The sequence below is a fragment of the Streptomyces sp. NPDC053665 genome, from assembly GCF_055585285.1.
This window is the reverse complement of sequence record NZ_JBVJKK010000002.1, coordinates 283911-340370: the sequence shown is the minus strand read 5'-3', so window position 1 is coordinate 340370 and position 56460 is coordinate 283911. Positions and strand designations below refer to the sequence as shown.

Annotated in this window: 50 protein-coding genes and 1 riboswitch (1 of these 51 cut by a window edge); of the genes, 24 read left to right on the top strand and 26 right to left on the bottom strand. The window is 72.4% G+C overall.

The window, feature by feature from the left end; translation table 11 throughout:
• Positions 1-25 precede the first annotated feature (25 nt).
• From ACZ6ZN_RS09080 to lipB, 3 genes are all read right to left on the bottom strand, one after another.
• Positions 26-238, bottom strand: a complete 213-nt coding sequence (locus ACZ6ZN_RS09080; protein ID WP_451879218.1) for an SCO2195 family GlnR-regulated protein — start codon at positions 236-238, stop codon at positions 26-28.
• Positions 239-499: 261 nt separating this feature from the next.
• The gene (gene lipA / locus ACZ6ZN_RS09075; RefSeq protein WP_398111228.1) at positions 500-1465 is read right to left on the bottom strand and encodes a lipoyl synthase; all 966 of its coding nucleotides are present in this window, start codon (positions 1463-1465) and stop codon (positions 500-502) included.
• A gap of 95 nt (positions 1466-1560) precedes the next feature.
• Positions 1561-2361 (bottom strand): lipoyl(octanoyl) transferase LipB, encoded by an 801-nt coding sequence (lipB, locus tag ACZ6ZN_RS09070; RefSeq protein ID WP_398111227.1) that lies wholly within the window; start codon positions 2359-2361, stop codon positions 1561-1563.
• Positions 2362-2599: 238 nt separating this feature from the next.
• On the opposite strand from lipB, the gene ACZ6ZN_RS09065 reads away from it, so the two are divergent.
• The gene (locus ACZ6ZN_RS09065) at positions 2600-4072 is read left to right on the top strand and encodes a regulator (protein ID WP_469644492.1); all 1473 of its coding nucleotides are present in this window, start codon (positions 2600-2602) and stop codon (positions 4070-4072) included.
• Positions 4073-4097: 25 nt separating this feature from the next.
• On the opposite strand, the gene ACZ6ZN_RS09060 is transcribed toward ACZ6ZN_RS09065, so the two are convergent.
• Positions 4098-5504 (bottom strand): NAD(P)/FAD-dependent oxidoreductase, encoded by a 1407-nt coding sequence (locus ACZ6ZN_RS09060; protein WP_469644489.1) that lies wholly within the window; start codon positions 5502-5504, stop codon positions 4098-4100.
• A gap of 711 nt (positions 5505-6215) precedes the next feature.
• A complete protein-coding gene (locus tag ACZ6ZN_RS09055) occupies positions 6216-7118 on the bottom strand; it encodes a TIGR01777 family oxidoreductase (protein WP_469644486.1) in 903 nt (300 codons plus the stop codon).
• A 71-nt stretch (positions 7119-7189) separates the two neighbouring features.
• On the opposite strand from ACZ6ZN_RS09055, the gene ACZ6ZN_RS09050 reads away from it, so the two are divergent.
• Positions 7190-7687, top strand: coding sequence for a GNAT family N-acetyltransferase (locus tag ACZ6ZN_RS09050; protein WP_398111223.1), 498 nt, complete (start codon positions 7190-7192; stop codon positions 7685-7687).
• Between the two features lie 16 nt (positions 7688-7703).
• Here the strand turns inward: ACZ6ZN_RS09050 and ACZ6ZN_RS09045 are convergent, their stop codons facing one another.
• Complete coding sequence (locus tag ACZ6ZN_RS09045; protein WP_469644483.1) at positions 7704-8888, bottom strand: MarP family serine protease; 1185 nt, start codon at positions 8886-8888, stop codon at positions 7704-7706.
• Positions 8889-9164: 276 nt separating this feature from the next.
• On the opposite strand from ACZ6ZN_RS09045, the gene ACZ6ZN_RS09040 reads away from it, so the two are divergent.
• A complete protein-coding gene (locus ACZ6ZN_RS09040) occupies positions 9165-9938 on the top strand; it encodes a peptidoglycan recognition protein family protein (RefSeq protein ID WP_451879230.1) in 774 nt (257 codons plus the stop codon).
• A gap of 33 nt (positions 9939-9971) precedes the next feature.
• Here ACZ6ZN_RS09040 and ACZ6ZN_RS09035 read toward each other — a convergent pair whose 3' ends face one another.
• The 7 genes from ACZ6ZN_RS09035 to ACZ6ZN_RS09005 form a co-directional block, all read right to left on the bottom strand.
• Entirely contained in the window at positions 9972-10490 is a 519-nt protein-coding gene (locus tag ACZ6ZN_RS09035) for a DUF4240 domain-containing protein (protein ID WP_398111478.1), read from the bottom strand.
• A gap of 56 nt (positions 10491-10546) precedes the next feature.
• Positions 10547-11533, bottom strand: coding sequence for a helix-turn-helix transcriptional regulator (locus ACZ6ZN_RS09030; RefSeq protein WP_398111221.1), 987 nt, complete (start codon positions 11531-11533; stop codon positions 10547-10549).
• A 132-nt stretch (positions 11534-11665) separates the two neighbouring features.
• Positions 11666-14368: a pyruvate dehydrogenase (acetyl-transferring), homodimeric type gene (aceE, locus tag ACZ6ZN_RS09025; protein ID WP_469644481.1), complete on the bottom strand. Its 2703-nt coding sequence runs from the start codon at positions 14366-14368 to the stop codon at positions 11666-11668.
• A gap of 266 nt (positions 14369-14634) precedes the next feature.
• Positions 14635-15258, bottom strand: coding sequence for a GntR family transcriptional regulator (locus ACZ6ZN_RS09020; protein WP_398111218.1), 624 nt, complete (start codon positions 15256-15258; stop codon positions 14635-14637).
• 232 nt (positions 15259-15490) lie between these two features.
• Positions 15491-17326 (bottom strand): 2-oxoglutarate dehydrogenase, E2 component, dihydrolipoamide succinyltransferase, encoded by a 1836-nt coding sequence (gene sucB / locus ACZ6ZN_RS09015; RefSeq protein WP_451879210.1) that lies wholly within the window; start codon positions 17324-17326, stop codon positions 15491-15493.
• A gap of 62 nt (positions 17327-17388) precedes the next feature.
• Positions 17389-18777 (bottom strand): dihydrolipoyl dehydrogenase, encoded by a 1389-nt coding sequence (gene lpdA, locus ACZ6ZN_RS09010; protein WP_398111216.1) that lies wholly within the window; start codon positions 18775-18777, stop codon positions 17389-17391.
• 345 nt (positions 18778-19122) lie between these two features.
• The gene (locus tag ACZ6ZN_RS09005; protein WP_398111215.1) at positions 19123-20649 is read right to left on the bottom strand and encodes a leucyl aminopeptidase; all 1527 of its coding nucleotides are present in this window, start codon (positions 20647-20649) and stop codon (positions 19123-19125) included.
• Between the two features lie 305 nt (positions 20650-20954).
• On the opposite strand from ACZ6ZN_RS09005, the gene ACZ6ZN_RS09000 reads away from it, so the two are divergent.
• Positions 20955-21734 carry an endo alpha-1,4 polygalactosaminidase gene (locus ACZ6ZN_RS09000; RefSeq protein ID WP_469644476.1) on the top strand — a complete coding sequence of 260 codons (780 nt, stop codon included), beginning with the start codon at positions 20955-20957 and terminating at the stop codon, positions 21732-21734.
• Here the strand turns inward: ACZ6ZN_RS09000 and ACZ6ZN_RS08995 are convergent.
• A complete protein-coding gene (locus ACZ6ZN_RS08995) occupies positions 21694-22305 on the bottom strand; it encodes an RDD family protein (protein WP_469644471.1) in 612 nt (203 codons plus the stop codon). The genes ACZ6ZN_RS09000 and ACZ6ZN_RS08995 overlap by 41 nt on opposite strands.
• Positions 22306-22387: 82 nt before the next feature.
• The gene (locus tag ACZ6ZN_RS08990; RefSeq protein ID WP_469644470.1) at positions 22388-23170 is read right to left on the bottom strand and encodes an adenosylcobinamide-GDP ribazoletransferase; all 783 of its coding nucleotides are present in this window, start codon (positions 23168-23170) and stop codon (positions 22388-22390) included.
• A 60-nt stretch (positions 23171-23230) separates the two neighbouring features.
• Here ACZ6ZN_RS08990 and ACZ6ZN_RS08985 point away from each other — a divergent pair, with 60 nt between their 5' ends.
• On the top strand, positions 23231-23992 hold the full coding sequence (locus ACZ6ZN_RS08985; protein ID WP_469644467.1) for a hypothetical protein: 762 nt from the start codon (positions 23231-23233) through the stop codon (positions 23990-23992).
• Here the strand turns inward: ACZ6ZN_RS08985 and ACZ6ZN_RS08980 are convergent.
• Both ACZ6ZN_RS08980 and cobT read right to left on the bottom strand, forming a co-directional pair.
• Positions 23932-24630: a hypothetical protein gene (locus ACZ6ZN_RS08980; RefSeq protein ID WP_469644465.1), complete on the bottom strand. Its 699-nt coding sequence runs from the start codon at positions 24628-24630 to the stop codon at positions 23932-23934. The genes ACZ6ZN_RS08985 and ACZ6ZN_RS08980 overlap by 61 nt on opposite strands.
• A gap of 132 nt (positions 24631-24762) precedes the next feature.
• Positions 24763-25863 (bottom strand): nicotinate-nucleotide--dimethylbenzimidazole phosphoribosyltransferase, encoded by a 1101-nt coding sequence (gene cobT, locus ACZ6ZN_RS08975; RefSeq protein WP_469644463.1) that lies wholly within the window; start codon positions 25861-25863, stop codon positions 24763-24765.
• A 181-nt stretch (positions 25864-26044) separates the two neighbouring features.
• Here cobT and ACZ6ZN_RS08970 point away from each other — a divergent pair, with 181 nt between their 5' ends.
• Positions 26045-27091: a methyltransferase domain-containing protein gene (locus ACZ6ZN_RS08970; protein ID WP_469644460.1), complete on the top strand. Its 1047-nt coding sequence runs from the start codon at positions 26045-26047 to the stop codon at positions 27089-27091.
• A 6-nt stretch (positions 27092-27097) separates the two neighbouring features.
• Here ACZ6ZN_RS08970 and ACZ6ZN_RS08965 read toward each other — a convergent pair whose 3' ends face one another.
• Positions 27098-28297 (bottom strand): bifunctional adenosylcobinamide kinase/adenosylcobinamide-phosphate guanylyltransferase, encoded by a 1200-nt coding sequence (locus ACZ6ZN_RS08965; RefSeq protein WP_469644458.1) that lies wholly within the window; start codon positions 28295-28297, stop codon positions 27098-27100.
• A 177-nt stretch (positions 28298-28474) separates the two neighbouring features.
• Between ACZ6ZN_RS08965 and ACZ6ZN_RS08960 the strand changes: the two genes are divergently transcribed.
• Positions 28475-28687 carry a hypothetical protein gene (locus ACZ6ZN_RS08960; RefSeq protein WP_376323609.1) on the top strand — a complete coding sequence of 71 codons (213 nt, stop codon included), beginning with the start codon at positions 28475-28477 and terminating at the stop codon, positions 28685-28687.
• Positions 28688-28741: 54 nt separating this feature from the next.
• On the opposite strand, the gene ACZ6ZN_RS08955 is transcribed toward ACZ6ZN_RS08960, so the two are convergent.
• On the bottom strand, positions 28742-29443 hold the full coding sequence (locus ACZ6ZN_RS08955; RefSeq protein ID WP_398111206.1) for a class I SAM-dependent methyltransferase: 702 nt from the start codon (positions 29441-29443) through the stop codon (positions 28742-28744).
• A gap of 83 nt (positions 29444-29526) precedes the next feature.
• Complete coding sequence (locus ACZ6ZN_RS08950) at positions 29527-30126, bottom strand: DUF3043 domain-containing protein (RefSeq protein WP_451879203.1); 600 nt, start codon at positions 30124-30126, stop codon at positions 29527-29529.
• 332 nt (positions 30127-30458) lie between these two features.
• Between ACZ6ZN_RS08950 and ACZ6ZN_RS08945 the strand changes: the two genes are divergently transcribed.
• From ACZ6ZN_RS08945 to ACZ6ZN_RS08925, 5 genes are all read left to right on the top strand, one after another.
• Positions 30459-31229 (top strand): PspA/IM30 family protein, encoded by a 771-nt coding sequence (locus tag ACZ6ZN_RS08945; RefSeq protein ID WP_398111477.1) that lies wholly within the window; start codon positions 30459-30461, stop codon positions 31227-31229.
• Positions 31230-31263: 34 nt separating this feature from the next.
• Positions 31264-31542 (top strand): PspA-associated protein PspAA, encoded by a 279-nt coding sequence (pspAA, locus tag ACZ6ZN_RS08940; protein ID WP_469644453.1) that lies wholly within the window; start codon positions 31264-31266, stop codon positions 31540-31542.
• A 103-nt stretch (positions 31543-31645) separates the two neighbouring features.
• The gene (locus ACZ6ZN_RS08935) at positions 31646-32869 is read left to right on the top strand and encodes a sensor histidine kinase (protein ID WP_469644450.1); all 1224 of its coding nucleotides are present in this window, start codon (positions 31646-31648) and stop codon (positions 32867-32869) included.
• Entirely contained in the window at positions 32866-33549 is a 684-nt protein-coding gene (locus ACZ6ZN_RS08930; protein WP_398111475.1) for a response regulator, read from the top strand. Before ACZ6ZN_RS08935 ends, ACZ6ZN_RS08930 begins: the two co-directional genes overlap by 4 nt.
• 158 nt (positions 33550-33707) lie before the next feature.
• Positions 33708-36827: an efflux RND transporter permease subunit gene (locus ACZ6ZN_RS08925; protein ID WP_469644446.1), complete on the top strand. Its 3120-nt coding sequence runs from the start codon at positions 33708-33710 to the stop codon at positions 36825-36827.
• A 65-nt stretch (positions 36828-36892) separates the two neighbouring features.
• On the opposite strand, the gene nadA is transcribed toward ACZ6ZN_RS08925, so the two are convergent.
• Entirely contained in the window at positions 36893-38077 is a 1185-nt protein-coding gene (gene nadA / locus ACZ6ZN_RS08920) for a quinolinate synthase NadA (protein ID WP_469644444.1), read from the bottom strand.
• A gap of 282 nt (positions 38078-38359) precedes the next feature.
• Between nadA and ACZ6ZN_RS08915 the strand changes: the two genes are divergently transcribed.
• A complete protein-coding gene (locus ACZ6ZN_RS08915) occupies positions 38360-38716 on the top strand; it encodes a HesB/IscA family protein (RefSeq protein ID WP_010037217.1) in 357 nt (118 codons plus the stop codon).
• Positions 38717-38801: 85 nt separating this feature from the next.
• Here ACZ6ZN_RS08915 and ACZ6ZN_RS08910 read toward each other — a convergent pair whose 3' ends face one another.
• Entirely contained in the window at positions 38802-40997 is a 2196-nt protein-coding gene (locus tag ACZ6ZN_RS08910; RefSeq protein WP_469644440.1) for a hypothetical protein, read from the bottom strand.
• Positions 40998-41144: 147 nt separating this feature from the next.
• Positions 41145-41354 (bottom strand): hypothetical protein, encoded by a 210-nt coding sequence (locus tag ACZ6ZN_RS08905; protein WP_451879198.1) that lies wholly within the window; start codon positions 41352-41354, stop codon positions 41145-41147.
• Between the two features lie 132 nt (positions 41355-41486).
• Between ACZ6ZN_RS08905 and ACZ6ZN_RS08900 the strand changes: the two genes are divergently transcribed.
• Positions 41487-42461 (top strand): carbohydrate kinase family protein, encoded by a 975-nt coding sequence (locus ACZ6ZN_RS08900; RefSeq protein ID WP_451879197.1) that lies wholly within the window; start codon positions 41487-41489, stop codon positions 42459-42461.
• Positions 42462-42539: 78 nt separating this feature from the next.
• Here the strand turns inward: ACZ6ZN_RS08900 and ACZ6ZN_RS08895 are convergent, their stop codons facing one another.
• A complete protein-coding gene (locus ACZ6ZN_RS08895) occupies positions 42540-43916 on the bottom strand; it encodes an aminotransferase class V-fold PLP-dependent enzyme (RefSeq protein WP_469644437.1) in 1377 nt (458 codons plus the stop codon).
• Between the two features lie 265 nt (positions 43917-44181).
• On the opposite strand from ACZ6ZN_RS08895, the gene ctaC reads away from it, so the two are divergent.
• The 4 genes from ctaC to ACZ6ZN_RS08875 all read left to right on the top strand — a co-directional run bounded on the left by ctaC (position 44182) and on the right by ACZ6ZN_RS08875 (position 48668).
• The gene (gene ctaC, locus ACZ6ZN_RS08890) at positions 44182-45147 is read left to right on the top strand and encodes an aa3-type cytochrome oxidase subunit II (protein ID WP_398111197.1); all 966 of its coding nucleotides are present in this window, start codon (positions 44182-44184) and stop codon (positions 45145-45147) included.
• Entirely contained in the window at positions 45144-46880 is a 1737-nt protein-coding gene (gene ctaD, locus ACZ6ZN_RS08885) for an aa3-type cytochrome oxidase subunit I (protein WP_469644434.1), read from the top strand. The genes ctaC and ctaD overlap by 4 nt, the downstream gene beginning before the upstream one ends.
• Positions 46877-47275, top strand: a complete 399-nt coding sequence (locus ACZ6ZN_RS08880; protein WP_398111195.1) for a cytochrome c oxidase subunit 4 — start codon at positions 46877-46879, stop codon at positions 47273-47275. Before ctaD ends, ACZ6ZN_RS08880 begins: the two co-directional genes overlap by 4 nt.
• A gap of 142 nt (positions 47276-47417) precedes the next feature.
• Positions 47418-48668: a L,D-transpeptidase gene (locus ACZ6ZN_RS08875; protein ID WP_398111194.1), complete on the top strand. Its 1251-nt coding sequence runs from the start codon at positions 47418-47420 to the stop codon at positions 48666-48668.
• Between the two features lie 25 nt (positions 48669-48693).
• Here ACZ6ZN_RS08875 and ACZ6ZN_RS08870 read toward each other — a convergent pair whose 3' ends face one another.
• The gene (locus ACZ6ZN_RS08870; RefSeq protein ID WP_398111193.1) at positions 48694-49095 is read right to left on the bottom strand and encodes a response regulator; all 402 of its coding nucleotides are present in this window, start codon (positions 49093-49095) and stop codon (positions 48694-48696) included.
• Between the two features lie 145 nt (positions 49096-49240).
• Between ACZ6ZN_RS08870 and ctaE the strand changes: the two genes are divergently transcribed.
• The 6 genes from ctaE to ACZ6ZN_RS08840 all read left to right on the top strand — a co-directional run bounded on the left by ctaE (position 49241) and on the right by ACZ6ZN_RS08840 (position 56363).
• Positions 49241-49861: an aa3-type cytochrome oxidase subunit III gene (gene ctaE, locus ACZ6ZN_RS08865; RefSeq protein WP_010048918.1), complete on the top strand. Its 621-nt coding sequence runs from the start codon at positions 49241-49243 to the stop codon at positions 49859-49861.
• 81 nt (positions 49862-49942) lie between these two features.
• Positions 49943-50755: a cytochrome bc1 complex diheme cytochrome c subunit gene (gene qcrC, locus ACZ6ZN_RS08860; protein ID WP_369196149.1), complete on the top strand. Its 813-nt coding sequence runs from the start codon at positions 49943-49945 to the stop codon at positions 50753-50755.
• Positions 50752-51819, top strand: a complete 1068-nt coding sequence (gene qcrA / locus ACZ6ZN_RS08855; RefSeq protein WP_469644431.1) for a cytochrome bc1 complex Rieske iron-sulfur subunit — start codon at positions 50752-50754, stop codon at positions 51817-51819. The genes qcrC and qcrA overlap by 4 nt, the downstream gene beginning before the upstream one ends.
• Positions 51816-53438, top strand: a complete 1623-nt coding sequence (qcrB, locus tag ACZ6ZN_RS08850) for a cytochrome bc1 complex cytochrome b subunit (RefSeq protein ID WP_398111190.1) — start codon at positions 51816-51818, stop codon at positions 53436-53438. The genes qcrA and qcrB overlap by 4 nt, the downstream gene beginning before the upstream one ends.
• A gap of 137 nt (positions 53439-53575) precedes the next feature.
• Complete coding sequence (gene trpD, locus ACZ6ZN_RS08845; protein ID WP_451878521.1) at positions 53576-54640, top strand: anthranilate phosphoribosyltransferase; 1065 nt, start codon at positions 53576-53578, stop codon at positions 54638-54640.
• Between the two features lie 75 nt (positions 54641-54715).
• A riboswitch (SAM riboswitch) is annotated at positions 54716-54832 on the top strand.
• 163 nt (positions 54833-54995) lie between these two features.
• Complete coding sequence (locus tag ACZ6ZN_RS08840; protein ID WP_451878520.1) at positions 54996-56363, top strand: aminotransferase class V-fold PLP-dependent enzyme; 1368 nt, start codon at positions 54996-54998, stop codon at positions 56361-56363.
• A 69-nt stretch (positions 56364-56432) separates the two neighbouring features.
• Here the strand turns inward: ACZ6ZN_RS08840 and ACZ6ZN_RS08835 are convergent, their stop codons facing one another.
• On the bottom strand, positions 56433-56460 hold the final stretch of the coding sequence (locus ACZ6ZN_RS08835; RefSeq protein ID WP_376323652.1) for an Lrp/AsnC family transcriptional regulator. It continues 254 nt past the right edge of the window; 28 of the gene's 282 nt are visible here — the last part of the coding sequence; its start codon lies off the right edge, out of view; the stop codon is at positions 56433-56435.

Here is a 56460-nt window from a genome sequence, read left to right as displayed (position 1 = left end):
GGGCCCGTGGAGCGCGGTCCTGGCCTCAGGGGCGGGCGGACAGGGTGTGCGTGAGGGACTGCTCCAGCACGCGCTGCGCCTCGACCCGGTCCTTGGCGCGACGACGGTCCTCCAGCACGGAGGTCCACGCGTTGCGCCGGGCGGTGCGCTGGCCGCTGCTCATCAGCAGCGCCTCGACCGCGCGCAGGGCGGTCGTGAACGACGGGATCGCGGTGGCGCGGACGGGCGCGGCCTGCATGGGTGAGGTCCCCCCTCGGAACGGGTGTACGTGCTGTGAGTTCAGCGTCACTGATTGGTGTTACCAGGGCGTGACCGGCCGGTCAAACACCCGTGAAGCCCGGCCGGGGAGCGGGGGAACGCCGACGCGGTCCTGACGTACGCCCTCATCTGCGAGGACGGTCAGGACCGCGTCGAACCGGTCAGTACCGGTCGGTAGCATCACGTGCGCGAATTCACACGATTGTCTCGTCCCGTACCGGGAAGAGGGGGTGACGCCGCGTCAGACGGCCTGGGCCGCGACGCGCGCGTCCCGCTGCTCCATGGCCATCCGGTACAGCCGCCCGGCGCGGTACGAGGAGCGCACCAGCGGGCCGGACATCACGCCGGAGAAGCCGATCTGCTCGGCCTCCTGCTGCAGCTCCACGAACTCGTGCGGCTTGACCCAGCGCTCCACGGGGTGGTGGCGCACGGAGGGGCGCAGGTACTGCGTGATGGTGACCAGCTCGCAGCCCGCCTCGTGCAGCTGCTTCAGCGCGTCGCTGACCTCCTCGCGCGTCTCGCCCATGCCGAGGATCAGGTTCGACTTGGTGACCAGGCCGTAGTCGCGGGCCTCGGTGATCACCTTCAGCGAGCGCTCGTAGCGGAAGCCGGGGCGGATGCGCTTGAAGATCCGCGGGACGGTCTCGACGTTGTGCGCGAAGACCTCGGGGCGGGAGGAGAAGACCTCCTCGAGCTGCTCGGGGATCGCGTTGAAGTCGGGGGCCAGCAGCTCGACCTTGGTGTGGCCGCCCTCGCGGCCGGCCGTCTGCCGGTGGATCTGGCGGACCGTCTCGGCGTACAGCCAGGCGCCGCCGTCCTCCAGGTCGTCGCGGGCGACGCCGGTGATCGTGGCGTAGTTCAGGTCCATGGTGACCACGGACTCGCCCACGCGGCGGGGCTCGTCGCGGTCCAGCGCCTCGGGCTTGCCGGTGTCGATCTGGCAGAAGTCGCAGCGCCGGGTGCACTGGTCGCCGCCGATGAGGAAGGTCGCCTCGCGGTCCTCCCAGCACTCGTAGATGTTCGGGCAGCCGGCTTCCTGGCAGACCGTGTGCAGGCCCTCGCTCTTCACGAGGTTCTGCATCTTGGTGTACTCGGGGCCCATTTTCGCCCGGGTCTTGATCCACTCGGGCTTGCGCTCGATGGGGGTCTGGCTGTTGCGGACCTCCAGGCGCAGCATCTTGCGTCCGTCGGGTGCGACTGCGGACACGACCGGCTCCCTAGCGTTGATTCTTCGGCGTCCTCAAGGGTACGCCCGTGGATTTGAATGCCTGTGTGTGGTGTCAGCCCCCTCCCCGCGGGCGTTTATGCCGCCGGTGTCCGCTCGATCTCCCGGGGCTTGAGGTCGGCGTTCTCCAGGACGTCCCTCAGGTGGCGTTCCACCACGGGCAGGACCTCCTCGATCGTCACGTCGCGGCCCAGCTCGGCGGCGAGGGAGGCCACGCCCGCGTCGCGGATGCCGCACGGGATGATCCGGTCGAACCACTTGTTGTCGGGGTTCACGTTCAGCGCGAAGCCGTGCATCGTGACGCCCTTGGCGACGCGGATGCCGATCGCCGCGATCTTGCGGTCCTCGCGGCGCTGGCCCGCGTTGGAGGGGGCGTACTCCGGTCCGTTCAGCCGCGGGTCGAACTCCTCGTCCTGCAACCGCGGGTCGAAGTCCAGCGAGAGGCCTCCGAGCGCGGGCCGCTGCTCGACCGGGTCGCCCAGGACCCACACGCCGCTGCGGCCCTCGACCCGGGTCGTCTCCAGCCCGAAGTCGGCGCAGGTGCGGATCAGGGCCTCCTCCAGGCGCCGGACGTGGGCCACCACGTCCACCGGGCGCGGGAGCTTCTGGATCGGGTAGCCCACCAGCTGTCCGGGGCCGTGCCAGGTGATCTTGCCGCCGCGGTCCACGTCGATGACCGGCGTGCCGTCCAGGGGGCGCTCGTTGTCCGCCGTGCGCCGCCCGGCCGTGTAGACCGGCGGGTGCTCCAGGAGCAGGACGGTGTCGGGGACCTCGTCGGCGAAGCGCGCCGCGTGCACCCGGCGCTGCTCGTCCCAGGCCTCCTGGTACTCGACGGCCTCGTCGCCGAACCCCATGCGGACGAACCGCAACTCACTCACGGCAAGCGCCTCCCTCGGACGGGTGTGTCAGGCACGTAACGCGCCCACGCCACTGTACGTCCGGCCCGGACACGTCAGTCCCGGGGTCAATCCTCACACGATCGGATGAATGTCCGGGAAAATGTGTGATGGGGTGCTTACTCTCCGCTACATTCGCGCCGTTCAGCAAGGCATAAGGCCAGCTCACAGGCAATCCGCGCACATCACGAAGGCCGGAAGGCAGGAGACCGCACCGCAGATGACGGAACGACCCGCGCAGCGCACCCCCAACCGACAGCTCGCCGCGCTCATCGCAGAAGCGGGGTTCTCCAACGCGGGACTCGCCCGTCGCGTGGACCAGCTCGGGCTGGAACACGGCCTCGACCTGAGATACGACAAGACCTCCGTCACCCGGTGGCTGCGCGGCCAGCAGCCCCGGGGGACCACGCCCGCCCTGATCGCCGAGGTGTTCACCCGGCGCCTGGGCCGCCGCCTCACGGCCCAGGACCTGGGACTGGACGCCTGCGCGCCGGTCTACGCGGGGCTGGAGTTCGCCGCCACCCCGGAGGAGGCCGTCGACATCGTCAGCGGGCTGTGGCGCAAGGACTCCGGCAGCCACGCCGAGCTGCGCAAGATCGCCTTCACCCCGGCCGGGCTCGTGGTGCCCAGCCGGGACTGGCTGATCGGCCGCGCCGACGAGAAGGTCGCCCGGGGCGAGCCCCACCCCGCCCGCATCCCCGCGCAAGGCCGCCCCGCCCTGAGGCTCCCGGCCGAGCAGGGCGTCGCGTCCCTGCCCCGCCAGCGCGGCGGGGCCGAGCGCGGACCCGGCCAGCGGGTCACCGCCGGGGACATCGCCGCCCTGCGCTCGGTCGGGGAGCTGTTCCGCACCCTCGACGACGCCTACGGCGGCGGCCACGCCCGGCAGGCCCTCGTGCGCTACCTGGAGCACGAGTGCGAGCCCATGCTGCGCGGCACCTACGGCGAGCAGACCGGTCGCCGGCTGTTCGCCGCCGCCGCCGACCTGACCCGGCTCGCCGGCTGGACCTCGTACGACATCGCCGCCCACGGACTGGCCCAGCGCTACTTCGTGCAGGCGCTCCGGCTCGCCCAGGCCGCCGGGGACCGGGCGTTCGGGGCCTACGTGCTGGTCACCATGAGCCGCCAGGCCGTCTACCTGGGGCACGGGCGGGAAGCCGTGCAGCTCGCCCGGGTCGCCCAGCAGGGCGTGGGCACCGCCGGGCCGCCCGTCCTGCAGGCCCTGCTGCACGCCTCCGAGGCGCGCGGGCACGGGGTGCTCGGCGAGGTCCGGGCCTGCACGGCGGCCCTGGTGCGCGCCGAGCGGGCCCTGGAGACGGCCCGCCCCGGGGACGACGTGCCGCCGTGGGCGAGGTTCTTCGACGAGGCCCAGCTCGCCGACGAGTTCGGCCACTGCCACCGCGACCTCCAGCAGTTCCGCGCCGCCGCCCAGCACGCGGAACGCTCACTGCAACTGCGGGCCCCGTCCTACGCCCGCAGCCGGCTGTTCTGCCGCGTCGTCCTCGCCACCGCCCGCCTCGGGCTGGGCGAGCTCGACCAGGCCTGCCAGCTGGCCGCGGAGGCCGCGGGCCAGGCCGCCGAGATGCGCTCGGTGCGGGCGGTGGAGTACGTGCGGGACTTCGAGCGGCGGCTGGAACCGTACAAGGACGCGGCTCCGGTGCGGACCTACCGCGACAAGGTGGCGGCCCTGGGGTGAGGCTCCTCGCTCGCCGGGGGTGGCCCTAGGCAGCCCTCGGGACGGTCGGCACGGGGTCGGCGGCATGCATCGACCGCCCCGCCCCCAGGTCCGCCAGGATCGCCGCGGACGCCCGGTGCCCGGAGTGCAGGGCGCCCTGGACGGTGCTGGTGTCCCGGTGGTCCCCGCACACGTACAGGCCCGCGAGCAACCGCACCGGCCGCCGCAGATCGTGCGGCGGCCGCATGGCGGGCACCGCCTCGGCCGTGTGGTGCACCGCCAGCGTCTCCCACCGCGCCGTCGACGTCCCGTACAGCCGTGCCAGGTGCATCCGCACGGCCGTGTCGACGTCGCCCGGCGGCCGGCCGAGCACCGTCGAGGACACCAGGGCCCGGCCCACGGGCGCCCGGGACGGATCGACGTGGCTGAGCACCGCCGTGTGGGCCACGGGGCCGCCGAGGTCCGCGTCGAGCAGCAGGGACGCGCCCGTCGCCGGCGGCTCGTCGGTGGTGTGGTGCACCACCGTCACCGGGTGGAAGTCCGGTACCCGCAGCCCGGGCAGCAGGACGGCCGCCGCCCGGGCGTCCGTCGCCACCAGCACGGCCCGGCAGCGGATCACCCCGTGCTCGGCGGTGGTCACCGAGGTCGTGGAGACGGAGGTGACGCGCACGCCGGTGTGCACCGACCCCTCCGGCAGGGTCCGCGCCAGCAGCTCGGGCAGGGCCTCCGCCCCGCCCTCCGGCACGCACAGCCGGCCGCTCGCGAAGGCGCGCAGCGCGAGGTCGGCGCACCGGCTCGACGTCGTCAGGTCCGGGTCGCACAGCAGGGCTGCGAGCAGCGGGCGCAGGAAGCCGTCGATGGTCCGTGCGGGCAGCCCCCGTTCGGCGAGGGCCTGGCCGGCGGGCAACTCCGGGCGGGCCAGCAGCCGTTCGGCGGAGGTGCCGGCCAGCCGGGTCAGGGCCGCGCCCAGCCGGGCCTGGTCGACGGCCGTGCCGAGCGGGGCGCCGGACCGGCTGCGGGGCACGGAGACCTGCCGGCCGGGCACGGCCACCGGCCTGCGCGGCACCCGGGGAGCCGCCGGCGGCCGAGGCGCACCAGCCAGCGCACGGACCGCGTGCAGCGCGCCCCGTGCGCCCCCCACGCCGGGCTGGACGCCCGCGCGGTGGTGGCGCCCGTCCCCGTGCAGCAGGACGCCCGGTGCGAAGGGGCGCAGCACCAGCCCGCCCAGCCCCGGGGTCCGGTGTAGTTCGGGATACGCCGTGGACAGCAACTGGCCGACCCGGTCGAGCCGGAATCCGTCGACCTTCTCCGTCGCCATCCGGCCGCCGACGTGATGGGCGGCCTCCAGGACCATGGTCGTCACTCCTGCGCTGGTCAGCCGATGCGCGGCCGAGAGGCCGGCGACCCCGGCCCCCACGACGACCACGTCCGCCTGGTACGCGGGCTCAAGCACGTGCCCCTCCTCGAGGTTGCGCGGGCGCTGGAGACGTCATGCCCTCAACAGGCCCCAGGGATACGCGAGTTCCGGTCGAGCGTAGGGCTGTGATCGGTCAGATGGGGTCGCGCATGCACAGGGCACGGTCGCACGGTGGTCGCATTCGGATGCCGTGTGGGCATGAAGTGGTCACGGGAGACTGGTGCGCGACCGGGGGCCGGGCCCCGGGGGAACCGGGGGAACGGGAGAAGGCGGCGGAAGCGGCCGCGACAACCGCGGCGGGGCGCGGCCCTCGTGGGCCGGTGTGTGGTGCGGAGCGCCGGCCGCTGCACCGGCGAGGCGCGGCGCGGGGTCGGCAGCCGCGCCGCCGGTGTGGCGCGGACAAGGACCCTCGTGGGCGGGCGTGTTACGCGGTGCGTCGGCCCGCGTCGGCGGTGTGGGGCGCAGACCAGGGATCCCGCGGGCCGGTGTGAGGCGCGCAGTGCCCGCGCAGTGTCGGCTCTCGCGCAGGCGGTGTGGGGCGGGGAGGCGGCCCCCGCGGGGCAGGGGAGCGGCCCCCCTGGGCTTATGTGCGGCGCGGGAGCGGCCCCCTGGGGCTGGTGTGGGGCGTGGTGGAGACGCCCCCCGGTGGGCTGGTGTGTGGCGCGGACTGTCGTGGTCCCTGCGTCGGCGGGCGGCGGGGGGACGCACGCGGGCTTGGGGCGTGGCGCGGGGCCGCGATTCGGGGGCCTACAGCGCTGCGCGGAGCGCTCCCTCGATGTCCGGGAACGCGAAGCGGAAGCCGGAATCCAGCAGCCGCGTCGGCAGGACGCGGGCGCTGCCGAGGACGTCGCCGGCCATCTCGCCCAGCACGGACCGCAGGACGGGCGCGGGCACCGGGAACACCGTGGGCCGGCGCAGCACCCGCCCCATCGCCGCGGTGATCTCACGGTTCGTCAGGGGGTTCGGGGCGGTGATGTTGAACGGCCCCGACAGGCCGTCGGTGTCGAGGAGGTGCCGGATCGCGGCGACCTCGTCGTGCAGCGCGACGAACGACCAGTACTGCCGCCCGTCGCCCATGCGCCCGCCCAGCCCGGCCCTGAACAGCGGGAACAGCCGCCCCCACGCCCCTCCCTCGCGGGAGACCACCAGCCCGGTCCGGGTGAACGCGGTGCGGACACCGGCCTCCCGGGCGGGCGCCGCTGCCTCCTCCCACTCCACGCACACCTCGGGCAGGAAGCCCGAGCCCGCCGGGGCGCTCTCGTCGACGGCGCGGTCCCCGGTCTCGCCGTAGTAGCCGATGGCGCTGCCGTTCACGAAGACCCGCGGCCGGTCCGCGTCGTCCAGCGAGGCCACCGCCCGCGCGAGCGCGGCCGTGCCGTTCACCCTGCTGTCGCGGATCCGCTGCTTGTAGGCGTCCGTCCAGCGCCGGTCGCCGACCCCGGCCCCCGCCAGATTGACCACCGCGGCGCACCCGGCCAGCCCGGCCGCGTCCACCCGCCCGCCCTCCGGGTCCCAGCGGACCTCGTCCGTGCCCCGGGGCTCCCGGCGCACCAGGCGCACCACCTCGTGCCCGTCCGACGCCAGTGACCGCACCAGGGCGCCGCCGATGAGACCGGACGCGCCGGCCACTGCGATACGTGAGCGTTCCATCCCCCCATCCTGCCCCCGGACCCCGCATATCCACTGTCGGACCACGGGCCCCGCGACCTAGGGTGACGCCCATGCCCGACCATCCCGACGTGCGCGTCCGCGTCGCCGTGCCCGAGGACGAGACGGAACTGGCCCTGCTGGACCGGCGCGCCTGGTCGCCCCTGCACGCCGTGACGCCCGAGCCGCGGCCGCCCTACCCGCCGTTCTTCAGCGACCGGCACCCGCCGCAGGACTGCCTCGTCGCCGAGCACGACGGCCGCCCGGCCGGGTACGCGCACCTCGGCTTCCCGACCCCTCTCGCCGCGAACCGGCACGTGCTCCAGATCCAGGGCCTCGCCGTCGCCGAGGAGGCACGCGGCCGCGGGGCGGGCCGGGCCCTGGTCCGGGCCGCCGTCGCGGAGGCCCGCCGGCGCGGCGCACGGCGCCTGACCCTGCGCGTCCTCGGCCACAACACCCCCGCGCGCAGGCTCTACGAGGCCGAGGGGTTCGTGGTGGAGGGCGTCCTGCCCGAGGAGTTCCTCCTCGACGGGCGGTACGTCGACGACGTCTTCATGGGGCGCTTCCTCTGAGCCGCACCCGGCGCGCTCACGACCCGGTGGGCTCGCCGGTGTCCACCGGTTCCGTCGCCCGCGCCGCGCGCTCGGCCTCCGGGGCGACCTCGTCGGCCGTCAGCACGTACCCCGTCTCGGCGTCCGACGTGGAGCGGGCGAAGACCACGCCGAACACCCGGCCGTCCGTGGTGAGCAGCGGGCCGCCGGAGTTGCCCGGGCGGACCGTGGAGCGGATCGAGTAGATCTCGCGGACGGCCGTGCCCTCGTTGTAGATGTCCTGGCCGGTCGCCCGGACCCGGTTCGCGACCGTGGCCGCCTGCAGGTCCAGGTCGCCGTCCTGCGGATAGCCCGCCACCACCGCCGCGTCCCCGCGCCCGGCGTCGTCGTCGAAACGCAGGCTCGGCGCCCGCAGCTCCGGCACGTACAGCACGGCCACGTCCTTCTCCGGGTCGAAGAGCACCACCCGCGCCCCGTACGCCCGCCCGACGCCGCCGATCTGCACGGTCGGCTCGTCGATGCCGGCCACCACATGGGCGTTGGTCATCACGTGCCGCGGTGCGTACACGAACCCGCTGCCCTCGCGCCCCTGGGTGCCCGCGACGCCCTCCACCTTCACCGTGCTGCGCTGGGCGGCCCGGGTGGCGGCCCGCGTCACGTTGTCGCCGGTGGGCTCGGCGACCTCCGCCGCCGACTCGCTCTCGAACGGGTTGAAGACCTGCGGGAAGCCCGCCTGGGTCAGCGCGGAGGTGGCCTCCGAGAACCACGCCGGGGTCGTGTCCGGCATCGTCCGCTGCACGGCACCCAGCAGCCGTGAGTCGCGGATCGCCGAGGTGACCGCGGGCGAGGAGGAGGCACCCAGCACACTCGCGGCCACCCACGCCACGATCAGCACCGCGACCGCGTTGGCCACGGCCCCGCCCACCCCGTCCGCCACCCGGAGCGGCCCGCGGTCCAGCTCCCGCCGCAGCCGCAGCGCCAGCCGGCCCGCCAGCTCGTGCACCAGCACCGCCGGCAGCAGCACCGTGAGCACCGCCGTCAGCGTCGCCCGGGTCGTCCCCGGCTCGACCAGGTCCATCACCCACGGCAGGATCCACACGCCGACGACCGCGCCGCCGACGAACCCGGCCAGGGACACGCAGCCGGCCACCAGGCCGCGGCGGTACCCGGACGCCGCGTAGGCCAGGACGACCAGCAACAGCAGGATGTCGAGCAGGTCCACGCAACGCCGCCTCTCCTCGGGAACCCCTAGTACGCGCGGGAACGCCCCGTTGATCAGTCGCACCCGCGCGGCGGAGGAGACCCTTCCCGCACGCGTGCACCCGGAAAAACGCCGCGGACCGTGACGATGGTTCCACCGGGTGGCACATCACACATCGCGGACGGAGCGGAACAGGCCGACAGTGGGACCATGCGTGCCTTCGGAGGTCGGCCAGGGACACGCGGGCACCGCACCGCCGGGACGCCCGGCCGGGCGGGCCTGCCGCGCGCGGCCCGGGTGCTGCTCGGCTGCCTGCCGGGCACCGCCGCCGTCGTGGCGCTGGTGCTGTGCGCGCACGGCGTCGAGACGGCCGCCGAGGCCGGCGGCGCGGCCGCGCACCGGCCCGCCACCACCCCCTACGCCGCGCCCCGCCCGCCCATCGTGCCGCGCTCGCAGTGGCTGGGCGGGGCGGCACGCACCCAGCCCCGCCCCCGCTACGACGACCGGGTCGCGGCCGTCTTCGTGCACCACACCGACTCGCCCAACGGCTACGACTGCGCCGACGCGCCCCGCATCATCCGCGACGTGTACACCGGCCAGCGGGGCACCCGCGACTGGGACGACATCGGCTACAACTTCGTCGTCGACCGCTGCGGCACCATCTACGAGGGCCGGGCCGGGGGCGTCGAACGGGCCGTCACCGGCGCCCATACCCAGGGCTTCAACCACCGCACCTCCGGCATCGCCGCCCTCGGCACCTTCACGGAGGGCATGCCCGTCCCGCAGCCGATGATCAGGTCCATCGCCGCGCTGGCCGCCTGGAAACTCGGCCTGAGCGGCACCGACCCGCGCGCGCACGTCCGCCTGGTCTCCAGCAACGGCCTGAGCCGGTACGCGGCCGGCAGCACCGCCACGCTGCCCGCCCTGGCCGGCCACAACGACGGCTACATGACCAGCTGCCCCGGCGCCGCCCTGCACGCCCGGCTGCCGCAGATCCGCGACATGGCGGCCCGGATGCAGGGCAGGCCGGCCCCCACCCAGGAGGGCCACAGCCGCCGCGCGGCGTCCTGAGCCCCGGGCAGCCGCACACAGGGCGGGCTCCGGTCAGCCCCTGAACCGCTCCCACAGCCGGGGGTAGCGCTCGGCCAGCAGCCGCTCGTTCTCGAAGTCCAGCGGCGTGCCCTCCGGCTCCGGGGGCGGCGCGGCGATCTCCAGATCGGGGGCGACCACCCCGGTGAGCTGCTCGTACGCCTCGTCCGCCGCGTAACCGAGCTCCTCGCCGTCGCCGTCGATCTCCTCGTCGAAGTCGTCCAGCAGCCCGGCGAGCGCGTCCGGGTCGTGCAGCGCCCCCTCGAAGACCTCCCGGCCCTGGCCGATCAGCCAGCAGCGGAAGAAGTCGAAGGCGTCGTCGCTGGCGCCGTCCAGCAGCACCCAGGCCGCGCCCCACAGGTCCCAGCGGTAGGCCCGGTGGTAACGGGACTCGAAGTGACGGGCGAAGTCCAGCACCGAGTCCGGGTCCAGCCGAACGAGCCGTTCCACGAGCAGATCCGCCTGCTCCTCCGGGTCGCCCTCGGCGGCCTCACGGGCGTCGTCCACCAGCTCCCAGAACTCCGTCTCGTCCATCACGGGTCCAGCATCGGGCCTGGGGCACAGGGGCGCACCCGGAGTGGACGGGATCGTTATGCGCCGTCCGCCCGTCCGTACAGGCGCGCCAGCCGTGCCGCGTCCGCGGCGAACCGCTCGCGCAGCCCCGCCGGTTCCAGCACCTCCGCCTCCGGGCCCAGCGCCGCGAGCTGGCTGTGCGCGACCTCCTCGGACTCCACCGGGAGGTCCACCCGCACCCAGCCCTCGCCGTCCGGCTCGCCCGCCCCGGCCAGGGCCTCCCGTGCGGTGAACGGGTCGAGGGCGTACGGCAGGGCGCGCACACCGGCCGGGGACAGCCGCACCACCACGCGGGCCCGCAGGATGGACCGCGCGAACTGCTCGGCCCGCTCCTCCCAGAACGCGGGCAGGTCGAACTCCGGCACCCGCTCGAAGCGCTCCTCAGCCGGTTCCACCGCCGTGAACCGGTCGATCCGGTACACCCGGAAGGACGTGCCGCGGGCCACCCGCGCGCACAGGTACCAGACGCCCGCCTTCAGCACGAGCCCGTACGGCTCCAGCTCCCGGACGACCTCCTCCTCACCGCGCCGGTAGCGGGCGCCGATCCGCCGGTCGTCCCAGACCGCGTCCGCGACCGCCGGCAGCAGCGCGGGCGTCTTCGGCTCCCTGAACCAGTTCGGCGCGTCCAGGTGGAACCGCTGCGCGGCCGTCCGGGAGGCGTCCCTGAGGGACGGCAGCAGCGCCGCCGACACCTTCAGCCGGGCCGCCGAGGCCGCGTCCTCCAGTCCCATCTCACGCAGCGCCCCGGGCACCCCGGACAGGAACAGCGCCTCCGCCTCGCCGCGGTGCAGCCCGGTCAGCCGCGTCCGGTACCCGCCGACCAGCCGGTAGCCGCCGGCCCGGCCCCGGTCCGCGTAGACCGGCACGCCCGCCTCCGACAGCGCCTGCGCGTCGCGCGTCACCGTCCGCTCCGACACCTCCAGCTCCCGGGCGAGCTCGGCGGCCGTCATGGAGGGCCGGGACTGGAGCAGCAACACCATCTTGATCAGCCGGGCAGCACGCATAGGACCATCATGGTGCGTGTCGGGGTGCGGCTGTGTGGGGGCGGGCCTGTTCCAGGAGCGCGGTACCTGCACGACGAAGCCCCCGCCGGCCCGCGGCCGACGAACGACCGGGACCGGCGGGGGCCGCAGAACCTACAGGCCGTACTTCTCGCGCGCTTCCTTCACGGACGCCGCCTTGACCTCGCCGCGCCGGGCGAGCTGGGCCAGGGCCGCGACCACGATCGACTCGGCGTCGACACCGAAGTGGCGGCGGGCCGCGTCACGGGTGTCCGACAGGCCGAAGCCGTCGGCGCCCAGCGAGGACCAGTCCTGCTCGACCCACTGCGCGATCTGGTCCGGGACCTGGCGCATGTAGTCGGAGACCGCCAGCACCGGGCCCTCGGCGCCCTGGAGCGCCCGCCGCACGAACGGCACCCGCTCCTCGCCGCGCAGCAGCGCCTCGTCCGCCTCCAGGGCGTCCCGGCGCAGCTCGCTCCACGACGTCGCCGACCACACGTCGGCCGCCACGCCCCACTCCTCGGCGAGCAGCGCCTGCGCCTTGAGCGCCCAGTGGATGGCGGTGCCGGAGCCGAGCAGCTGGATCCGCGGGGCGTTCGCCGGGACGGTCACACCCGCCGACTCCGCCGTGTTGAAGCGGTACAGACCCTTGACGATGCCCTCGTCGATCCCCGCGACGGACGGCTTCGCCGGCTGCGGCAGCGGCTCGTTGTAGACGGTCAGGTAGTAGAAGACGTCCTGGTCCTCGCCCGGGGCGGCCTCGCCGTACATCCGGCGCAGACCCTCCTTGACGATGGCCGCGACCTCGTAGGCGAAGGCCGGGTCGTACGTCAGCGCCGCGGGGTTGGTCGCGGCGATGACGGGGGAGTGGCCGTCGGCGTGCTGGAGGCCCTCGCCGGTCAGGGTGGTGCGGCCGGCCGTGGCGCCGACCAGGAAGCCGCGGCCGAGCTGGTCGCCGAGCTGCCACATCTGGTCGGCCGTGCGCTGCCAGCCGAACATCGAGTAGAAGATGTAGAACGGGATCATCGTCTCGCCGTGCGTCGCGTACGACGTCGAGGCGGCGATGAAGTCGGCCATCGAACCGGCCTCGGTGATCCCCTCGTTGAGGATCTGGCCGTTCTTGGCCTCCTTGTAGTACATCAGCTGGTCGCGGTCGACCGGCTCGTACGTCTGGCCCTTGGGCGAGTAGATGCCGAGCGACGGGAACAGCGACTCCATGCCGAAGGTGCGCGCCTCGTCGGGGACGATCGGCACCCAGCGCTTGCCGGTCTCCTTGTCGCGGACCAGGTCCTTGACCAGGCGGACGAACGCCATGGTGGTGGCCACGTTCTGCGAGCCGGAGCCCTTGTCGAAGGAGGCGAACGCCTTCTCCGCCGGCGCGGGCAGCGGGGCGACCGGGTGCACGCGGCGGGCCGGGGCCGGGCCGCCGAGGGCCGCGCGCCGCTCCTGGAGGTAGCGGACCTCGGGGGAGTCGGCGCCGGGGTGGCCGTAGGGGACCACGCCGTCGACGAACGCGCTGTCGGAGATCGGCAGCTCCAGCAGGTCGCGCATGTTCTTGAACTCGTCCACCGAGAGCTTCTTCATCTGGTGGTTGGCGTTCTTCGACGCGAAGCCCTCGCCGAGGGTGTGGCCCTTGACCGTCTGGGCCAGGATCACGGTCGGCGCGCCCTTGTGCTCGACGGCCGCCTTGTACGCGGCGAACACCTTGCGGGACTCGTGACCACCGCGCGAGAGGTGGAAGCACTCGAGGATCTTGTCGTCGCTCAGCAGCTTCGCCATCTCCACGAGCGCCGGGTCGGCGCCGAAGAAGTCCTGGCGGATGTAGGCCGCGTCGCGGGTCTGGTACGTCTGGATCTGCGCGTCGGGTACCTGGCGCAGCCGGCGTACGAGCGCGCCGGTGGTGTCGAGCTGGAACAGCTCGTCCCAGGCGGTGCCCCACAGCGTCTTGATCACGTTCCAGCCGGCGCCGCGGAACTGGGCCTCCAGCTCCTGCACGATCTTGAAGTTGGCGCGGACCGGGCCGTCCAGGCGCTGCAGGTTGCAGTTGATGACGAACGTGAGGTTGTCGAGCTCCTCACGGGCCGCCAGCGCGAGGGCGGCGGTCGACTCGGGCTCGTCCATCTCGCCGTCGCCGAGGAACGCCCACACGTGCGAGGCGGAGGTGTCCTTGATGCCGCGGTTGGCCAGGTAGCGGTTGAAGCGCGCCTGGTAGATCGCCGACAGCGGACCGAGGCCCATGGAGACCGTCGGGAACTCCCACAGCCAGGGCAGGCGGCGCGGGTGCGGGTAGGAGGGCAGGCCGTTGCCGCCCGCCTCGCGGCGGAAGTTGTCGAGCTGCTCCTCGTCCAGCCGGCCGTCGAGGAACGCGCGGGCGTAGATGCCGGGGGAGGCGTGGCCCTGGATGTAGAGCTGGTCGCCGGACCCGTCGGCCTCCTTGCCCTTGAAGAAGTGGTTGAAGCCGGTCTCGTAGAGCCAGGCCGCGGAGGCGAAGGTGGCGATGTGGCCGCCGACGCCGTACTTGCTGCCGCGGGTGACCATCGCGGCCGCGTTCCAGCGGTTCCACGCGGTGATCCGCTGCTCCATCGCCTCGTCACCGGGCACGGCCGGCTCGGCGGAGGTGGGGATGGAGTTGACGTAGTCGGTCTCGAGGAGCTTCGGCAGCGCGATGCCGGCGCCCTCGGCGCGCTCCAGCGTGCGGCGCATCAGGTACGCGGCACGGTGCGGCCCGGCAGCCTGGGTGACCGCGTCCAGGGAGGCCTGCCATTCGGCGGTCTCCTCCGGGTCCCGGTCGGGGAGCTGGTCGAGCTCGCTCGGCTGGATGGCGTTGGGGTCGGTCATGTCGCCGCCTTCCTCAGTCGAAGGGGGTTCCCTCACGTAAGGGGATCGGGGGTGCCCTTGGTCTTTGGCAGGACAGGGCTGAGGCTTCGGTGGAAGCCCGTCGGCGACTGTAACTCCCTGATCGATGATCGATCAAAGGGTTGAGGACCAAAACCTCTTGATCACGAGAAAGTAGGCACGCGGTGCCTCCGACAGTGGCACGCGGTGACCGGGATGCGCCGGGTTCTCGCAGGTCGGAGGCGTTTGAGCGGGAGGGCGCTCGGGTGTCACGCCCGGGGTGCGCACCCCAGCACGTGGGCCTTCACCAGCTCGGCGATCCGGGGGTCCCGCCGCTTGAACGCGGCGACCAGCTCCTCGTGCTCCTCGGCGTACGACTGCTGCCGCGTGCCCAGCCAGCGGATCGACAGGGCGGTGAACACCTCGATGCCCAGGCCCTCCCAGGTGTGCAGCAGGACCGAGTTCCCGGCAGCGCGCACCAGTTCGCGGTGGAAGGCGACGGTGTGGCGGACCTGGGCGGTGCCGTCGGAGACGCGGTCGGCCTCGTGCAGGGCGCTGACGTGGGGCTCCAGCGCCGAGCAGTCCTCCGCGAGACCCTCGGCGGCCAGCTCCGCCGCGATGGCCTCCAGACCGGCCCGGACGGGATAGCTCTCCTCCAGGTCGGCTGCGGTCAGGTTCCGCACACGGACGCCCTTGTTGGGAGCGGACTCGATCAGGCGCAGCGACTCCAGCTCGCGCAGGGCCTCGCGGACCGGGGTCTGGCTGACCTCCAGCTCGGTGGCGATCCGGCGCTCGACGATCCGCTCGCCCGGCTGCCAGCGTCCGCTGATGATCCCCTCCAGGATGTGCTCGCGGATCTGCTCGCGGAGCGAGTGGATGACGGGCGCGGTCATGAGGGCTCCTTAGGCGGGATCGACGTTTAGACAATACGGCCGGTTCGCTCCGCGGGTGGGGCCGACGAGGGCGCTGTCGCGCAGGTGAGACGAGACTTACACAGGGGGTGTGGGGCTGTCGTTCGACCGGCGCCTTGTATGCGGCCTGCCGCGCAGTTCCCCGCGCCCCTGAACAAAGCGCCCCCGCCCGGAGATGATCCGGGCGGGGGCACCGTACAGCCGTACCGACGTGTCAGAGACCGAGCTCGACCTCGAACTCGCCGGCCTCCAGGATGGCCTTGACCGCCGTCAGGTAACGGGCGGCGTCGGCGCCGTCCACCAGACGGTGGTCGTAGGACAGGGTCAGGTACGTCATGTCCCGGACGCCGATGACGGGGCCGTCCTCGGTGTCGATCACGGCGGGGCGCTTGACCGTGGCACCGATGCCGAGGATCGCGACCTGGCCCGGCGGCACGATGATCGTGTCGAAGAGCGCGCCGCGCGACCCGGTGTTGGAGATGGTGAAGGTCGCGCCGGACAGCTCGTCCGGGGTGATCTTGCTGGCGCGGACCTTGCCCGCCAGGTCGGCCGTGGCCTTGGCGATACCGGCGAGGTTGAGGTCGCCGGCGTTCTTGATGACCGGGGTCATCAGGCCCTTCTCGGAGTCCACCGCGATACCGATGTTCTCGGTGTCGAAGTAGGTGATGGTCCCCTCGGCCTCGTTGATCCGGGCGTTGATCGGCGCGTGCGCCTTCAGCGCCTGGGCGGCGGCCTTGACGAAGAACGGCATCGGGGAGAGCTTGACGCCCTCACGCGAGGCGAACGCGTCCTTGGCACGGGCGCGCAGCTTCATCAGGCGGGTGACGTCGACCTCGACGACCGAGGACAGCTGCGCCTGCTCGTGCAGGGCCTTGACCATGTTGTCGCCGATGACCTTGCGGATGCGCGGCATCTTGACGGTCTGGCCGCGCAGCGGGGAGGCCTCCAGCGCCGGGGCCTTCTTCGCGGCCGACGGGGCGGCAGCGGCGGGCGCCGGGGTGGCGGCGGCGCTCTTCGCGGCCTCGGCGGCGGCGACGACGTCCTGCTTGCGGATACGCCCGCCGACGCCGGTGCCCTTGACGGTGGCCAGGTCGACACCCTGCTCGGCGGCGAGCTTGCGCACCAGCGGGGTGACGTAGGCGCCGTCGTCGGCCGGCTTGGCGGCGGCCGGGGCCGGGGCCTGGGCCGGAGCCGGGGCCGGCGCAGGAGCGGACGGGACCGGGTCGGGAGCCGGGGTGGTCTGCTGCTGCGGGGCCGGGGCCGAGGGGGCCTGCGGAGCCGGGGCCTGCTGGGCCGGGGCGGCCTGCTGCGGGGCCGGGGCCTGGGTGGGCTCGGGCTGCGCCGGGGCGGGCTCGGGCTGCGCCGGGGCGGCCGGGGCCTCCTGCGCGGGGGCGGCGGCCGGGGCGGCACCCGCCTCGCCGATGACGGCGAGCTTGGCGCCCACCTCGGCGGTCTCGTCCTCGCCCACCACGATCTCCAGCAGCGTGCCGGAGGTCGGGGCGGGGATCTCGGTGTCGACCTTGTCCGTCGACACCTCCAGCAGCGGCTCGTCGGCCTCGACCGTGTCGCCGACCGACTTCAGCCAGCGGGTGACGGTGCCCTCGGTGACGGACTCGCCGAGCGCGGGCAGGACGACGTCCGTGCCCTCGGCGGAGCCGCCGCCGGCAGCGGCGTCGGCGGTCGGGGCAGGCGCCGGGGCGGACTGCTCGGTGGAGGGCGCGGCCGCGGCCGGCTCGGGGGCGGGCTCGGCGACCTGCTCGGCCTGCGGGGCCTGCTCGGCGGCCGGGGCCTCCTCGGCGGCGGGGGCGCCGGAGCCGTCGTCGATGAGCGCCAGCTCGGCGCCGACCTCGACGGTCTCGTCCTCGGCGACCTTGATGGAGGACAGCACGCCGGAGGCGGGGGAGGGGATCTCGGTGTCGACCTTGTCGGTGGAGACCTCGAGCAGGGGCTCGTCGGCCTCGACGCGCTCACCCTCGGCCTTCAGCCAGCGGGTGACGGTGCCCTCGGTGACGCTCTCGCCGAGCGCCGGAAGGGTTACGGAAACCGCCATGGTTTCGGTTGCTCCTTACGGAAAGTGCGGAAGTCTGTGTCGTCGCGTTCGTCGACCGAGGGTCAGTCGTGCGCGTGCAGGGGCTTGCCGGCCAGGGCCAGGTGGGCCTCGCCGAGCGCCTCGTTCTGCGTCGGGTGGGCGTGGATGAGCTGCGCGACCTCGGCGGGCAGCGCCTCCCAGTTGTAGATCAGCTGGGCTTCGCCGACCTGCTCGCCCATGCGGTCGCCGACCATGTGGACGCCGACGACGGCACCGTCCTTGACCTGGACGAGCTTGATCTCGCCCGCGGTGTTCAGGATCTTGCTCCTGCCGTTGCCCGCGAGGTTGTACTTCAGAGCGACGACCTTGTCCGCACCGTAGATCTCCTTGGCCTTGGCCTCGGTGATGCCGACGGAGGCGACCTCGGGGTGGCAGTACGTCACCCGCGGGACACCGTCGTAGTCGATCGGGACGGTCTTCAGACCGGCCAGACGCTCCGCCACCAGGATGCCCTCCGCGAAGCCCACGTGCGCGAGCTGGAGGGTCGGGACCAGGTCACCGACGGCGGAGATGGTCGGCACGTTCGTGCGCATGTACTCGTCGACCAGGACGTAGCCGCGGTCCATCGCGACGCCCTGCTCCTCGTAGCCCAGGCCCTGGGAGACCGGGCCGCGGCCGATGGCGACCAGCAGGACCTCGGCCTCGAACTGCTTGCCGTCGGCCAGGGTGACCTTGACACCGTCCTGGGTGTACTCGGCGCTCTGGAAGAACGTGCCCAGGTTGAACTTGATGCCGCGCTTGCGGAAGGCGCGCTCCAGCAGCTTGGAGGAGTTCTCGTCCTCGACCGGGACGAGGTGCTTCAGACCCTCGACGATCGTGACCTCGGTGCCGAAGGACTTCCACGCGGAGGCGAACTCGACGCCGATGACGCCGCCGCCCAGGATGATCGCGGACTTCGGCACGCGGTCCAGGACGAGGGCGTGGTCGGAGGAGATGATCCGGTTGCCGTCGATCTCCAGGCCCGGCAGCGACTTCGGCACGGAGCCGGTCGCGAGCAGGACGTGGCGGCCCTCCACGCGGCGGCCGTTGACGTCGACGGAGGTGGGGGAGGACAGCCGGCCCTCGCCCTCGATGTAGGTCACCTTGCGGGAGGCGACCAGACCCTGCAGGCCCTTGTACAGGCCGGCGATCACGCCGTCCTTGTACTTGTGGACGCCCGCGATGTCGATGCCCTCGAAGGAGGCCTTCACACCGAACTGCTCGCTCTCGCGGGCCTGGTCGGCGATCTCGCCCGCGTGCAGCAGGGCCTTGGTGGGGATGCATCCCCGGTGCAGGCAGGTGCCGCCGACCTTGTCCTTCTCGATCAGGGCGACGTCCAGGCCCAGCTGCGCCCCGCGCAGGGCCGCGGCGTAACCACCGCTGCCACCGCCGAGGATCACTAGGTCGAAAACGGTGCTGGCGTCGTTCGCCACGTCACGTCCTCCATGCATGTGCGCCGTGAGCCGGTCGTCAGTGACCGGCAGGCGGCTGGTGTCCGGCCGCTCGTTCTTCGGCCCTTCGGTGGGGCCCTGTCCTGCCGAGCCCCATCTTCGCACTTGTCGGCACACAAGGAGACGCCGGGCTGCGGTGTGAGACACCCCACGTTCGGATGAGCGTGCCGGGGAGCGCCCCGAAGGGGCGCGGGGCTGTGTCTGATCTGCGGCTCCGCCGCGTGGGCGCGAGGGCACCGCGCCGAAGGGGCGCGGGGAACTGCGCGAACAGCCCCCACGCCCCCGCACTCGCCACACGACGGACGAGACCGGGCTCTCAGGGGAAGGTCAGCCCAGATCCCCGGCGGCCGTCAGCTCGGCCAGCCGCACCAGCGTCCGCACAGCCGTCCCCGTGCCGCCCTTCGGCGTGTATCCGAACGGCCCGCCCTCGTTGAAGGCCGGCCCGGCGATGTCCAGGTGCGCCCAGGTGATGCCCTCGCCCACGAACTCGCGCAGGAACAGACCGGCCACCAGGCCGCCGCCCATCCGCTCACCCATGTTCGCGATGTCGGCGGTCGCCGAGTCCATCCCCTTGCGCAGGTGCTCCGGCAGCGGCATCGGCCACGCCGGCTCCCCGACCTCCTCGGCCGCCTCCAGCACCGCCGTGCGGAAGGCGTCGTCGTTGCCCATGATCCCGAACGTCCGGTTGCCCAGCGCCAGCACCATCGCCCCGGTCAGGGTCGCCACGTCGACGATCGCGTCCGGCTTCTCCTGCGAAGCGGCCCACAGCGCGTCGGCCAGCACCAGGCGGCCCTCCGCGTCCGTGTTGAGGACCTCGACGGTCTTGCCGCTGTACATGCGCAGCACGTCACCCGGACGGGTCGCGGACCCGGAGGGCATGTTCTCCGCGAGCGCCAGCCAGCCGGTGACGTTGACCTCCAGGCCCAGGCGCGCGGCGGCGACGACCGCGGCGAACACCGCGGCCGCGCCGCTCATGTCGCACTTCATCGTCTCGTTGTGACCGGCCGGCTTCAGCGAGATGCCGCCCGAGTCGTAGGTGATGCCCTTGCCGACGAGGGCGAGGTGCTTCTTGGCCTTGGAGGAGGTGTAGGACAGCTTCACCAGGCGCGGACCGGACGCGGAGCCCGCACCGACGCCGAGGATGCCGCCGTAGCCGCCCTTGACGAGGGCCTTCTCGTCGAGCACCTGCACCTTGATGCCGTGCTCCTTGGCCGCGGCCTGGGCGATCGCGGCGAACGCCTCGGGGTCGAGGTCGTTCGGCGGCATGTTGATCAGGTCGCGGGCGCGGTTCAGCTCCTCGGCCACGGCGACGGCCCGCTCGACGGCCGCCTTGTGGGCCTTGTCGCGGGACTTGCCGCCGAGCAGCGTGGCCTCGGCGAGGGGCGCCTTGCCGTTCTTGGACCGGGCGTCCTTGCCGTTCTCCTTGTACGCGTCGAAGGAGTACGCGCCGAGCAGCGCGCCCTCGCCGATCGCGGCCACGTCGGCGGCGTCGGCCAGGGGCAGGGCGAAGGCGGCCTTCTTGACTCCGGCCAGGGCGCGGGCGGCGACGCCGGCGGCCTTGCGCAGGGCCTCGGCGGCGTAGTCGGCGTCCTTCTCGGGCACCGCGCCCAGGCCCACCGCCAGCACGAGCGGGGCCTTGAAGCCGGACGGCGCCGGCAGTTTCGTCAGCTCGCCCTCGGCACCGGAGGCGCCGAGAGTCTCCAGGACGCCGGCGAGCCTGCCGTCGTACGCCTTGTCCACGGCCTCGGCGCCCGGTGCGACGACCGGTCCCTTGGCACCCTTGGCCACACCGATCACGATCGCGTCGGCCCGCAGGCCGGGCGCCGCGGCGGTGCTGAGAGTGAGAGCAGTCACGGTGGTGAAATCTCGCTTCCGATGTGAAGTTGCAGTGGTCGAACGGTGTGGGTCGACCGGGCCCGAGCCGACCCTAGTCCGGCCCCTGGGGCCGGTGGTCACGGGGCCTTCCCCGGTACGGCGAACACTCGACGACGAGACTACGCGCGTGGCCCGCCCGGCTCATGCCCCGCGGGCGTTCACCCGCCCGTGGCCCGGCGGCCATGTCCGGTTCCCGGCACCCGTGAACCGGCCCCCGGCGGGGCGGGGGATGATCGTCGTGGACACCCCGGTCCCGCCCCGAACCCCCCTGCGGAGAACGCCTCGTGAGACGCCCGTCCCTGTTCCTGGTCCTGTTCGCCCTGCTGCTGGCGGGCTGTTCGCAGCCCGCGGACGAGGAGCCCGGCCCGCGCTGGCAGCCCCGCCCCGGCACCGGCTGGCAGTGGCAGCTCAGCGGGCGCCTGGACACCTCCGTCGACGTGCCGGTCTACGACATCGACGGCTACGACCACTCCGCGGAGACGGTCTCGCGGCTGCACGACGACGGCCGCAAGGTCATCTGCTACCTGTCCACCGGCGCCTGGGAGGAGTTCCGGCCGGACGCGAAGAGGTTCCCGGCGTCCGTGCTGGGCCGCGGCAACGGCTGGAAGGGCGAGCGCTGGCTCGACATCCGCCGCACCGACGTCCTGCGGCCGCTGATGGCCGCCCGGATCGACATGTGCCGGGAGAAGGGCTTCGACGCGGTCGAACCGGACAACATGGACGGCTACCGGAACGACACCGGCTTCCCCCTCACCGCCGCCGACCAGCTCCGCTACAACCGTCTCATCGCCCGCCTGGCCCACGAGCGCGGCCTGGCCGTCGGGCTGAAGAACGACCTGGACCAGATCCCGCAGCTCGTCGGGGACTTCGACTTCGCCGTCAACGAGCAGTGCGCCCAGTACGGCGAGTGCGCGGAGCTGAAGCCGTTCGTCGACGCGGACAAGGCCGTCTTCCACGTCGAGTACGAGCTGCCCACCGGCCGCTTCTGCCCCGACTCCCGCCGCTTGAAGCTGAGTTCGCTGCTCAAGAAGTACGAACTGGGGGTGTGGCGACGGGCCTGCTGAGGCCGATGCCGGTCACCGAGGTGCCCGCCAGCCGGTCCGCGAGCGACCGGCGGCCGGGGGAGAGGACCGGCAGCGCGTTCAGCAGGAACAGCACCACGGCGACCGCCCACACCAGGACCGACAGCAGCAGCTGCCCCTCGACCAGCAGCACGCAGGCCACGGCGTACACGGCGACGTCCACGACGGTGGTGACGGCGGCCCGCCGCGCGGCCCTGACCCGGCCCGGCGCACCCCCGGTGACCTTCAGACCGGTCAGGGCCTTGCCGGCCGTGCGCCCGGCCAGTGACAGGCACGCCCACTGGTAGAGGAACACCGCCAGCACCAGCAGCCCGAAGGCCTGCTCCACGTACAGCACCGACCTGTCCCACAGCGACAACCCCAGGCCGGCGGAGGCGTCGACGACGTCGCCGCGCGAGGTCAGCAGGTCCCAGCCGCCCCGGGCGGCCAGCTCGGGCACGTCGGTGACCAGCGCCGAGACCCGGTGGAAGGTGAGCACCGCCAGCGCCGACGCCAGCGTCACCACCAGCGCGAAGTCGACGGCCCAGGCCACGGCACGGCGCAGCTTCGGCATGAACGTCCCCCGATCACTCGTGTGTCCGGGAAGGAAGCTAGCCGCCCGGAGGCCGGGTCGGGAGGGCGACGGGGGGATCGTTTCAGCCCAGTGACACGACGACCAGCACCGCGGTTGCGGCGGTCTCCGCCAGACCGCCGAAGACGTCGCCGGTGATCCCCCCGAGACGGCGGGTGCAGTGCCGCAGGAGTGCCTCGGCGGCGGCCAGCGCGAGGACCACCGCGAGGACGGCCCGCACCGCCCCGTACGGTCCCGAGGCGCCGCCCGCCGCTGCCGCGGCCAGCGCCACCACGAGCCCCGCCGCCGCGGCCGCCCGCACCGGCACCACGCCCGCGACCGCCGCCCCGAGCCCCTCCGGCCGGGCCGCGGGCACCCCGGCCCGGGCCGCCAGGGTCAGGGCCAGCCGGGCCACCGTCGCCGACAGGACCGCGGCGCAGGCACCCCGGGTCCAGGAGGCGCTGTAGGACTGGGCGAGGGCGGCGGCCTGGCCCGCCAGGACCAGGACCAGGGTGATCACGCCGAACGGCCCGATGTCCGACTGCTTCATGATCCGCAGGGCGTCCTCGGCGGGCTTGCCGCTGCCCAGCCCGTCCGCGGTGTCCGCGAGCCCGTCGAGGTGCAGGCCGCGGGTGAGAACCGCCGGCACGGCGACGGTGGCCACCGCGGCCAGCGGCGCGTCCGCGCCGAGGACCAGCAGCACCAGCCCGAGGCCCGCCGCGGCGGCTCCCACGGCCAGGCCGGCGAGCGGGGCGCACAGCATGCCGCCGCGGGCCGCCTCGCGATCCCAGCGGGTCACCCGGACCGGGAACACCGTCAGGGTGCCGAAGGCGAAACGGAGGCCGTCGAGGGGCGAGGTTCTGGGCACCGGCGCAGGCTACCCGCCGGTCACGAGAGCGGTGACGGCAGGCGAGGATAAAGTTCCGTTATGGGATGGCTGGAGCGAAACATCATCGAACCGGGCAAACTTCCGCTGCTCCTCGCCCTCGTCGCCTTCGTGCTGACCTTCGTGATCACCCGGGTCATCACCCGCCTCATCCGCGCGGGCAAGGGCCCCTTCGGCAACATCAGCAGCGGCGGCGTCCACGTCCACCACGTGGTGCCCGGCGTCATCCTCACCCTCGTCGGCGGCTTCGGCGCGGTCGCGGGCGGACAGCACGGCTTCGGCTCGTGCCTGGCGGCGGTGATCTTCGGCATCGGCGCGGGCCTGGTGCTGGACGAGTTCGCCCTGGTGCTGCACCTGGCCGACGTCTACTGGACCCCGGACGGACGCAAGAGCGTGGAGATGGTCGTCCTCACCGCCTCCCTCGTCGGGCTGCTCCTGATCGGCTTCTCGCCCCTCGGCGTGGACGACCTGACCGAGGACCAGCAGCAGAACCGCGCCGCTGTCCTCGCCAACGTCCTGGTGAACTTCGGCTTCGCCCTCATCGCCCTGTTCAAGGGGAAGGTCCGCATGGCCGTCCTGGGCGTGATCGTCCCGCTCGTGGCGCTGGTCGCCGCCGTGCGGCTGGCCCGCCCGGCCTCCCCGTGGGCCAAGCGGTTCTACCGCAACCGCCCCCGGGCCCGGGCCAAGTCGGGTCTGCGCGCCTACCACCACGACCGCCGCTGGGTGGGGCCCCGGCGGACCTTTCAGGACTGGATCGGCGGCGCCCCGGACCCCGAGCCCGCCCGCGCCCTGGAGCGCCGCTGACGCACCTCACCGGCCGCGCACAGCACCAGCACGGCCGCGATCGCGGCCAGGTGCTCCTTGCCCGCCAGGTTCTCCTCCACCACGACCTCGGCCACCATCGCCGCGATCACCAGCCCGGCGGTGGCGTACGCCCGAAAGCGCCAGGCGACGAACACGGCCAGGCCCACCACGGCCGCCGACGGCCCGGTGTCCACCACCCGGGCGTCCGAGGCGGGCAGGCCGAGCGGCGAGCCGGGCCCCAGCCAGATGCCCAGCCGCGCGTAGAGGGTGCCGGCGAGCGTGGCGAGGTAGGCGATCACCAGCGTCCGCCACCGGCCCAGGCACAGCTCCGCGATCCCGAACACCAGCAGCAGCTGCACGAGCGCACCCCACACCGGCAGGTCCAGCGCCGGCACGAACAGCGACAGCGGCGTGCGCAGCAGCGCCGCCCACAGCGGGTCCTCGGCCCGCACGCCCCCGGCCTCCTGCACGAACCGGTGGCCCCACGCCCGGCCGTCAGCCAAGTGCAGCGCCGCCGTGAGGCACACGGACGTGACCGCCAGCGGCACGGCCCGCCACCGCCGCCGCGCCAGCGGCCCGCGCACCGCGGCGACCAACGGCCCCCATTCGGCGCGGGCCCAGCGGGCGAACGTGCTCATCGGGTCGTCCTCGTCGGTGCGGTGGTCCGGGCGCGGGTGTCCGTCACTCAGTCAAACGGACACCGTGTGCCAAGACCGACCGCAACGGGACGACGTTGAGCCGGGCGGGCGTGACCTGGATCCCCGGCGCGCCTACGACTCGGCGGGAACCTCCGGGGCGGGCGACGCGTCGGCCGCCTCGGACTCCTTCGGCCGCTCGGGCAGTTCCGCGGCCAGCGCGGCCGCCGCCTGCACCAGCGGCAGGGCCAGCAGCCCTCCGGTGCCCTCCCCGACGGTCACGCCGTGGCCGAGCAGCGGCTCCAGCGCCATCCGGTCCAGCGCCTTGGCCTGCCCGGGCTCGCCGCTGTCGTGCGCGGCCAGCCACCAGTCCGGCGCCCGGAACGCGATCCGCTGCCCGACCAGGGCGCACGCGGCCGTCACCACCCCGTCGAGCACCACCGGCAGCTTGCGCACCGCGCTCTGCAGCAGGAAGCCCGTCATCGCCGCGAGGTCGGCGCCGCCCACCGTCGCCAGCAGCTGCATCTGGTCGCCGAGCACCGGCCGGGCCCGGCGCAGCGCGTCCCGGATCGCCGCGCACTTGCGCATCCACGCCAGGTCGTCGACGGCCTGCCCGCCGCGCCCGGTGACCACCGACGCGTCGACCCCGCACAGCGCGGCGACCAGCACGCCCGCCGCCGTGGTCCCGCCGACGCTCACATCGCCGAGCACCACCAGGTCCGTGCCCGAGTCGGCCTCCTCGTCGGCCACCGCCATCCCGGCCCGGAACGCCGCCTCCGCCTCCGCGAGGCTCAGCGCGTCCTCGATGTCGATGCGCCCGCTGCCGCGCCGGACCCGGTGCCGCACGACGTCCTCGGGCAGGGTGGCCGGGTCGCAGTCCAGGGCCATGTCGACGATCCGCACGGGCACGCCCAGACGTCGGGCCAGGACCGACACCGGCCGCTCGCCCTCCAGCACCTCGCGCACCGACTCCGCGGCGCTGCCCGCCGGCCGGGCCGAGACGCCCAGGGCGGCGACGCCGTGGTCACCGGCGAAGAGCACCACCCGCGGCCGTTCCACCGGCCGCACCGGCACCGCCGACTGCGCCGCGGCCAGCCACTCACCCAGGTCGTCCAGCCGGCCCAGCGAGCCGGGCGGCACGACCTGTCGCTCCCGGCGCGCCTCGGCGTCACGGCGGATCCCGCCGTCCGGACGCTCGATCAGATCGGTGAAGTCGTCGAGATTAAGCGAGCTCATTCGCCGAACAGTACCGGCCGTGGCCGAACGGCAGGGCGCCACGTCACGACTCCGCCGGGACGGCATCGTTGCACCCGGCACCGGCATCCCATACGTTCCCTTTCGCGCGGATTGTCCTACATGTTCGTCCCCGGGGCAGCCCCGCCGTCCTGCCGTACGCCGTCGTGCCCGGGAGCCGCCCATGCCCGCCCACCCCGCCCCCTCCGCACCCCCCGCCCCCCGCACCAGCGCCCCGGTCCACGAACCGCGCCGGGAGGACTGCCCCTGGTGCGGCTCGGCCCGGCTGCGCAACCGGCTGCGGACGGGCGACGTACGGGAGTACAAGCCCGGCGTCTTCACCGTCGACGAGTGCCGCGAGTGCGGCCACACCTTCCAGAACCCCCGCCTCACGGCCGAGGGCCTCGCGCTCTACCACCGCAGCGTGCGCGGGGCGCCCCGGGACCCGGCGAGCGACGGCCTCCTCGCCCTGCGGGCCAGCCCCCGCCGGCACCGCTCGGCCGCCAAGGCGATGCTGCGCACCGGGGAGCCGGAGAGCTGGCTGGACGTCGGCACCGGCCACGCCCGCTTCCCGGCGACGGCCCGGCGGTACTTCCCCTACACCGCCTTCGACGGCCTGGACCCCACACCCCGGGTGGTGCGCGCCCGCTCCGCCGACCGCGTCGAGGAGGCGCACGTCGGCCGGCTGACCGACCCCCGCATCGCCGCCGAACTGCGCGGCCGCTACGACGTGGTCAGCATGCTCCACCACCTGGAGGGCACGCCCGACCCCCGGGCGGAACTGCGGGCCGCGCTCACCGTGCTGCGCCCGGGCGGGCACCTGATCGTCGAGACCCTCAGCCCCCGCAGCGTCTTCGCCGCCCTCCTGGGCCGCTGGTGGCTCCCCTACGACCAGCCCCGCCACCTGCACCTGCTGCCCCCGCGCAACCTCCGCGCCGAACTCGAGTCGGACGGCTGCGAGGTCCTGACGCTCGACCACCGCCCGGTCCACATCCCGCACGACCTCTCGGGCGCCCTGGCCCTGGCGATCTCCCACGGCCTCCCGGCCCCGGACACCCCCTGGCGGGCCGTCCCCCCGCCCCCGCTCCACCGGCACACCCGCACGGCCCTGCTGCGGGCGGGCGTCCCCCTGGTGGCACTGGCGGCGACCGCCGACCACCTGATCGCCCCGGTGGCCCGGCGCACCCGCTTCGCCAACACCTACCGGGTGATCGCCCGCAAGGCCCCCTGAGGGCTGTCAGCCCCGCAGGGCCACCGCCTGCCCCGCCACCACCAGCAGCACGTGCTCGCACTCGTCGGCGAACCCCGCGTTCAGGCGCCCGAGTTCGTCCCGGTACCGGCGCCCCGACGCGGTCGCCGGCACGATGCCCGACCCCACCTCGTTCGACACGGCCACCACGGTCCGCCGTGTCGCCCGCACCGCCTCCGTCAGCTCCCGCACCCGCTCCCGCAGCGCCTTCTCGCCCTGCTCCGCCCACACCGCGTCGTCCCACGCCCCGACGGAGTCCATCGCGTCGGTCAGCCACAGCGACAGACAGTCGATCAGCAGCGGCGGCCCCTCCCCGGCCAGCAGCGGCACCAGGTCGCAGGTCTCCGCCGTCTGCCACGACCCGGGCCGCCGGTCCCGGTGCGCGGCCACCCGCGTGGACCACTCGGTGTCCCCGTTGCGCGACCCGCCCGTCGCCACGTACAGCACGTCCGGGAAGGCCTCCAACCGCCGTTCCGCCTCCACCGACTTGCCCGAGCGCGCCCCGCCCAGCACCAGCGTCCGCCGCGGCACGTCCGGCACGTCCTCGTACACGCCCACCGTCAGCGTCGTCCCGTCCGGCACGGCCCGGGCCCCGGCCGCGGCGAGCCGCCGCCCCAGCTCCGGTCCGGGCGGCACGTCGTGGTCCAGGTGGACGGCGACCACGTCGGTCGTCGGCCCCACCGCTCCCACCGCCCGCAGCTTCGCCAGCGCGTCGGGCCGCCCCACGACGTCCGCCAGGACCATGTCGTACGGCTCGGCCGGACCCTCGATCCCGGCCGGCGCCCCGCCCGGCGGCAGGTACAGCAGCCGCTGCCCCTCGGGCCCCGTCACCGCGTAGCCCGTGCCCGGCGCGTCGAGTGCCGTCGCCCGCACCCGATGCCCCGTCAGCAGCGTCAACTCCTGCCCGTCCGGCACCCGTCCGGGCTGCGGCAGCCCCGCCGGGACCTCCACCGCGGGCCCGTCGTGCGGATGGGACAGCAGCGCCTGCCGGACCCCGCCCAGGGAGCGGCCCGCCCGGGCCGCCGCGAAGGCCGCCCCGGGCGTCAGGTCGAGCAGCAGCACCCCGTCCAGCAGCAGCGCGGTCGCCGCCCGCGCGTCGGGGCCGAGGGCGACCGCACAGGCCGCGCAGGGACAGTCGGGGCGGGGAAGTCCCGCGGGGGCGCCGGTGCCGAGGAGAGTCAGTTCCACGCCCCGATTCTCACCCGCGCGTGCGGGACTCGCGTGACGGAGACACCCTCGCGGGGTCACGCGCGCATCCGACCACCTGTGCCGCCCCGCCCGGCCGAGCGCTTAGGCTCTGGTCAGGAGCCGGACCCTGTTCCGGCTTCTCGCTGTGCAATGTGCTCACACGCATGGGAGGCGTACATGGCGGCATGGACGTGGCGGTTCGAGAAGACCGACGGGACGGAGGTCCAGCCCGCGGTGGCGCCGGAGGACTTCACGACCCAGGGGGACGCCGAGTCCTGGATCGGGGAGCACTGGAAGGAACTCCAGGAGGGCGGCGCCGACCAGGTGCGGCTGTTCGAGGACGCCACGGAGATCTACGGGCCGATGAGCCTGCACGCGGCCGAGGCGTGAGCCCGGGGGCGGGGGCCCGCGGTCCCCGCCCCTGCTCGTGCGCGGCCGGCGGGATCAGCCCCGCACGCCGCACAGGTGCAGCAGCGCCGCCACCCCGCGGTACGGATCCGTCCGCCCGGCCTTCTCCTCCACCGCGAGCAGCGTCTCCACGTCGGCGGGGACCTCGGCGCCGTCCGCGGCCGTGTCCGTGAACACGCGCACGCCGTACCAGACGTGCAGCGGCGCCCCGATCCCGGCGAGCGTCGCCGTCAGGTCCTTCAAGCGGTCGGCCCGCACGTCCAGCCCCAGGCGGTTGCGGTAGGCCACCGTGTCGAACGCGGCCAGCGCGCCCGCCCAGTCACCGGACAGCCCCGGACGCAGCGCCAGGGCGTCGCCGTTGCGCACCAGCAGGGACAGCAGCCCGCCGGGCGCGAGCACCCGGGCCAGCCCCGCCAGCAGCGGGTCGGGCTCCTCCACGTACATCAGGACGCCGTGGCAGAGCACCACGTCGAAACTGCCCGGCAGGAAGTGCACGCCGGTGTCCCGGCCGTCGCCCTCGATGATCCGCATCCGCTTGCGGATGCCCGCCGGTTCCCCGGCGAGCGACTCCCTCGCCACGGAGATCATCGTCGCGTCCTGCTCCAGGCCCGTCACCTCGTGCCCGGCCCGGGCCAGCCGCAGCGCCTGCGTGCCCTGGCCCATCCCCACGTCCAGCACCCGCAGGCGCTGCCCGACCGGGAACCGGGCCACTATCTGCTCGTCCAGCTGGCGGGCCACCAGCTCCTGCCGGACGACATCGCGCAGCCCGCCCAGCTTGTCCAGCCAGGCGTCCGCCGCACCCCCGGAGAACGGCGTCGTGGTCAGGGCCGCTCTCCGCGCTTGACCTGCGGCTTCGGCAGCCGGAGCCGACGCATCTGGAGGGAGCGCATCAGGGCGTAGGCGATCGCGCCGCGCTTGTTCTCACCCGCGAAGCGCTCGTTCAGCTGCTTCTTCAGGCGGAAGGCCGTGACGAACGAGTCGAGCACGATCAGCACGATCACCACGAGCCACAGCAGCAGCGCGATGTTCTGCAGCGACGCCACCCGCACCATGCTCAGCACGAGGATGACCACCGCCATCGGCAGGAAGAACTCCGCGATGTTGAACCGCGAGTCGATGAAGTCGCGCGCGAACCGGCGGACCGGTCCCTTGTCACGCGCGGGCAGGTACCGCTCGTCGCCGCTCGCCAGGGCCTGGCGCTGGCGCTCGAGGGCGGCGCGGCGCTCCTCCCGCTGGCGCTTGGCGGCGTCCTTGCGCGTCATCGACGTGTTGGCCACGCTGCGGCGCTGGCTCTGGGCCTGGCTGCGCTTGGGCGTGGGGCGGCCCTTGGGGGCCTGCGGGTCGCGGGGCTGCTTGGAGAAGTTCACCGGCGCCTTGTCGGCGGCCTGGGCCTTCTCTTCCTTGGCACGGCTACGGAACACAAAACCCAAGGGTAAGGGCATGACGGGCATGGACCCCAGTCCCGCGGGGAACGATCCGGCAACACCAGTCGTCTGTAAGGGGACAGACGGGACGTTGCGCACGCACCCGGTCGTTCCCCCGGAGGCCCCCCTCCGGTGACCCCGGGTACCACCTACTCCCTACGCCGGACCGGGAGCGCGCGCAGTCGTCCTTGGGGATGAGCGCATCCGTCCCCGAACAGTGCGGTAATGGATGCAGGGCCCGTACTGTGGGTTCTGTCGCAGGAGCTCAGCCGGAGTCGGTCAGAAGGGGGCGCGCGAAGCCCATGAGCGGTGTCATGAAGCGTATGGGGATGATCTTCCGCGCGAAGGCGAACAAGGCCCTTGACCGGGCCGAGGACCCGCGCGAGACCCTCGATTACTCGTACCAGAAGCAGCTGGAGCTGCTCCAGAAGGTGCGGCGCGGTGTCGCCGACGTGGCGACCAGCCGCAAGCGTCTGGAACTCCAGCTGAACCAGCTGCAGTCGCAGTCGGGGAAGCTGGAGGACCAGGGGCGCAAGGCCCTGGCGCTGGGCCGCGAGGACCTCGCCCGCGAGGCGCTCTCCCGCCGGGCCGCGCTCCAGCAGCAGGTGACCGATCTGGAGACCCAGCACGCCACGCTCCAGGGCGAGGAGGAGAAGCTCACCCTCGCGGCCCAGCGGCTCCAGGCCAAGGTGGACGCCTTCCGCACGAAGAAGGAGACGATCAAGGCCACGTACACGGCGGCCCAGGCGCAGACCCGCATCGGCGAGGCGTTCTCCGGCATCTCCGAGGAGATGGGCGACGTGGGCCTGGCCATCCAGCGTGCCGAGGACAAGACGGCCCAGCTCCAGGCCCGCGCCGGCGCGATCGACGAACTGCTCGCCTCCGGTGCCCTCGACGACCCCTCCGGCATGCACAAGGACGACATCCAGGCCGAGCTGGACCGGCTCTCCGGTGGTACGGATGTGGAGCTGGAACTGCAGCGCATGAAGGCCGAGCTGGCCGGGGGCCCGAGCGCCGGGCAGCAGGCCATCGAGGGCGGCACGACCGGGCAGCAGTCCCAGCAGCAGCCGCAGGACACCCCGCGCTTCGACAAGCAGTAGCCGAGCGGCAGGGGTCCACGCCTAGGAGGGCGACATGATCGTACGGATCATGGGGGAGGGCCAGGTGAGTCTGGCCGACGGCCACCTCGCCGAGCTGAACGAGCTGGACGACGAACTGCTCGCGGAGATGGAGAAGGGCGACGGCCCGGGCTTCCGCCGCACCCTCCAGGCCCTGCTCGCCCGGGTCCGCGCCCTCGGCGAACCGCTGCCGGACGACTCCCTGGAGCCGTCCGAGCTGATCCTGCCCTCCCCGGACGCGACGCTCGAGGACGTCCGGGAGCTCCTCGGCGACGACGGCCTGATCCCGGGCTGAGCTCCGCACCCGACACCGGCCGCCCCCGGCGGCCGGGGCCCGGGCCCCTCCGGCCGGCGGAGGGCTGGGGGCACGGCCCCCGGGCCGGATACCGTGAACGCTCGTGAGCACATTCGCGCGGGCCAGATGCCGGGCCAAGGCACACCCCCTGGCCGTGGACGCGGCCCTGGCCGCCGCCGTCCTGGTCTGCATGGTCGCCGGATCCTTCGTGGAGCCCCGGCACCGCGACAACGTCAGCTGGGGCGTCCTGCGCACCCCGGACACCCTCAGCCTGGTGCTGATGACCCTGGCCGCCGCGGCCCTGGTCTTCCGCCGCCGCGCCCCGCTGCGGGTCCTCGCCGTCACCGGCGCGGCGTCCGTCGTCGAGTCCGTGACGGCCGACCCCCGCGCGCCCGTCGCGATGTCCGCCGTCATCGCCCTGTACACCGTCGCCTCCACCACGGACCGGCCCACCACCTGGCGTGTCGGCCTGCTCACCATGACCGTGCTCACCGGCACCGCCATGGCGGCCGGCAGCCTGCCCTGGTACGCCCAGGAGAACCTGGCGATCTTCGCCTGGACCGGTATCGGCGCCTCCGCGGGCGACGCCGTCCGCAGCCGCCGCGCCTTCGTCCAGGCCATCCGGGAACGCGCCGAACGCGCCGAACGCACCCGGGAGGAGGAGGCCCGCCGCCGGGTCGCCGAGGAGCGCCTGCGCATCGCCCGCGACCTGCACGACGTCGTCGCCCACCACATCGCGCTGGTCAACGTCCAGGCCGGGGTCGCCGCCCACGTCATGGACAAGCGCCCCGACCAGGCCAAGGAGGCCCTCGCGCACGTCCGTGAGGCCAGCCGTTCCGCGCTCAACGAGCTGCGCGCCACCGTCGGCCTGCTCCGCCAGTCCGGCGATCCGGAGGCCCCCACCGAGCCCGCCCCGGGCCTCGACCGCCTCGACGAACTCGCCGGCACCTTCCGCAACGCGGGCCTGCACATCGAGGTCGCCCGCGCCGACCAGGGCACCGCCCTGCCCGCGGCCGTCGACCTCGCCGCCTACCGGATCATCCAGGAGGCCCTGACCAACGTGCAGAAGCACGCCGGGGCGCAGGCCAAGGCCGAGGTCAGCGTGGTCCGCGTCGGGCCGAACGTCGAGATCACCGTCCTCGACGACGGCAGCGGCGACAACGAGGCCCCCGCCGGCGGAGGCGGCCACGGGCTGCTCGGCATGCGCGAGCGCGTCACCGCGCTGCGCGGCACCCTCACCACCGGTCCCCGCTACGGGGGCGGTTTCCGCGTGCATGCGATCCTGCCCGTCAAGAACCGCACATCCGACGGGGAGGACCCCGCATGACCATCCGCGTCCTGCTCGCCGACGACCAGGCGCTGCTGCGCAGCGCCTTTCGCGTGCTCGTCGACTCCGAGCCCGACATGGAGGTCGTCGGGGAGGCGTCCGACGGTGCGGAGGCGGTGCGGCTGGCCAAGGAGCACCACGCCGACGTCGTCCTCATGGACATCCGGATGCCCGGCACCGACGGTCTCGCGGCGACGCGCCTGATCAGCGCCGACCCCGCGCTCGCGGACGTCCGGGTGGTCATCCTGACGACGTTCGAGGTCGACGACTACGTGGTGCAGTCGCTGCGCGCCGGGGCCTCCGGTTTCCTCGGCAAGGGCGCCGAGCCCGAGGAGCTGCTGAACGCCATCCGGATCGCCGCCGGCGGCCAGGCCCTGCTCTCCCCGGCGGCCACCACCGGGCTGATCTCCCGTTTCCTCGCCCAGGAGGACCCGGCCGACGGCGACCGCGACCCGGCCCGCGGCGAGCGCCTGGACTCCCTCACCGTCCGCGAGCGCGAGGTGCTGGTGCAGGTGGCCGGCGGCCACTCCAACGACGAGATCGCCGAGCGGCTGGAGGTGAGTCCGCTGACGGTGAAGACGCACGTCAACCGGGCCATGGCCAAGCTCGGCGCCCGCGACCGGGCCCAGCTCGTGGTCATCGCCTACGAATCCGGGCTGGTCCGTCCGAGGGTGGAGTGAGCGCCACCGGGCGTACTGCGGGCGGAGTATGCGCCGCATAAGGAAATGGACCTGGGGCCTACGGGACAGCGTCGTCCCATGGCCCAGGGTGTAGGGACGGGCGCTCCTCTGCGCGTCCGCTGCCGCTTCTGCCGTTAACAGAAGAGAGACCCTCACCCATGTCCTGGCTGTCCAGGTTCAGCCTCGCGCAACGGGCCTTGATCGGGCTGATGTCGATCATCGCGCTCGTCTTCGGGGCGATCGCGATACCCCAGCTCAAGCAGCAGCTGCTGCCCACCATCGAACTGCCCATGGTGTCCGTCCTGGCGCCCTACCAGGGCGCGTCCCCGGACGTGGTCGAGAAGCAGGTCGTCGAACCCATCGAGGACAACCTCGAAGCCGTCGACGGCATCAGCGGCGTCACCTCCACCGCCAGCGAGGGCAACGCCGTGATCATGGCGTCCTTCGACTACGGCAACAACACCGAGCAGCTGGTGGCCGACGTCCAGCAGGCCGTCAACCGGGCGCGCGTCCAGCTCCCGGACGACGTCGACCCGCAGGTCGTCGCCGGCTCCACGGACGACATCCCGACCGTCGTCCTGGCCGTCACCTCCGGCCGCGACCAGCAGGCCCTGGCCGACCAGCTCGACAGGACGGTCGTGCCGGACCTGAAGAGCATCGACGGCGTCGGCCAGGTCACCGTCGACGGCGTGCGCGACGTCCAGGTCACCGTCACGCCCGACGACGCGAAGCTGGCGAAGGCCGGCCTGACCGTCCAGTCGCTCGGCGAGGCCCTCAGGGCGGGCGGCGCGACCGTCCCGGCCGGCTCCTTCGACGAGGGCGGCGCCAACCGCACCGTCCAGGTCGGCGGCGGCTTCACCTCCGTCGGTCAGATCAAGGACCTGATGGTCAAGGGCGAGCCCGGCAAGGGCGAGCCGGTGCGCCTCGGCGACGTGGCCGCGGTGAAGCAGCAGGAGGCCCCGGCCGACTCCCTCACCCGCACCGACGGCAAGCCCAGCCTCGCCGTCGCCGTGACCATGGACCGCGACGGCAGCGCGGTCGCCATCTCCGAGGCCGTCCAGGACAAGCTGCCCGGCCTGCGCGAGGACCTCGGCTCCGGCGCGACCCTCACGGTCGTCAGCGACCAGGGCCCGGCCGTGTCGAAGTCCATCGAGGGCCTGACCACCGAGGGCGCGCTCGGTCTGCTCTTCGCGGTCCTGGTGATCCTCGTCTTCCTCGCCTCGGTCCGTTCCACCCTCGTCACCGCGGTGTCCATCCCGCTGTCCGTGGTCCTCGCGCTGATCGTGCTGTGGACGCGCGACCTGTCGCTCAACGTCCTCACCCTGGGCGCGCTGACCATCGCCATCGGCCGGGTCGTCGACGACTCGATCGTGGTCCTGGAGAACATCAAGCGGCACCTCGGCTACGGCGAGGAGCGCCACTCGGCCATCATCAACGCCGTCCGCGAGGTGGCGGGCGCGGTGACGTCCTCGACGCTCACCACGGTCGCGGTGTTCCTGCCGATCGGCCTGGTCGGCGGCATGGTGGGCGAGCTGTTCGGCTCGTTCAGCCTCACCGTGACGGCCGCCCTGCTGGCGTCCCTCCTCGTCTCCCTGACGGTCGTCCCGGTTCTGTCGTACTGGTTCCTGCGTCCGCCCAAGGGCACGCCCGAGGACGCGGCCGAGGCGCGCCGGCTGGCCGAGGACAAGGAGGCCAGGAGCCGCCTCCAGCGGGTCTACGTCCCGGTCCTGCGCTTCGCCACGCGCCGCCGCCTCACCAGCGTGGCCATCGCCGTCGTCGTCCTGGTCGGCACCTTCGGCATGGCGCCGCTGCTGAAGACCAACTTCTTCGACCAGGGCGAGGTCGAGGTCCTCACCGTCAAGCAGGAGCTGAAGCCCGGCACCAGCCTGACCGCCACCGACGCCCAGGCCAGGAAGGTCGAGCGGCTGCTCGCGGACACCGACGGTGTGAAGGACTACCAGGTCACGATCGGCTCGTCCGGCTTCATGGCCGCCTTCGGCGGCGGCACGGACACCAACCAGGCGTCCTACCAGGTGAGTCTGGAGGACTCCGCGTCCGCCGAGGGCGTCCAGGAGGACATCGAGAAGGGCCTGGCCGGGCTGAAGGGCATCGGCACCACCACCGTCTCCGCCGGTGACGGCTTCGGCGCCCAGGACCTCAGCGTGGTCGTGAAGGCCGCCGACGCCGGTGTCCTGCGCACGGCGTCCGAGGAGGTCCGCAAGGCGGTCGCCTCGCTCGACGACGTCCGGGACGTCACCAGCGACCTGTCGCAGAGCGTCCCGCGCATCTCCGTGAAGGCCGACGCCAAGGCGGCAGCGGCCGGTTTCGACGACCAGAGCCTCGGGGCCGTCGTCGCCCAGGCGGTGCGCGGCACCCCCACCGCCAAGGCCGTGCTGGACGACACCGAGCGCGACGTCGTCATCCGCTCGGCGAAGCCGGCGCAGACCCTGAAGCAGCTCGAGGACCTGCGCCTGGGCGCCTCGGTGAAGCTCGGTGACATCGCGACCGTGAAGGTCGTCGACGGGCCGGTCTCGATGACCCGCATCGACGGCCAGCGCGCCGCCACCATCACCGCCAAGCCCACCGGCGACAACACCGGCGCGGTCAGCGCCGCACTCCAGTCGAAGATCGACGGGCTGAAGCTCCCGGACGGTGCCACCGCCTCCATCGGCGGTGTCTCCGAGGACCAGGACGAGGCGTTCGCCAACCTGGGCCTGGCGATGCTCGCGGCCATCGCGATCGTCTTCATGCTGCTGGTCGGCACCTTCCGGTCGCTGATCCAGCCGCTGATCCTGCTGGTGTCCATCCCGTTCGCCGCCACCGGCGCGATCGGCCTGCTGATCGCCACCGGCACCCCGATGGGCGTCCCGGCGATGATCGGCATGCTGATGCTGATCGGCATCGTGGTCACCAACGCGATCGTCCTGATCGACCTGATCAACCAGTACCGCAAGCAGGGCCACGGCGTCGTCGAGGCCGTGATCGAGGGCGGCCGGCACCGGCTGCGCCCGATCCTCATGACGGCACTGGCGACGATCTTCGCGCTGCTGCCCATGGCCCTCGGCATCACGGGTGAGGGCGGGTTCATCGCCCAGCCGCTGGCCGTGGTGGTGATCGGCGGCCTGGTGACGTCGACCCTGCTCACGCTGCTGCTCGTGCCGACGCTGTACGCGATGGTCGAGCTGCGCAAGGAGCGCCGGGCGAAGAAGCGCGCGGCGAAGAAGGGCCTCACGGGCCCCGAGGAGAGCGCCCCGGAGCCGGAGCCGGCCCAGGTCTGACCTCCGGCGGCACGACGAAGGCCCACCCGGGATCCCGGGTGGGCCTTCGCGTCGCTCGGGGCCCGCTACGGCAGCGCCAGCATCCGCTCCAGGGCCAGCTTCGCGAACGCCTCCGTCTCCTTGTCCACCGCGATGCGGTTGACGAGGTTGCCCTCGGCCAGGGACTCCAGGGCCCAGACCAGGTGGGGGAGGTCGATGCGGTTCATGGTCGAGCAGAAGCAGACCGTCTTGTCGAGGAAGACGATCTCCTTGCCCTCCGGAGCGAAACGGTTCGCCAGGCGGCGGACCAGGTTCAGTTCCGTGCCGATGGCCCACTTGGAGCCGGCCGGCGCGGCCTCCAGGGCCTTGATGATGTACTCGGTCGAACCGACGTAGTCGGCCGCGGCCACGACCTCGTGCCGGCACTCGGGGTGCACCAGGACGTTCACGCCGGGGATGCGCTCGCGCACGTCGTTCACCGAGTCCAGGCTGAAGCGGCCGTGCACCGAGCAGTGGCCGCGCCACAGGATCATCTTCGCGCCGCGCAGCTCGTCGGCGGTCAGGCCGCCGTTCGGCTTGTGCGGGTTGTAGACGACGCAGTCCTCCAGGGACATGCCCATGTCCCGCACGGCGGTGTTGCGCCCGAGGTGCTGGTCGGGCAGGAACAGCACCTTCTCACCCTGCTCGAAGGCCCAGTCCAGGGCCCGCTGGGCGTTGGACGAGGTGCAGATCGTGCCGCCGTGCTTGCCCGTGAAGGCCTTGATGTCCGCGGAGGAGTTCATGTACGAGACGGGCACGACCTGCTCGGCGATCCCGGCCTCGGTGAGCACGTCCCAGCACTCGGCGACCTGCTCGGCCGTCGCCATGTCGGCCATGGAGCAGCCGGCGGCCAGGTCGGGCAGCACGACCTTCTGGTCGTCCGAGGTGAGGATGTCCGCGGACTCCGCCATGAAATGCACACCGCAGAAGACGATGTACTCGGCCTCCGGGCGTGCCGCCGCGTCCCGGGCCAGCTTGAAGGAGTCACCCGTCACGTCGGCGAACTGGATGACCTCGTCGCGCTGGTAGTGGTGGCCGAGCACGAAGACCTTGTCCCCGAGCTTCTCCTTCGCCTTGCGGGCGCGCTCCACCAGGTCCGGGTCGGACGGCGAGGGCAGGTCACCGGGACACTCCACGCCGCGCTCGCTCCGCGGGTCGGCCTCGCGGCCGAGGAGCAGCAGGGCGAGGGGCGTCGGCTGTACGTCGAGGTCCTGGGTCTGGGCGGTGGTCACGACACGCACCCTTTCTGTTTCTGCGACTTTTCGTCGATTTGACGCTATCTATCATAACCGCTTCACGTCACTTTGACGATGGCCATAGCGTCGGTGTGACGTGAATCCCGGCCCACGGCCGTCTCTTCCCCACAAGGCCCGGAAAGAGCCGTTTTCTGCTCCCGGGCGGGTGTGCGAGCATGGCAAGGAGCCGAGATCGAGCGTCCGGTCCGGAATGAATCCGAGGCCCCGCCGGTTGCAACCGTCGGCAAGCAGTCTCCGAACAACCCGGGAGAGATGTAGATGTCCGTATCGGACGAGACCAGCACCGTCACCGACGGCATCATCCTGACCGACGCCGCCGCGTCCAAGGTCAAGGCGCTGCTCGACCAGGAGGGCCGCGACGACCTCGCCCTGCGCGTCGCCGTCCAGCCCGGCGGCTGCTCCGGCCTGCGCTACCAGCTCTTCTTCGACGAGCGGTCCCTCGACGGCGACGTGGAGAAGGACTTCGGCGGTGTGAAGGTCGTCACCGACCGCATGAGCGCCCCGTACCTGGGTGGTGCCACGATCGACTTCGTGGACACCATCGAGAAGCAGGGCTTCACGATCGACAACCCGAACGCGACGGGTTCCTGCGCCTGCGGCGACTCCTTCAGCTGAGCCGGCCGGCCGCCCCGGCGGCACGCGGACGCGACGAAGGCGGCGACCTCCTCCGACGGGGCCGCCGCCTTCGTGCTTCCCGGGACTACCGCGTGGGCGGAGCGGGCAGCCGCGCACCCTCCTTGGCCAGCGGGACCGCCCTGCCGTCCGCGTCCACGACCCCGCGGGCGCCGAGCAGCTCGTCCAGCTGCACGGTCTTCTGGAACTGCTTGGCGATCATGACGCACACCTTGTCCGGCCACGGGGTCGAGGTCACCGTGACCGTCACCTCGTCGCCCTTCTCGGCCGCCGTCACGTCGTAGTCGGCGCACACGCCGCCCGTGAACGACACCGTCAGCTCCGCGCCCTCGGCCCGGTAGCCGTCCACCTTCACCTCGCGCGGCCCCGGCGCGGAGGTCGGCCGCTCCTGCGGCTCGCTCGGCGCGGGGGAGGCCAGGTACGTCGGATCGACCGCCGGGTACGTCACCGTGAACGGATCCCGCGCGCCCGGGGCCCGCACCTCGAACAGCCAGGACGGCACCAGCGCCTCGCGCCCGTCCACGTGGTGCGCGGCCAGCCCGAACACCGCGCCCTCGACCGTCACGGTCTCCTTCGCGGGCCCGCCGCTCGCCGGCGTTCCGCAGGGCTCCTCCTCCGGGCGGTCCTCCAGCGGAACCGGGGAGGCGCAGCCGCCGACGCCCGCCCGGCGGTCGCCCCCGGACTGCCCCTCCATCAGCTCCAGCGCCTTCTCGGCGCCGACCACGGGGTACGTGTCGCCCTTCACCGGCGCCCGCAGCCGGCCGCTGCCGCCGACGACCTCGCCGTCCGGGCCCACGGTGATCCCGGTCGTCCAGCCGTGGGTGGGCAGACCGCCGACCCGGGGCTCGGCGTTCACGACCCGCTGGGCGCCCATGACCTGGCTCGTGTCGAGCTTCGCGCCGTCCTGGCCCACCGCCTTCAGCACCGGCGCGGCCGCCCGCCGCGCCTCGGCCTCGCCGACGGGATCGCCACCGGCCGTCTGCGGGCCCTTGCAGGTGTCGACGCCCTTGCAGTTGTCGGTGCCCGGCGCGTGGCGGCTGAACGTCCAGGCCCCCGGCGCCTGCCGGTTCACCTGAAGCGCCGGTCCGGAACCGTCCTGGCCCCCGATCTTCCAGGCCTCTCCCTGGGCGACCGGCGTGCCCTCGATCCCGAGCGCCTTCGCCAGCCGGGCCACGTCGTCCTTCGCCACCTCGCCGCGGGCCCGGTACACCGGGGCTTCGCGGGGGCCGTCCGGGAGCTCGCCCTCGACGCGGTACGTCGCGCCGTAGGGGTTGGGCTCGCCGGGCGCGATGCCGTTGCCGTCGCCCGGCGCGGACTCCGAGTACCCGTCGAGGGCCAGGGGCGGGGGAGTGCCGTCGCCGCCGGGCGCACCGGGGGCGGCGGCCTTGCCGTCCGTACCGCCGGACGCGTTCGAGGCGAGCCAGGCGCCGCCCCCGCCGATCAGCAGGACGGCCGCGGCGACGGACGCGACCAGCGCGGGTGTACGGCGCCGGCCACCACCGTGCGGGACCCGGTCCTCGTGAGCGGGCAGCGGGGGAAGCTCACCGTCCGCGGCGGAGCCGCGAGCACCGGACGAACCCGAGGACCCGGACCGCCCCAGGACGGGCCCGGCGCCCCCTCGGCCGTCCCGGACGGAATCCGGATTCGCCCGGGTACCTCCGGCGGACTGCGTCTCCGCTCCGGCGTCCCGGGCGGGCTCCGCGTCCGCGTCGCTGTTCCGGGCGGTGTCGGTGCCGGGTTCCGCGTTCGCGGCGGGCTCGGCGTCCGCGCCGGCGTCACGGGCGGGCTCGGTGCCGGCTTCGGCGTCCCGGGTGTCCCGGGCGGTGTCGGCGCCGGGTTCGGCGTTCGCGGCGGGTTCGGCGTCCGCTTGGCCGTCCCGGGCGGATTCTGTGCCGGCTTCGGCGTCCCGGGCGTCCCGAGCATCCCGGGCAGGGGCGGCGTCGGCTCCCGCGTCCGCGTCGGTGTCCTGGGCGGGGTCGGTGCCGGCTTCGGCGTTCCCGGTGTGCCCGGGGTCCTGGGGCTGCTCCGGGGGTGTCCCGGCGTTTCCGGTGTCCACGGTGTCGCTTGCCGCGGGCGTATCGGGCTTCCCGGCCTCCCCGGAGGAACCCCCGGCGCCGTCCGGCGCGCCGTCCGGCGCAGCTTCCGGCGCCCCTGCCGCCGCCGAAGGGCCGGTCTCGGGACCCGGCTCGCCGGCCGTGCGGGCGTCCGCGCCGGCGCCCAGGTCCCTCGCGGCGTCGTCGTTCTCGGGTCGCTCGGTGTTCACCGCATCGCTCCTTCGGCTGCACAGCTGTCCCAGGGGGACCCTGCCCGGCCGGATCAGGGCCGCTGGTGGGTCGTATCCCGTCTCCCCTTTACGGGGGACAGCGATGGGACGCAGCGGGGGAGCTCGCGGTTCCCGTGCGTGCGCCGTTCAGTCGCCGTAGTCCGACATCGCGTCGAGCAGCCGCGCCGACGCGACGGGCACCTCCACCCCGTGGATCAGGGCCGGGGAGACCGGCCGGGAGGCGACCCGCTCGGGAGCCGCCCAGTGCGGGGCCATCCGCGCCCCCTCACCCGGCAGCGAGGCCAGATCGCCCTCGATGTCGACCGGAGCGGTGGTGTGGAACTTGAGGTTCGTCATAACGGCACCGTATGCACGCCCCGGTGCACGGAGAAAGATCTACTATCGGGTAGTTTCGTTGCCTTCAGAGCGGCCACGCCCACCCGATAGCGTGAGACGTCAAGGTCCGCCTCCCCCAGGAGAATCCACGCCGTGCGCATCGCAGTCACCGGCTCCATCGCCACCGACCACCTCATGACCTTCCCCGGCCGCTTCGCCGACCAGCTCGTAGCGGACCAGCTGCACACGGTCTCGCTGTCGTTCCTGGTCGACAAGCTGGACGTCCGCCGCGGCGGCGTCGCCGCGAACATCGCCTTCGGCATGGGACAGCTCGGCACCCGGCCGATCCTGGTCGGCGCCGCGGGCGCGGACTTCGACGAGTACCGGGCCTGGCTGGAGCGGCACGGCGTCGACACCGACTCCGTCCGCATCTCCGACACGCTGCACACCGCCCGCTTCGTGTGCACCACCGACGCCGACCACAACCAGATCGGCTCCTTCTACACCGGCGCCATGAGCGAGGCCCGCCTCATCGAGCTCAAGACGGTCGCCGACCGGGTCGGCGGTCTCGACCTGGTCTCCATCGGCGCCGACGACCCGGAGGCGATGCTCCGCCACACCGAGGAGTGCCGCTCGCGGAACATCCCGTTCGCCGCCGACTTCTCCCAGCAGATCGCCCGCATGGACGGCGAGGAGATCCGCATCCTGCTGGACGGGGCGACCTACCTCTTCTCCAACGAGTACGAGAAGGGCCTCATCGAGACCAAGACCGGCTGGACCGACGCCGAGATCCTGTCCCGGGTGGGCCACCGGGTGACCACCCTCGGCGCGCGGGGCGTGCGCATCGAGCGGTCCGGCGAGGACCCCATCGAGGTCGGCACGCCGGACGAGGAGCGCAAGGCCGACCCGACGGGCGTCGGCGACGCCTTCCGCGCCGGGTTCCTCTCCGGCCTGGCCTGGGACGTCTCCCTGGAGCGGGCCGCACAGGTCGGCTGCATGCTGGCGACCCTCGTGATCGAGACGGTCGGGACGCAGGAGTACCAGCTGCGGCGCGGGCACTTCATGGAGCGGTTCACCAAGGCGTACGGGGACGAGGCCGCCGAAGAGGTCCGGGGACACCTGGGCTGATCGCTGCGGCTGCGGCTGCGGCTGCGGCCGCGGGTGCGTGGGGGTGCTGCGCGCGGTTCCCCACGCCCCTCGGCCTTCTCAGCTCGCCCGGCGGACCACGTAGGCCGCTCCTCGGTCCGCCGGCTCCTCGCCCACGTACTCCTGGTTCCGCATCTCGCACCACGCGGGGATGTCCAGCCGGGCCGCCTCGTCGTCCGACAGGACCCGGACCAGCCCGCCCACCGGCACGTCCCCGATGACCTTGGCCAGCTCGATGACGGGGATCGGGCACCGCTTGCCCAGGGAGTCCACGATCAGCACGTCCTCCCGCACCGCCGTCCGCGCGACCGGCGCGCCCAGCTTCTCCCGGACCGCCGCCACGGCCCCCGGCAGCACCTCCAGGAATCTCTCCACCTCCTCCTCGGCCGTCCCCATCGGCAGCGAGACCCGCACGTTCCCCTCACTCAGCACGCCCATGGCGCGCAGGACGTGGCTGGGCGTCAGCGTGCTGCTGGTGCAGGACGATCCGGACGAGACGGAGAAATCGGCGCGGTCCAGCTCGTGCAGCAGGGCCTCCCCGTCGGCGTAGAGGCAGGAGAAGGTGACGACCCCGGGCAGGCGGCGCACCGGATCGCCGACCACCTCCACGTCGGGCACCAGCCGCGGCACCCGGGCCCGGATCCGGTCCGTCAGCTCCCGCAGCCGCCGCGCCTCCTCGACGGCCTCGGCCCGTACGGCGCGCAGCGACGCGGCCGCCGCCACGATCGCCGGGACGTTCTCGAAACCGGGCGCCCGCCCCGACTCCCGCTCGTCCGACGGCCCTTGCGCCGCGAAGCGCACCCCCTTGCGCACCACCAGCAGCCCGACCCCGGGCGGCCCGCCCCACTTGTGCGCACTGCCCGTCAGTAGCGACCAGTCCCCGTCCACCGGCCCCCAGCCGAGCGACTGGGCCGCGTCCACCAGCAACGGCACCCCGGCCTCCCGGCACAGCCGGGCCACCTCGGCGACCGGCTGCTCGGTGCCCACCTCGTGGTTGGCCGACTGGAGGCACGCCAGGGCCGTGTCGGGGCGCAGGGCCTCGGCGTAGGCGGCGGGGTCCACCGCCCCGTGCCGGTCCACCGTCACCCGGCTGACCGAACCGCCCTCCGCCTCGTGCCGCTCGGCCGAATGGAGTACCGAGGAGTGTTCGACCGCTGACACGATCAGGTGGCGTCCGACCCGCCGCCGTCCGGCCGAGGCGCCCGCGATCCCCGTGTGCACGGCACGCGTTCCGGACGAGGTGAACACCAGCTCGTCCGGCCGGCACCCCACCGCCTCGGCGGCGGCCTCCCGCGCCGCGTCGAGCAGCAGGCGGGCCCGCCGCCCCTCCTTGTACAACCGTGCGGGGTCGGCCCACCCCTCATCGAGGGAGGCCAGCAGGGCCTGCCGTGCGACGGGATGGAGCGGAGCGGCGGAAGCGGCATCGAAGTAACCCACACCGCAACGCTAGAACGCCCGGCGCCACGACGTCCCCGCAGGGGCGCGGGGAACTGCGCGAACAGCCACAAACGGCCCGCAGCCGCCAAATCAGCGAACCACCCGAGTGAGTAGGCACCCCTCCCCGAGAACCCCCGGAGGGCGTCGGCTAGGGTTTGGTCCGCATAAACATCCAAACCCCTGCCCGACGCAGGGCGGCGACCGACCAGCGAGAAGGCCAGGCCGCAGCCGAACCGCGCGGGCGAGACTCTCGGGAAGGCGCTACGTGAGTCCCAACGGCTCCGACCGCTCGCCGCGGCGCCCGATGCGGCGGAAGCTGCTGCAGGCACTGACCGCGGGCCTGGTCTTGGCGACAGCCACCGGTTGCTCGTACAACTGGGAAGACTTCCCCCGCCTTGGTATGCCCACCCCGACCACGGAAGAGGCTCCGCGGATCCTCTCCCTGTGGCAGGGGTCCTGGGCGGCTGCGCTCGCCGTCGGCGTGCTGGTGTGGGGTCTGATCCTGTGGAGTGCTTTCTTCCACCGGCGCAGCCGCACCAAGGTCGAGGTACCTCCGCAGACCCGGTACAACATGCCCATCGAGGCGCTGTACACCGTGGTCCCGCTCATCATCGTCTCGGTGCTGTTCTACTTCACCGCCCGCGACGAGTCCGAGCTCCTCAGCCTCAAGAAGAAGCCCGACGTCACCATCAACGTGGTCGGCTTCCAGTGGAGCTGGTGCTTCAACTACATCGAGCCCGTCGCCGGCACGTCCGGTGACGCGAAGACCTCCAAGGACCTGGACGCGATCCCGGACCGGTTCAAGAAGGACTTCCCGGCCGACGCCGGCGGCACCTACGACTGCGGCACCCCGGGCACCCGGAACCCGCAGACGAACAACCCGGGTCCGACGCTCTGGCTCCCCGAGGGCAAGAGGGTCCGCTTCATCCTGACTTCCCGTGACGTCATCCACTCCTTCTGGGTGGTGCCGTTCCTCATGAAGCAGGACGTCATCCCGGGCCACACCAACGCCTTCGAGGTGACCCCCAACAAGGAGGGCACCTTCCTGGGCAAGTGCGCCGAGCTCTGCGGCGTCGACCACTCGCGCATGCTGTTCAACGTGAAGGTCGTCTCCCCCGAGCGCTACGAGCAGCACCTCAAGGACCTCGTGAAGAAGGGGCAGACCGGTTACGTCCCGTCCGGCATCGAGCAGGCGGGCCACGAGAAGAACCGGGAGTCGAACGTACTGTGAGCATCCTGAATGACCCCAAGGGTGCCGCGGCTGCTGGGTCCCACTACGAGGACGAGCAGCCGGTCCGGCGCCAGAACCGCGGCAGTGTCGTGGTCAAGTGGCTGACGACGACGGACCACAAGACGATCGGCACGCTGTACCTGGCCACGTCGTTCGTGTTCTTCGTCATCGGTGGCGTGATGGCGCTGCTCATGCGCGCCGAGCTCGCCCGGCCTGGTCTGCAGATCATGTCGAACGAGCAGTTCAACCAGGCGTTCACGATGCACGGCACGATCATGCTGCTGATGTTCGCGACGCCGCTGTTCGCGGGCTTCGCGAACTGGATCATGCCCCTGCAGATCGGCGCGCCGGACGTGGCGTTCCCGCGGCTGAACATGTTCGCCTACTGGCTGTACCTGTTCGGCTCGCTCATCGCGGTCGGCGGCTTCCTCACGCCGCAGGGCGCGGCCGACTTCGGCTGGTTCGCCTACAGCCCCCTGTCGGACGCGGTGCGTTCGCCCGGTATCGGCGCCGACATGTGGATCATGGGTCTGGCCTTCTCCGGCTTCGGCACGATCCTCGGCTCGGTCAACTTCATCACCACCATCATCTGCATGCGCGCCCCGGGCATGACGATGTTCCGCATGCCGATCTTCACCTGGAACGTGCTGCTGACCGGTGTGCTGGTCCTGCTGGCCTTCCCGGTGCTGGCCGCGGCCCTGTTCGCGCTGGAGGCGGACCGCAAGTTCGGCGCCCACATCTTCGACTCGGCCAACGGCGGAGCGTTGCTGTGGCAACACTTGTTCTGGTTCTTCGGCCATCCAGAGGTGTACATCATCGCGTTGCCGTTCTTCGGCATCATCAGTGAGGTCATCCCGGTCTTCTCCCGCAAGCCGATGTTCGGTTACACGGGTCTGATCGGCGCGACCATCGCGATCGCGGGTCTGTCCGTGACGGTGTGGGCCCACCACATGTACGTCACCGGTGGTGTGCTGCTGCCGTTCTTCTCCTTCATGACGTTCCTCATCGCCGTCCCGACCGGCGTGAAGTTCTTCAACTGGATCGGCACCATGTGGAAGGGCTCGCTGTCCTTCGAGACGCCGATGCTCTGGGCGACCGGCTTCCTGATCACCTTCACCTTCGGTGGCCTGACCGGCGTCATCCTGGCCTCGCCGCCGATGGACTTCCACGTCTCCGACTCGTACTTCGTCGTCGCGCACTTCCACTACGTCGTCTTCGGCACCGTGGTGTTCGCGATGTTCTCCGGCTTCCACTTCTGGTGGCCGAAGTGGACCGGCAAGATGCTGGACGAGCGCCTGGGCAAGATCACCTTCTGGACGCTGTTCATCGGCTTCCACGGCACGTTCCTGGTGCAGCACTGGCTGGGCGCCGAGGGCATGCCGCGCCGGTACGCCGACTACCTGGCGGCCGACGGCTTCACCGCGCTGAACACGATCTCGACGATCAGCTCGTTCCTGCTCGGCATGTCGATCCTGCCGTTCGTCTACAACGTCTGGAAGACCGCCAAGTACGGCAAGCCCGTCGGCGTCGACGACCCGTGGGGCTACGGCCGCTCCCTGGAGTGGGCCACCTCCTGCCCGCCGCCGCGGCACAACTTCATCACCATGCCGCGGATCCGCAGCGAATCCCCGGCGTTCGACCTGCACCACCCGGAGATCGCAGCTCTCGACCAGCTCGAGAACGTGGGCCACGGCGACAAGGCCCTCGCTGGCGGCAAGGAGGCCGGCAAGTGAAGATCCAGGGCAAGATGTTCATGTGGTTGAGCGCCTTCGTGCTCATCATGGCGGTCGTCTACGGCTTCTGGTCGAAGGAGCCCGCCGGTACCACGGCCCTCTTCCTGGCCTTCGGCCTGTGCATCATGATCGGCTTCTACCTCGGCTTCACGGCCAAGCGGGTGGACGTCGGCGCACAGGACAACAAGGAGGCGGACGTCGCGGACGACGCCGGCGAGGTCGGGTTCTTCAGCCCGCACAGCTGGCAGCCGCTCTTCCTGGGCATCGGCGGCGCCCTCGCCTTCCTGGCGGTCGCCATCGGCTGGTGGCTGATGTACTTCTCGCTGCCGGTCATCCTGATCGCCGTCTGGGGCTGGGTCTTCGAGTACTACCGCGGTGAGAACCGCACCCAGTAGGACACCGAGCGCCGCAGGGGCCCGGACACTCCGAGAGGAGTGTCCGGGCCCCTGCTTTCGTGTCCGCCGTCCACCGCAATGCGTGTCACTCGTACGAGTCATCCGGCGTGCCGCGATTGACGCCGGTTCCTAGCGTGAGGTCATGAGCCACACAGCGAACTCCCGCCCCGTCGTCAGCTGCACGCTGCTGGTGATAGCCCTCTGCGCGGGCGTCACCGCCTGCGGCTCCGACGGCGACCCGCTCTCCGCCCGCCCCTACGACGCGGCGGACCAGATCTCCTTCAACGCCCCCACCGAGGGCAACCGGAAGGCCGACCCGGACAAGCCCCTGGAAGTGGTCGCCGAGGACTCCGACGGGCGCATCACCGACGTCACGGCCTACGACGCCTCAGGGCGCTACGTGGCGGGCGAACTCGCCGCCGACGGGCGCCGCTGGCACAGCACCTCCCCGCTGGCCGCCGACGCCGGCTACACGGTCCGGGTGAGCACCGAGAACGAGGACGGGGAGCCCGGCCGCAAGGTCATCACCTTCGACACCGGCAAGCCCACCGCCAAGAAGCGCCTGGACGTCGCGTTCGGCCCGAAGAAGGGCACGTACGGCGTCGGCCAGCCCGTCACGGCGGAGCTGAGCCAGCCGGTGAAGGACCCCGCCCAGCGGGCCGTCGTGGAGCGCGCCCTCAAGGTCACCTCCACGCCCGCCACCGAGGGCGCCTGGCACTGGGTGGACGACAAGAAGCTCCACTACCGCCCCAAGGAGTACTGGCCCGCCCAGGCCACCGTCCAGGTCCGCAGCAACCTGGAGGGCATCAAGGTCGGCGACCGCATGTGGGGCGGCAAGGCCAAGCCGCTGACCTTCACCACCGCGGACAAGCTCATAGCCGTCACCGACGCCGCCGCCCACCAGATGACCGTCTACAAGAACGACGAGATCATCCGGCAGATACCCGTGACCACGGGCAAGCCCGGCTACGACACCCGCAACGGCGTCAAGGTCGTCCTCGCCAAGGAGGGCACCGTCCGCATGACGAGCGCCAGCATCGGCTCCTCGGACTTCTACGACCTGATCGTCCACCACTCGGTCCGGGTCACCAACAGCGGCGAGTACGTCCACGCCGCCCCCTGGTCGGTCGGCTCCCAGGGCTTCGCCAACGTCAGCCACGGCTGCACCGGCATGAGCACCGAGAACGCCGCCTGGTTCTACGACACCGTCCGCGAGGGCGACATCGTCGAGGTCGTCAACTCCGGCGGCGACACGATGGCCCCGTTCGGCAACGGCTACGGCGACTGGAACCTCGACTGGGCGAAGTGGCGCACCGGCAGCGCGCTGGTGGGCGGCACGTCCGACGGCCCCGCACAGGCCGACACGGCCCGCCTGACGCCGCAGAGCGTGTGAGCGGCCCACGCCCGCTCCCCGGCTCCTAGGCCTTGAGAGCGGCCTTCTCCCGCAGCAGGGACGCCAGCGCGGAGGCGAACTCCACCGGATCCACCGGCAGCGTCACCGCCGCCTCCGCGCGGCTCCACGTCGCCAGCCACGCGTCCTGCGGCCGGCCGATCAGCAGCAGCACCGGCGGGCAGTCGAAGACCTCGTCCTTGATCTGCCGGCAGACGCCCATGCCCCCCATGGGCACGGCCTCGCCGTCCAGGACGCAGACGTCGATCCCGCCCTTGTCCAGCTCCTTCACCACCGCCGCGGGGGTCGCGCACTCCACGAACTCCACCACGGGCACGTCCGGCGCCGGCCGCCGTCCCGTGGCGAGCCGCACCTGCTCGCGGGTGTGGGAGTCGTCGCTGTAGACCAGCACCGTGGCGGTCGGCTGCATTGTTCCTCCGTGACGTCAGCGTCGTAAGGACAGGCCCGTTGGGCCGGATGCTACTCCCTTGAACACCACGTCAACACCGGTACGAACGGGGAAGACACTCCGAACGGCACCCCCCGGAGTGAGGGCGGGATAAGCGACCGACATAATGTCGGTCGTGGCGACAGCAACGACAGTAGAAACCGGGCACGCGCACCCGTCGGTCAACCGGCCGAACCTCACCAGCGTCGGAACCATCATCTGGCTGAGTTCCGAGCTGATGTTCTTCGCGGCCCTCTTCGCGATGTACTTCACCCTGCGATCGGTGACGGGTCCCGATCACTGGAAGGAGATGGCGAGCCATCTCAACTTCCCGTTCTCGGCGACGAACACCACGATCCTGGTGCTCTCCTCGCTCACCTGCCAGCTCGGCGTCTTCGCCGCCGAGCGCGGTGACGTGAAGAAGCTGCGGATGTGGTTCATCGTCACCTTCGTGATGGGTGCGATCTTCATCGGCGGTCAGGTCTTCGAGTACACGGAGCTGGTCAAGGAGGCGGGCCTGTCCCTGTCCTCCGACCCGTACGGCTCGGTGTTCTACCTGACCACCGGTTTCCACGGCCTGCACGTGACAGGCGGTCTCATCGCCTTCCTGCTGGTCCTGGGCCGGACCTACGCGGCCCGGAGGTTCACCCACGAGCAGGCGACCGCTGCGATCGTCGTGTCCTACTACTGGCACTTCGTCGATGTCGTCTGGATCGGCCTCTTCGCCACGATCTACATGATCAAGTAGCAGGGCCCCCAACCGCGCGTGCTCGACGAAGCGCGCATCCCAGAAGCATCGACGCAGAAGATCCTGACACCGGGGTAATCCGTGAAAAAGCTCTCCGCACGACGACGCCACCCGTTGGCGGCGCTCGTGGTCCTACTCCTCGCGCTGGCATGCACCGGGGGGCTGTACGCCGTGTTCGCACCCGCGGACAAGGCGCAGGCCGACGAAACCGCCCAGTCCCTCACCATCGAGGAGGGCAAGAAGCTCTACGCCGTCGGCTGCGCCAGTTGCCACGGCACCGGCGGTCAGGGCACCTCCGACGGGCCGAGCCTGGTGGGTGTGGGCGCCGCGGCCGTCGACTTCCAGGTGGGCACGGGCCGTATGCCGGCCGCCACCTCCCAGGGCCCCCAGGTCCCGGAGAAGAAGAACATCTACTCGCAGGCCGAGATCGACCAGCTCGCGGCGTACATCGCCTCGCTGGGCGCCGGTCCGTCCGTTCCGACGGAGGAGCAGTACGGCCCCGAGGGTGCCGACATCGCCAAGGGCGGTGAACTGTTCCGCACCAACTGCGCGCAGTGCCACAACTTCACCGGCAAGGGCGGCGCGCTCACGCACGGCAAGTACGCGCCGACCCTCGAGGGCGTCACCCCGAAGCACATCTACGAGGCCATGCAGACCGGCCCGCAGAACATGCCGTCCTTCCCCGACACCACGCTGTCGGAGAAGAACAAGAAGGACATCATCGCGTACCTCGACGCGGTCAACAGCGAGAAGACCGAGAGCCCCGGCGGCCTCGAGCTGGGCGGTCTCGGGCCGGTCAGCGAGGGTCTGTTCGGCTGGATCTTCGGTCTCGGCGGACTGATCGCCGTCGCCGTATGGGTCGCCGCCCGGACCGCAAAGGCCAAGAAGTCATGAGTAGCCAAGACATTCCAGAAGAGAACCTGCCCGCCGCGCAGTCCGCAGGACACGACGAGCACGGCGTGGTGAGCGTCGCGGACGACAAGCACCCGTTCGCCGACCCGGGCCTGCCGCCCCACGAGCACCGGATCCAGGACATCGACGAGCAGGCCGCCAAGCGGTCCGAGCGCTCGGTCGCCCTGATGTTCACGGTGTCGATGCTGGCCACCATCGCCTTCATCGCCGCGTTCGTGGCGATCCCGGTCGACAAGTCGGTCTACATCTTCCCGCTGGGTCACATCAGCGCGCTGAACTTCGCGCTGGGCGTCACGCTCGGCATCGCGCTGTTCTGCATCGGCGCGGGCGCCGTCCACTGGGCCCGCACCCTGATGTCGGACGTGGAGATCGCCGACGAGCGTCACCCGATCGAGGCGGAGCCCGAAGTCCGCGAGAAGGTCTTCGCCGACTTCAAGCAGGGCGCCAAGGAGTCCGCGCTCGGCCGTCGCAAGCTGATCCGCAACACCATGCTCGGCGCGCTGACGCTGGTCCCGCTCTCCGGTGTCGTGCTGCTGCGCGACCTCGGCCCGCTGCCCGGCGAGAAGCTCCGCCACACGCTGTGGTCCAAGGGCAAGCTGCTCGTCAACATGAACACCAACGAGCCGCTGCGCCCCTCCGACGTCGCGGTCGGTTCGCTGACCTTCGCCAAGCCCGAGGGCCTGGAGGAGCACGACCACGACTTCCAGAACGAGATCGCCAAGGCCGCCCTGATGATCGTCCGGATCCAGCCGGAGAACATCAAGGACAAGCGCGAGCTCGAGTGGTCGCACGAGGGCATCGTCGCGTACTCGAAGATCTGCACCCACGTCGGCTGCCCGATCTCCCTGTACGAGCAGCAGACGCACCACGTGCTCTGCCCCTGCCACCAGTCCACCTTCGACCTGTCCGACGGTGCCCGAGTGATCTTCGGTCCCGCCGGTCACGCCCTGCCGCAGCTGCGCATCGGCGTGAACGACGAGGGCTACCTCGAGGCGCTCGGCGACTTCGAAGAGCCCGTCGGCCCTGCTTTCTGGGAGCGCGGATGAGCACTGCACAGACACGCCGCAAGGCACCCGCCGGAGAGCGGGTCGCCGACTGGGCCGACGGCCGCCTGGGGATCTACTCCCTGGCCAAGGCCAACATGCGCAAGATCTTCCCGGACCACTGGTCCTTCATGCTCGGTGAGATCTGCCTCTACAGCTTCATCATCATCATCCTGACGGGTGTGTACCTGACGCTGTTCTTCCACCCGTCGATGAACGAGGTGGAGTACCACGGCAGTTACGTCCCGCTCCAGGGGCAGCTGATGTCGGAGGCGTTCGCCTCCACGCTGGACATCAGCTTCGACGTCCGCGGCGGTCTGCTGATCCGGCAGATCCACCACTGGGCGGCGATCATCTTCCTCGCCGGCATGTTCGTGCACATGATGCGCGTCTTCTTCACCGGCGCGTTCCGCAAGCCGCGCGAGATCAACTGGCTGTTCGGCTTCCTGCTGTTCGTCCTCGGCATGTTCACCGGTTTCACCGGCTACTCGCTCCCGGACGACCTGCTCTCCGGCACCGGTGTCCGCTTCACGCAGGGCGCGATCCTGTCCGTGCCGATCGTGGGCACGTACATCTCGATGTTCCTGTTCGGCGGGGAGTTCCCGGGCACCGACTTCGTCGCCCGGTTCTACTCGATCCACATCCTGCTGCTGCCGGGCATCATGCTCGGGCTCGTGGTCGGCCACCTGATCCTGGTCTTCTACCACAAGCACACGCAGTTCGCGGGTCCCGGACGGACCAACAAGAACGTCGTCGGCATGCCGCTGCTGCCGGTCTACATGGCCAAGGCCGGAGGCTTCTTCTTCCTGGTCTTCGGTGTCATCGCGGCCATCGCCGGCATCGCGACCGTCAACCCGATCTGGGTCCTGGGCCCCTACCGCCCCGACCAGGTGTCGACCGGTGCCCAGCCCGACTGGTACATGGGCTTCGCCGAGGGTCTGGTCCGCGCCATGCCGGGCTGGGAGATCAACTTCTGGGGTCACACGCTCGTCCTGGGCGTGTTCATCCCGCTGGTCCTCTTCGGCCTGTTCCTCGCGATCATCGCCCTGTACCCGTTCATCGAGTCCTGGATCACCGGGGACAAGCGCGAGCACCACATCCTGGACCGTCCGCGCAACGCCCCGACCCGCACGGCCGTGGGTGTCGCCTGGGTCACCGGCTACGTGATCATGCTGATCGGCGGTGGCAACGACATCGTCGCGACCCACTTCCACCTGTCGATCAACGCGGTCACCTGGTTCGTCCGGATCGGGTTCTTCCTCGGCCCGGTCGTCGCCTTCGTCGTCACCAAGCGGATCTGCCTCGGCCTCCAGCGCCGGGACAAGGAGAAGGTGCTGCACGGCCGCGAGTCGGGCATCATCAAGCGCCTGCCGCACGGTGAGTTCATCGAGGTGCACGAGCCGCTCAGCCAGGAGCAGATGTACACGCTCACGGCGCACGAGCAGTACAAGCCGGCCGAGATCGGCCCGACGGTCGACGAGAACGGCGTCGAGCGCAAGGTGAAGGGTTCCGAAAAGCTGCGCGCCAAGCTCAGCGATGCCTACTACGGCGACGGCTCCCAGATCCCGAAGCCCACCGTCGAGGAGTACCGGGAGATCACGAGCGGCCACGGCCACCACTGATCACTGCTTCGCCACGCCACCAGAAGGGCCTCGTCCGGTGTTCGGACGGGGCCCTTCGGCCTGTCCGGGGGTGGATAGGGTGGACGCGTCGAGACATTCCGTCCCGCAGTGCGGGACACCTGACCCTGGAGCGGCTTATGAGCGCTGTGACCCCCGCCGGAGGCGACACCGCGGCGGCCCGCTCCTGGCCCCTGCTGCTGAACGGCCTGCTTCAGGGCCGGGACCTGACCGCCGACGACACCGCCTGGGCGATGGACCTGATCATGCGCGGCGAGGCCACCGACGCGCAGATCGCCGGCTTCGTGGTCGCGCTGCGCGCCAAGGGCGAGACCGTCGAGGAGATCTCCGGGTTCGTCCGGGCGATGTACGCGCACGCCAACGTGATCGAGGTGCCCGGACCGGCGGTCGACATCGTCGGCACGGGCGGCGACGGGGCGAAGACCGTCAACATCTCCACCATGTCGGCCATCGTCATCGCCGGCACGGGCGCCAAGGTCGTCAAGCACGGCAACCGGGCCGCCTCCTCGGCGTCCGGGGCCTCGGACGTGCTGGAGAAGCTCGGGGTCAACCTGGAACTGCCGACGCACCGGGTGGCCGGCGTGGCCGAGGAGGCCGGGATCACCTTCTGCTTCGCGGCGAAGTTCCACCCCTCGATGCGCTACGCGGGCGCGGCCCGCGGCCAGTTGGGCATCCGGACGATCTTCAACGTCCTGGGCCCGCTGACCAACCCCGCGAAGGTCCGTGCCCAGGCCGTCGGCGTGGCCGACCCGCGCATGGCGCCCATCGTCGCGGGCGTCTTCGCCGGGCGCGGCCACTCGTCGCTGGTCTTCCGCGGCGACGACGGCCTCGACGAACTGACCACCACGTCCACCTCCCGGGTCTGGATCGTCCGGGACGGCACGGTGGCCGAGGAGGCCTTCGACCCGCGGGACGTGGGCCTGGAGCTGGTCCCGGTCGAGGCGCTGCGCGGCGCGGACGCCTCCTACAACGCGGAGGTCGCCCGCCGGCTGCTGGACGGCGAGACCGGCCCCGTCCGCGACGCCGTCCTGCTGAACGCGGCGGCGGCCCTGGTGGCGCTGGAGCCGGGCACGGGGACACTGGCCGAGCAGCTCGGCGCCGGCATGGCGAAGGCGGCGGAGTCCATCGACTCCGGGGCGGCCAAGCGGACCCTGGAGCGCTGGGTGGCCGCGACCAACGCCTAGCGGCTGCGGCGAGGGCGTCCCGCGATCCGGACCCGGGTTGCGGGGCGCCGATCTTTTCGCGTACGTTCCTGAACAGGTCATGAGTGACAGTCATGAGGCCCCGGCCGACTGTCCGGCAACCCTCCGTCCGTGGCGGGGTGCCCCGGGTGAAGACCAGGCCGCAGGCAGCGAGGTCTGCGGCAAGCGCGGACCCCTCGCGATACCAGGGGTCCTGGTCGTCGAGGAGTTCTCCGTGAGTCAGCGAATGCGATAGGGCCGCAGAGCCCCGCCTCCGCATCCCCTCTTCCTTTCCTCACCCCCGCCGGCAGCCCATCGGGCCCGCGGGTGGTCCCGCCTGATCTCACGGGAGTTCACCATGTCCGTCTCCGCCGTTGCCGCCGAACAGTCCGTCTGCGCCCCGCTGCCCGTTCTGGGCCGGGACGTCACCGTGCCGCTGGTGACCGGGGGAGAGGTCACCTACGCCGCGCTCGACTACGCGGCCAGCGCCCCGGCGCTCCAGCGCGTCTGGGACGACGTCGCCGCCTACGCGCCCTACTACGGCAGCGTCCACCGCGGCGCCGGGTACCTGTCCCAGCTGTCCACCGACCTGTTCGAGAACGCCCGCCGCACGGTCGCGGAGTTCCTCGGCTGCCGGGACGGCGACCAGGTGGTGTTCACCCGGTCCACCACCGACTCCCTCAACCTCCTCGCCGCCGCCCTGCCGGAGGACTGCCGGGTCTTCGTCTTCGAGACCGAGCACCACGCCTCCCTGCTGCCCTGGCGCGACGCCCAGGTCACCTGCCTCGACGCCCCGAGGAGCCACCGCGAGGCCGTCGAGGCCCTGGAGCGGGCCCTGGCCGACCGGGACCCCCACGGCCCCGCCCTCGTGTGCGTCACCGGCGCCTCCAACGTCACCGGGGAACTGTGGCCCGTGCGGGAGCTCGCGGCGGCCGCGCACGCCCACGGCGCCCGGATCGTGCTGGACGCCGCCCAGCTGGCCCCCCACCACCCCGTCTCCGTCGCGGACCTCGACGTCGACTGGGTCGCCTTCTCCGGGCACAAGCTGTACGCGCCCTTCGGCTCCGGCGTGCTGGCCGGCCGGTCCGACTGGCTGCGCGCGGCCGAGCCGTACCTCGCGGGCGGCGGCGCCTCCCGCAAGGTCACGCGCCGGGAGGACGGCGGCGTCGACGTGGAGTGGCACGACAGCGCCGCCCGCCACGAGGCCGGCTCCCCGAACGTCATCGGCGCCTACTCCATCGCCTCCGCCTGCAAGGCCCTCACCGAGGCCGGGTTCGACACGCTGGTCGCCCGCGAGCAGTACCTGATCGACCGGGTGCGCCAGGGGCTCGCCGAGGTGCCCCAGGTCCGGGTCCTGTCCCTGTTCGGCGACGACGCGCCGCGTGTCGGCGTGATCTCCTTCGTCGTGGACGGCTGGAACAGCTCCCACTTCGCCGCCGCGCTCTCCGCCGAGTACGGCATCGGCGTCCGGGACGGGCTGTTCTGCGCCCACCCGCTGGTGCGCACGCTGCTCGGCGGTGACCCGCAGCAGCAGGGCGAGTGCGGGGCGCCGGAGGCCGCGCCGGGCGAGAAGGCGCTCAACGCCATCCGGGTGAGCTTCGGGGCGGGCACGCCGGACGAGCACGTGGAGCGTTTCGTCCGGGCCGTGCGGGAGCTGGTGACCGACGGGGCGAAGTGGAACTACCGCACCGAGGACGGCCGCTGCGTGCCGGACACCTCCGTGTGAGGAGCGTGGGCCGGGAGCGGCGGTGGCCGGGCCCTCGGGACGATCGCCCGCAGGGCCCCGCGACCGGGGCTACGCGTCCAGGCCGATGGAGAACGCG

What these genes read in the sequence shown, in the direction of transcription:
- ACZ6ZN_RS09080 (WP_451879218.1), bottom strand. Translation starts at nt 238, where the DNA reads ATGCAGGCCGCGCCCGTCCGCGCCACCGCGATCCCGTCGTTCACGACC.
- ACZ6ZN_RS09065 (WP_469644492.1), top strand. Translation starts at nt 2,600, where the DNA reads ATGACGGAACGACCCGCGCAGCGCACCCCCAACCGACAGCTCGCCGCG.
- ACZ6ZN_RS09055 (WP_469644486.1), bottom strand. Translation starts at nt 7,118, where the DNA reads ATGGAACGCTCACGTATCGCAGTGGCCGGCGCGTCCGGTCTCATCGGC.
- ACZ6ZN_RS09050 (WP_398111223.1), top strand. Translation starts at nt 7,190, where the DNA reads ATGCCCGACCATCCCGACGTGCGCGTCCGCGTCGCCGTGCCCGAGGAC.
- ACZ6ZN_RS09035 (WP_398111478.1), bottom strand. Translation starts at nt 10,490, where the DNA reads ATGGACGAGACGGAGTTCTGGGAGCTGGTGGACGACGCCCGTGAGGCC.
- ACZ6ZN_RS09030 (WP_398111221.1), bottom strand. Translation starts at nt 11,533, where the DNA reads ATGCGTGCTGCCCGGCTGATCAAGATGGTGTTGCTGCTCCAGTCCCGG.
- aceE (WP_469644481.1), bottom strand. Translation starts at nt 14,368, where the DNA reads ATGACCGACCCCAACGCCATCCAGCCGAGCGAGCTCGACCAGCTCCCC.
- ACZ6ZN_RS09020 (WP_398111218.1), bottom strand. Translation starts at nt 15,258, where the DNA reads ATGACCGCGCCCGTCATCCACTCGCTCCGCGAGCAGATCCGCGAGCAC.
- sucB (WP_451879210.1), bottom strand. Translation starts at nt 17,326, where the DNA reads ATGGCGGTTTCCGTAACCCTTCCGGCGCTCGGCGAGAGCGTCACCGAG.
- ACZ6ZN_RS08995 (WP_469644471.1), bottom strand. Translation starts at nt 22,305, where the DNA reads ATGCCGAAGCTGCGCCGTGCCGTGGCCTGGGCCGTCGACTTCGCGCTG.
- ACZ6ZN_RS08985 (WP_469644467.1), top strand. Translation starts at nt 23,231, where the DNA reads ATGGGATGGCTGGAGCGAAACATCATCGAACCGGGCAAACTTCCGCTG.
- ACZ6ZN_RS08980 (WP_469644465.1), bottom strand. Translation starts at nt 24,630, where the DNA reads ATGAGCACGTTCGCCCGCTGGGCCCGCGCCGAATGGGGGCCGTTGGTC.
- cobT (WP_469644463.1), bottom strand. Translation starts at nt 25,863, where the DNA reads ATGAGCTCGCTTAATCTCGACGACTTCACCGATCTGATCGAGCGTCCG.
- ACZ6ZN_RS08970 (WP_469644460.1), top strand. Translation starts at nt 26,045, where the DNA reads ATGCCCGCCCACCCCGCCCCCTCCGCACCCCCCGCCCCCCGCACCAGC.
- ACZ6ZN_RS08960 (WP_376323609.1), top strand. Translation starts at nt 28,475, where the DNA reads ATGGCGGCATGGACGTGGCGGTTCGAGAAGACCGACGGGACGGAGGTC.
- ACZ6ZN_RS08945 (WP_398111477.1), top strand. Translation starts at nt 30,459, where the DNA reads ATGATCTTCCGCGCGAAGGCGAACAAGGCCCTTGACCGGGCCGAGGAC.
- pspAA (WP_469644453.1), top strand. Translation starts at nt 31,264, where the DNA reads ATGATCGTACGGATCATGGGGGAGGGCCAGGTGAGTCTGGCCGACGGC.
- ACZ6ZN_RS08930 (WP_398111475.1), top strand. Translation starts at nt 32,866, where the DNA reads ATGACCATCCGCGTCCTGCTCGCCGACGACCAGGCGCTGCTGCGCAGC.
- ACZ6ZN_RS08925 (WP_469644446.1), top strand. Translation starts at nt 33,708, where the DNA reads ATGTCCTGGCTGTCCAGGTTCAGCCTCGCGCAACGGGCCTTGATCGGG.
- ACZ6ZN_RS08915 (WP_010037217.1), top strand. Translation starts at nt 38,360, where the DNA reads ATGTCCGTATCGGACGAGACCAGCACCGTCACCGACGGCATCATCCTG.
- ACZ6ZN_RS08905 (WP_451879198.1), bottom strand. Translation starts at nt 41,354, where the DNA reads ATGACGAACCTCAAGTTCCACACCACCGCTCCGGTCGACATCGAGGGC.
- ACZ6ZN_RS08875 (WP_398111194.1), top strand. Translation starts at nt 47,418, where the DNA reads ATGAGCCACACAGCGAACTCCCGCCCCGTCGTCAGCTGCACGCTGCTG.
- ACZ6ZN_RS08870 (WP_398111193.1), bottom strand. Translation starts at nt 49,095, where the DNA reads ATGCAGCCGACCGCCACGGTGCTGGTCTACAGCGACGACTCCCACACC.
- ctaE (WP_010048918.1), top strand. Translation starts at nt 49,241, where the DNA reads ATGTCGGTCGTGGCGACAGCAACGACAGTAGAAACCGGGCACGCGCAC.
- qcrA (WP_469644431.1), top strand. Translation starts at nt 50,752, where the DNA reads ATGAGTAGCCAAGACATTCCAGAAGAGAACCTGCCCGCCGCGCAGTCC.
- qcrB (WP_398111190.1), top strand. Translation starts at nt 51,816, where the DNA reads ATGAGCACTGCACAGACACGCCGCAAGGCACCCGCCGGAGAGCGGGTC.
- trpD (WP_451878521.1), top strand. Translation starts at nt 53,576, where the DNA reads ATGAGCGCTGTGACCCCCGCCGGAGGCGACACCGCGGCGGCCCGCTCC.
- ACZ6ZN_RS08840 (WP_451878520.1), top strand. Translation starts at nt 54,996, where the DNA reads ATGTCCGTCTCCGCCGTTGCCGCCGAACAGTCCGTCTGCGCCCCGCTG.